Origin of the sequence: Thioalkalivibrio sulfidiphilus (genome assembly GCF_000377945.1) — a bacterium.
Classification (GTDB): Bacteria; Pseudomonadota; Gammaproteobacteria; order Ectothiorhodospirales; family Ectothiorhodospiraceae; genus Thioalkalivibrio_A; species Thioalkalivibrio_A sulfidiphilus_A.
Window position 1 is genome coordinate 1 of the sequence record NZ_KB898938.1, and the last position, 55,803, is coordinate 55,803.

56 protein-coding genes and 2 tRNA genes (1 of these 58 only partly in view) are annotated in these 55,803 nt (G+C 65.6%); 26 read left to right on the top strand and 32 right to left on the bottom strand.

The annotated features are described in order from the left end of the window. The first annotated feature begins 317 nt into the window (after positions 1-317). The 8 genes from D580_RS15360 to D580_RS0108605 all read left to right on the top strand — a co-directional run bounded on the left by D580_RS15360 (position 318) and on the right by D580_RS0108605 (position 7,790). Positions 318-1,232, top strand: a complete 915-nt coding sequence (locus tag D580_RS15360) for a TRAP transporter large permease subunit (protein ID WP_018953997.1) — start codon at positions 318-320, stop codon at positions 1,230-1,232. A 1-nt stretch (position 1,233) separates the two neighbouring features. Then, positions 1,234-1,986 (top strand): sulfite exporter TauE/SafE family protein, encoded by a 753-nt coding sequence (locus D580_RS0108575; RefSeq protein WP_018953998.1) that lies wholly within the window; start codon positions 1,234-1,236, stop codon positions 1,984-1,986. A gap of 195 nt (positions 1,987-2,181) precedes the next feature. Then, positions 2,182-3,096 (top strand): GGDEF domain-containing protein, encoded by a 915-nt coding sequence (locus D580_RS0108580; protein WP_018953999.1) that lies wholly within the window; start codon positions 2,182-2,184, stop codon positions 3,094-3,096. Then, positions 3,050-3,622, top strand: a complete 573-nt coding sequence (locus tag D580_RS0108585; protein ID WP_018954000.1) for a slr1658 superfamily regulator — start codon at positions 3,050-3,052, stop codon at positions 3,620-3,622. The genes D580_RS0108580 and D580_RS0108585 overlap by 47 nt, the downstream gene beginning before the upstream one ends. A gap of 14 nt (positions 3,623-3,636) precedes the next feature. Beyond that, positions 3,637-3,981, top strand: coding sequence for a slr1659 superfamily regulator (locus D580_RS0108590; protein ID WP_012638163.1), 345 nt, complete (start codon positions 3,637-3,639; stop codon positions 3,979-3,981). A 34-nt stretch (positions 3,982-4,015) separates the two neighbouring features. Then, complete coding sequence (locus D580_RS0108595; protein WP_231363526.1) at positions 4,016-5,569, top strand: PP2C family protein-serine/threonine phosphatase; 1,554 nt, start codon at positions 4,016-4,018, stop codon at positions 5,567-5,569. Positions 5,570-5,602: 33 nt separating this feature from the next. Then, entirely contained in the window at positions 5,603-6,391 is a 789-nt protein-coding gene (locus D580_RS0108600; protein ID WP_018954003.1) for a substrate-binding periplasmic protein, read from the top strand. Between the two features lie 37 nt (positions 6,392-6,428). Beyond that, a complete protein-coding gene (locus D580_RS0108605; protein WP_018954004.1) occupies positions 6,429-7,790 on the top strand; it encodes a TrpB-like pyridoxal phosphate-dependent enzyme in 1,362 nt (453 codons plus the stop codon). A gap of 117 nt (positions 7,791-7,907) precedes the next feature. Here D580_RS0108605 and D580_RS0108610 read toward each other — a convergent pair whose 3' ends face one another. From D580_RS0108610 to D580_RS0108620, 3 genes are all read right to left on the bottom strand, one after another. Further along, the gene (locus D580_RS0108610) at positions 7,908-8,801 is read right to left on the bottom strand and encodes a patatin-like phospholipase family protein (protein WP_018954005.1); all 894 of its coding nucleotides are present in this window, start codon (positions 8,799-8,801) and stop codon (positions 7,908-7,910) included. A gap of 106 nt (positions 8,802-8,907) precedes the next feature. After that, positions 8,908-9,162 (bottom strand): DUF504 domain-containing protein, encoded by a 255-nt coding sequence (locus D580_RS0108615; RefSeq protein WP_018954006.1) that lies wholly within the window; start codon positions 9,160-9,162, stop codon positions 8,908-8,910. After that, complete coding sequence (locus tag D580_RS0108620; RefSeq protein ID WP_018954007.1) at positions 9,159-10,010, bottom strand: Gfo/Idh/MocA family oxidoreductase; 852 nt, start codon at positions 10,008-10,010, stop codon at positions 9,159-9,161. The genes D580_RS0108615 and D580_RS0108620 overlap by 4 nt, the downstream gene beginning before the upstream one ends. Before the next feature lie 196 nt (positions 10,011-10,206). Between D580_RS0108620 and zapE the strand changes: the two genes are divergently transcribed. Beyond that, positions 10,207-11,289 (top strand): cell division protein ZapE, encoded by a 1,083-nt coding sequence (gene zapE, locus D580_RS0108625; RefSeq protein ID WP_018954008.1) that lies wholly within the window; start codon positions 10,207-10,209, stop codon positions 11,287-11,289. Between the two features lie 205 nt (positions 11,290-11,494). Further along, complete coding sequence (locus D580_RS0108630; protein WP_018954009.1) at positions 11,495-12,274, top strand: vitamin K epoxide reductase family protein; 780 nt, start codon at positions 11,495-11,497, stop codon at positions 12,272-12,274. A 36-nt stretch (positions 12,275-12,310) separates the two neighbouring features. Here D580_RS0108630 and D580_RS0108635 read toward each other — a convergent pair whose 3' ends face one another. Next, on the bottom strand, positions 12,311-12,946 hold the full coding sequence (locus tag D580_RS0108635) for a hypothetical protein (RefSeq protein ID WP_018954010.1): 636 nt from the start codon (positions 12,944-12,946) through the stop codon (positions 12,311-12,313). A 28-nt stretch (positions 12,947-12,974) separates the two neighbouring features. Further along, positions 12,975-13,568, bottom strand: a complete 594-nt coding sequence (locus D580_RS0108640; RefSeq protein ID WP_018954011.1) for a bactofilin family protein — start codon at positions 13,566-13,568, stop codon at positions 12,975-12,977. Positions 13,569-13,868: 300 nt separating this feature from the next. On the opposite strand from D580_RS0108640, the gene D580_RS16565 reads away from it, so the two are divergent. Continuing rightward, a complete protein-coding gene (locus D580_RS16565) occupies positions 13,869-14,024 on the top strand; it encodes a hypothetical protein (RefSeq protein WP_018954012.1) in 156 nt (51 codons plus the stop codon). 106 nt (positions 14,025-14,130) lie between these two features. Here the strand turns inward: D580_RS16565 and D580_RS0108650 are convergent. The 4 genes from D580_RS0108650 to gltX form a co-directional block, all read right to left on the bottom strand. Beyond that, positions 14,131-14,206: transfer RNA gene (locus D580_RS0108650), tRNA-Glu, on the bottom strand. 17 nt (positions 14,207-14,223) lie between these two features. Further along, complete coding sequence (locus D580_RS0108655; RefSeq protein WP_012638147.1) at positions 14,224-14,415, bottom strand: hypothetical protein; 192 nt, start codon at positions 14,413-14,415, stop codon at positions 14,224-14,226. 38 nt (positions 14,416-14,453) lie between these two features. Continuing rightward, positions 14,454-14,529: transfer RNA gene (locus tag D580_RS0108660), tRNA-Ala, on the bottom strand. Between the two features lie 41 nt (positions 14,530-14,570). Continuing rightward, positions 14,571-15,983 carry a glutamate--tRNA ligase gene (gene gltX, locus D580_RS0108665; RefSeq protein ID WP_018954013.1) on the bottom strand — a complete coding sequence of 471 codons (1,413 nt, stop codon included), beginning with the start codon at positions 15,981-15,983 and terminating at the stop codon, positions 14,571-14,573. A gap of 112 nt (positions 15,984-16,095) precedes the next feature. On the opposite strand from gltX, the gene D580_RS0108670 reads away from it, so the two are divergent. From D580_RS0108670 to D580_RS0108680, 3 genes are read left to right on the top strand one after another with little or no spacing between them, the layout of a single operon-like run. Continuing rightward, complete coding sequence (locus D580_RS0108670; RefSeq protein ID WP_018954014.1) at positions 16,096-17,049, top strand: cobalamin-binding protein; 954 nt, start codon at positions 16,096-16,098, stop codon at positions 17,047-17,049. Between the two features lie 50 nt (positions 17,050-17,099). Then, on the top strand, positions 17,100-18,014 hold the full coding sequence (locus D580_RS0108675; protein ID WP_051081790.1) for a FecCD family ABC transporter permease: 915 nt from the start codon (positions 17,100-17,102) through the stop codon (positions 18,012-18,014). Then, on the top strand, positions 18,014-18,787 hold the full coding sequence (locus D580_RS0108680) for an ABC transporter ATP-binding protein (protein ID WP_026289837.1): 774 nt from the start codon (positions 18,014-18,016) through the stop codon (positions 18,785-18,787). Before D580_RS0108675 ends, D580_RS0108680 begins: the two co-directional genes overlap by 1 nt. A 36-nt stretch (positions 18,788-18,823) precedes the next feature. On the opposite strand, the gene dacB is transcribed toward D580_RS0108680, so the two are convergent. Next, positions 18,824-20,263, bottom strand: coding sequence for a D-alanyl-D-alanine carboxypeptidase/D-alanyl-D-alanine-endopeptidase (gene dacB, locus D580_RS0108685; RefSeq protein ID WP_018954017.1), 1,440 nt, complete (start codon positions 20,261-20,263; stop codon positions 18,824-18,826). A 129-nt stretch (positions 20,264-20,392) separates the two neighbouring features. Beyond that, complete coding sequence (locus D580_RS0108690; protein ID WP_018954018.1) at positions 20,393-20,977, bottom strand: NAD(P)H-dependent oxidoreductase; 585 nt, start codon at positions 20,975-20,977, stop codon at positions 20,393-20,395. Positions 20,978-21,134: 157 nt separating this feature from the next. On the opposite strand from D580_RS0108690, the gene modA reads away from it, so the two are divergent. From modA to D580_RS0108720, 6 genes are all read left to right on the top strand, one after another. Beyond that, entirely contained in the window at positions 21,135-21,902 is a 768-nt protein-coding gene (gene modA, locus D580_RS0108695) for a molybdate ABC transporter substrate-binding protein (RefSeq protein ID WP_038043450.1), read from the top strand. Beyond that, positions 21,902-22,582: a molybdate ABC transporter permease subunit gene (modB, locus tag D580_RS0108700; RefSeq protein WP_018954020.1), complete on the top strand. Its 681-nt coding sequence runs from the start codon at positions 21,902-21,904 to the stop codon at positions 22,580-22,582. The genes modA and modB overlap by 1 nt, the downstream gene beginning before the upstream one ends. A 7-nt stretch (positions 22,583-22,589) precedes the next feature. After that, on the top strand, positions 22,590-23,660 hold the full coding sequence (gene modC / locus D580_RS0108705; RefSeq protein WP_018954021.1) for a molybdenum ABC transporter ATP-binding protein: 1,071 nt from the start codon (positions 22,590-22,592) through the stop codon (positions 23,658-23,660). A gap of 197 nt (positions 23,661-23,857) precedes the next feature. After that, complete coding sequence (locus D580_RS0108710; protein WP_018954022.1) at positions 23,858-25,105, top strand: efflux RND transporter periplasmic adaptor subunit; 1,248 nt, start codon at positions 23,858-23,860, stop codon at positions 25,103-25,105. Positions 25,106-25,240: 135 nt separating this feature from the next. After that, positions 25,241-28,372 (top strand): efflux RND transporter permease subunit, encoded by a 3,132-nt coding sequence (locus D580_RS15365; RefSeq protein WP_018954023.1) that lies wholly within the window; start codon positions 25,241-25,243, stop codon positions 28,370-28,372. Positions 28,373-28,412: 40 nt separating this feature from the next. Next, positions 28,413-29,396: a 2Fe-2S iron-sulfur cluster-binding protein gene (locus D580_RS0108720; protein ID WP_018954024.1), complete on the top strand. Its 984-nt coding sequence runs from the start codon at positions 28,413-28,415 to the stop codon at positions 29,394-29,396. A 152-nt stretch (positions 29,397-29,548) separates the two neighbouring features. Here D580_RS0108720 and D580_RS0108725 read toward each other — a convergent pair whose 3' ends face one another. The 10 genes from D580_RS0108725 to glyA all read right to left on the bottom strand — a co-directional run bounded on the left by D580_RS0108725 (position 29,549) and on the right by glyA (position 38,159). Then, the gene (locus D580_RS0108725) at positions 29,549-30,193 is read right to left on the bottom strand and encodes a retropepsin-like aspartic protease family protein (RefSeq protein WP_018954025.1); all 645 of its coding nucleotides are present in this window, start codon (positions 30,191-30,193) and stop codon (positions 29,549-29,551) included. A gap of 135 nt (positions 30,194-30,328) precedes the next feature. Further along, the gene (locus D580_RS0108730; protein ID WP_018954026.1) at positions 30,329-30,823 is read right to left on the bottom strand and encodes a phosphatidylglycerophosphatase A; all 495 of its coding nucleotides are present in this window, start codon (positions 30,821-30,823) and stop codon (positions 30,329-30,331) included. A 15-nt stretch (positions 30,824-30,838) separates the two neighbouring features. Then, complete coding sequence (gene thiL / locus D580_RS0108735) at positions 30,839-31,786, bottom strand: thiamine-phosphate kinase (protein ID WP_018954027.1); 948 nt, start codon at positions 31,784-31,786, stop codon at positions 30,839-30,841. A 147-nt stretch (positions 31,787-31,933) separates the two neighbouring features. Beyond that, on the bottom strand, positions 31,934-32,383 hold the full coding sequence (gene nusB, locus D580_RS0108740; RefSeq protein ID WP_012638130.1) for a transcription antitermination factor NusB: 450 nt from the start codon (positions 32,381-32,383) through the stop codon (positions 31,934-31,936). A gap of 3 nt (positions 32,384-32,386) precedes the next feature. Beyond that, positions 32,387-32,866: a 6,7-dimethyl-8-ribityllumazine synthase gene (gene ribE, locus D580_RS0108745; protein ID WP_018954028.1), complete on the bottom strand. Its 480-nt coding sequence runs from the start codon at positions 32,864-32,866 to the stop codon at positions 32,387-32,389. A 174-nt stretch (positions 32,867-33,040) separates the two neighbouring features. Continuing rightward, a complete protein-coding gene (gene ribBA / locus D580_RS0108750) occupies positions 33,041-34,150 on the bottom strand; it encodes a bifunctional 3,4-dihydroxy-2-butanone-4-phosphate synthase/GTP cyclohydrolase II (protein WP_026289839.1) in 1,110 nt (369 codons plus the stop codon). 146 nt (positions 34,151-34,296) lie between these two features. Further along, the gene (locus tag D580_RS0108755; RefSeq protein WP_018954030.1) at positions 34,297-34,962 is read right to left on the bottom strand and encodes a riboflavin synthase; all 666 of its coding nucleotides are present in this window, start codon (positions 34,960-34,962) and stop codon (positions 34,297-34,299) included. Between the two features lie 108 nt (positions 34,963-35,070). Continuing rightward, a complete protein-coding gene (gene ribD, locus D580_RS0108760; protein ID WP_038043456.1) occupies positions 35,071-36,195 on the bottom strand; it encodes a bifunctional diaminohydroxyphosphoribosylaminopyrimidine deaminase/5-amino-6-(5-phosphoribosylamino)uracil reductase RibD in 1,125 nt (374 codons plus the stop codon). Between the two features lie 98 nt (positions 36,196-36,293). After that, the gene (gene nrdR / locus D580_RS0108765; RefSeq protein WP_018954032.1) at positions 36,294-36,812 is read right to left on the bottom strand and encodes a transcriptional regulator NrdR; all 519 of its coding nucleotides are present in this window, start codon (positions 36,810-36,812) and stop codon (positions 36,294-36,296) included. A gap of 93 nt (positions 36,813-36,905) precedes the next feature. After that, positions 36,906-38,159, bottom strand: coding sequence for a serine hydroxymethyltransferase (gene glyA / locus D580_RS0108770; protein ID WP_018954033.1), 1,254 nt, complete (start codon positions 38,157-38,159; stop codon positions 36,906-36,908). 356 nt (positions 38,160-38,515) lie between these two features. On the opposite strand from glyA, the gene D580_RS0108775 reads away from it, so the two are divergent. From D580_RS0108775 to D580_RS0108785, 3 genes are all read left to right on the top strand, one after another. Then, entirely contained in the window at positions 38,516-39,502 is a 987-nt protein-coding gene (locus tag D580_RS0108775) for a TAXI family TRAP transporter solute-binding subunit (RefSeq protein ID WP_018954034.1), read from the top strand. A 91-nt stretch (positions 39,503-39,593) separates the two neighbouring features. Continuing rightward, the gene (locus D580_RS0108780; RefSeq protein WP_018954035.1) at positions 39,594-42,308 is read left to right on the top strand and encodes a TRAP transporter permease; all 2,715 of its coding nucleotides are present in this window, start codon (positions 39,594-39,596) and stop codon (positions 42,306-42,308) included. A gap of 70 nt (positions 42,309-42,378) precedes the next feature. Beyond that, on the top strand, positions 42,379-43,044 hold the full coding sequence (locus D580_RS0108785) for an outer membrane beta-barrel protein (protein WP_018954036.1): 666 nt from the start codon (positions 42,379-42,381) through the stop codon (positions 43,042-43,044). Between the two features lie 4 nt (positions 43,045-43,048). Here D580_RS0108785 and D580_RS0108790 read toward each other — a convergent pair whose 3' ends face one another. After that, the gene (locus tag D580_RS0108790) at positions 43,049-43,576 is read right to left on the bottom strand and encodes a hypothetical protein (RefSeq protein WP_231363527.1); all 528 of its coding nucleotides are present in this window, start codon (positions 43,574-43,576) and stop codon (positions 43,049-43,051) included. 109 nt (positions 43,577-43,685) lie between these two features. Here D580_RS0108790 and D580_RS0108795 point away from each other — a divergent pair, with 109 nt between their 5' ends. The 3 genes from D580_RS0108795 to D580_RS0108805 all read left to right on the top strand — a co-directional run bounded on the left by D580_RS0108795 (position 43,686) and on the right by D580_RS0108805 (position 46,977). After that, positions 43,686-44,432 (top strand): metallophosphoesterase, encoded by a 747-nt coding sequence (locus D580_RS0108795; protein WP_018954038.1) that lies wholly within the window; start codon positions 43,686-43,688, stop codon positions 44,430-44,432. Positions 44,433-44,658: 226 nt separating this feature from the next. After that, on the top strand, positions 44,659-45,840 hold the full coding sequence (locus D580_RS0108800) for a pyridoxal-phosphate-dependent aminotransferase family protein (protein WP_018954039.1): 1,182 nt from the start codon (positions 44,659-44,661) through the stop codon (positions 45,838-45,840). Between the two features lie 168 nt (positions 45,841-46,008). After that, positions 46,009-46,977 carry an arsenic resistance protein gene (locus tag D580_RS0108805; protein ID WP_018954040.1) on the top strand — a complete coding sequence of 323 codons (969 nt, stop codon included), beginning with the start codon at positions 46,009-46,011 and terminating at the stop codon, positions 46,975-46,977. 101 nt (positions 46,978-47,078) lie between these two features. Here D580_RS0108805 and galU read toward each other — a convergent pair whose 3' ends face one another. The 10 genes from galU to D580_RS0108855 form a co-directional block, all read right to left on the bottom strand. Next, positions 47,079-47,978: a UTP--glucose-1-phosphate uridylyltransferase GalU gene (gene galU / locus D580_RS0108810; RefSeq protein ID WP_026289842.1), complete on the bottom strand. Its 900-nt coding sequence runs from the start codon at positions 47,976-47,978 to the stop codon at positions 47,079-47,081. A 109-nt stretch (positions 47,979-48,087) separates the two neighbouring features. Next, entirely contained in the window at positions 48,088-48,357 is a 270-nt protein-coding gene (locus tag D580_RS0108815) for a ComEA family DNA-binding protein (RefSeq protein WP_018954042.1), read from the bottom strand. 92 nt (positions 48,358-48,449) lie between these two features. Beyond that, positions 48,450-49,175 (bottom strand): orotidine-5'-phosphate decarboxylase, encoded by a 726-nt coding sequence (gene pyrF, locus D580_RS0108820; protein ID WP_018954043.1) that lies wholly within the window; start codon positions 49,173-49,175, stop codon positions 48,450-48,452. Between the two features lie 17 nt (positions 49,176-49,192). Continuing rightward, complete coding sequence (lapB, locus tag D580_RS0108825) at positions 49,193-50,386, bottom strand: lipopolysaccharide assembly protein LapB (protein ID WP_018954044.1); 1,194 nt, start codon at positions 50,384-50,386, stop codon at positions 49,193-49,195. A gap of 2 nt (positions 50,387-50,388) precedes the next feature. Beyond that, a complete protein-coding gene (locus D580_RS0108830) occupies positions 50,389-50,682 on the bottom strand; it encodes a LapA family protein (protein WP_018954045.1) in 294 nt (97 codons plus the stop codon). Between the two features lie 44 nt (positions 50,683-50,726). Continuing rightward, positions 50,727-51,017, bottom strand: a complete 291-nt coding sequence (locus D580_RS0108835; protein WP_012638111.1) for an integration host factor subunit beta — start codon at positions 51,015-51,017, stop codon at positions 50,727-50,729. Between the two features lie 154 nt (positions 51,018-51,171). Then, positions 51,172-52,848 carry a 30S ribosomal protein S1 gene (gene rpsA, locus D580_RS0108840; protein WP_018954046.1) on the bottom strand — a complete coding sequence of 559 codons (1,677 nt, stop codon included), beginning with the start codon at positions 52,846-52,848 and terminating at the stop codon, positions 51,172-51,174. A gap of 105 nt (positions 52,849-52,953) precedes the next feature. Beyond that, positions 52,954-53,631, bottom strand: coding sequence for a (d)CMP kinase (cmk, locus tag D580_RS0108845; RefSeq protein ID WP_012638109.1), 678 nt, complete (start codon positions 53,629-53,631; stop codon positions 52,954-52,956). Further along, positions 53,628-54,953, bottom strand: a complete 1,326-nt coding sequence (gene aroA, locus D580_RS0108850) for a 3-phosphoshikimate 1-carboxyvinyltransferase (protein ID WP_018954047.1) — start codon at positions 54,951-54,953, stop codon at positions 53,628-53,630. The genes cmk and aroA overlap by 4 nt, the downstream gene beginning before the upstream one ends. A 148-nt stretch (positions 54,954-55,101) precedes the next feature. Continuing rightward, a protein-coding gene (locus D580_RS0108855) for a prephenate dehydrogenase (RefSeq protein WP_018954048.1) crosses the window boundary here: on the bottom strand, positions 55,102-55,803 show its 3' portion. 156 nt of this gene lie beyond the right edge of the window; the window shows 702 of its 858 coding nt (coding positions 157-858); its start codon lies beyond the right edge, outside the window; the stop codon is at positions 55,102-55,104.

A 55,803-nucleotide genomic window follows, 5' to 3' on the forward strand; every position in this document is an offset into this window, starting at 1 on the left:
GAACCGGATATCGGGAATGCGATGGGTCTTGCGATGAACGGCGGCTCTGCTACACTTCATCCAGACGGTCTCCGTTGGTTTTGTTGGACGGTGTGGTGCCACCAATTCTACCAACTTCGAGACCGTTTTTTTATGCGTGCAAGCCATCTTCTCGCACCGATTTAGGCCGTTTTCTGGACTTCACATTTGGTGAGGTCCAGCAACAGCCGTGCAACAGGCAGGTCGTACCGTATATAAGCCGTTTTCTTGTAAAACCGTGCCGGATTTATGCAACTGTCGGGTATTACAAGCGTGCCGTATCGCCCAGGGCCGAGCCCATGAATTTCATGGACTGGGCCAACATCGCCGCCTATTTCATCGCCGTCGCAGGCCTGATCTATTTCATGGGGGTCGAGCGTCGGCCCGCCATGGCCGCGGCCCAGACGGTGTTCAGCTACCTGTTTATTTTCCTGGCGCTCGCGTTTATCGTGCGCAGCATCAAGGGCCGGAAGTATTCCTTCACCTGGTTCACGCGCCCCCTGCTGCGCATGATCGAATCCTATGCCAGCATCACGGCGGAGCTGACCATCCTGCTGGCCACCCTGGGCATCCTCACCGCCACCTTCACCATCACCGGCGTCCCCACCAAGGTGGGCATCCTGCTCATGGAAGGCGCCGGCATCAACCTGGCGCTGATGGTGCTGGTGGGCTTCGGCTTCGGCTACATCATCGGCATGGGCCTGCCCGTGGCGCCCACCTACATCATCATCGCCATCGTGGTCTCGCCGTTCATGATTCGCGCCGGGGTCGACCCCTGGGTGGTGCACTTCTTCGCCTTCATGGTGGCGGTGTTCGGCGAACTCTCACCGCCCACCTCGGTGACCGCAGCCGTCACCTCGCGCATCGCGGAAGCGCCCTTCGTGCGCACCATGATGGTGGCCATGGTGATCTGCATGCCGCTGATGCTCATGATGGGTGCCGTGTTCACCCGGCCGGAACTGGTGGTCACGCCGGGTCTCGCCCAGCTGCCGGCCTTTGTCCTGGTGCTGATCGGAACGCTGGCCATCAGCTTTGCCCTGCAGGGCAGCTTCGGTTATGCGCGCGGCCCGGATATCCTGCTGCGTCTCGTGCTCGCGGGCATCGCCGGCGGCGCCGTGTTCCATCCCGACAACACCACCGCCGCGGCCTTCGCCGCACCCGCCCTGGCCATGACCCTGTTCGGCGTCTGGCGCTACCGCCGGTACGCGGTCTGACATGAGCCTGGAACAGGCATTGCTGCTGCTCGCGGCAGGGGCCCTGTCGGGTTTCCTCAACGTGATGAGCGCAGGCGGCTCCATGCTCACCCTGCCGGTGCTCATGTTCATGGGCCTGGACAGCACCACCGCCAACGGCACCAACCGGGTGGGCATCGTGCTGCAGAATATCACCGCCACCTGGAAGTACCGCAGCGCCGGGCACCGTCACCTGCGCCTGGGTCTGAAGCTCTCGGTGCCGGCCGTGCTGGGGGCCATCGTCGGGGCCTGGGTGGCCACCCTGGTGGGCGAGGACCTGTTCCGCTGGATCCTGATCCTTGTGATGGTGGGCTCCTCGGTGCTCATGCTGCTGCCCATGCCGGTGCACCGGGAGACCCTGTACCTGGACGAGAGCCATCTGCGCTGGCCGGTGATCCTGGCCATGGCGGTGATCGGCTTCTACGGCGGCTTCATCCAGGTGGCCGTGGGCATCCTGTTCATCGTCCTGCTCTACCGCATCCTGCGCATCGACCTGGTGCAGGTGAACATCCTCAAGGTGCTGGTGGTGCTGATCTATATGCTCCCTGCCCTGGGCATCTTCGTCGCCACCGGCAACGTGCACTGGGGCTACGGCCTGGTGCTGGCCGTGGGCAGCATGGCCGGGGCCTGGCTGGCGGCCCACATGACCCTGGGGCCTCGCGGGGCTGTGTGGATCAAGCGCATCACCCTGGCGATCATCGCGGCCATCATCGTCAAGTTGTTGATGGACATGTGAGGCTGGTTTGACCCTGACGATGGTCAATGTATGACCGATTTTTGACGGGCAAGCGTCCCCCGCGGCTTGCGTGCGGGGTGTGGCTCGTGGACAATCCTTTATATGACCCAAGGATCCCGACCTATTCCCCACCGGACCCGCTGGCCTCAGGGAGCTGAGCGCCTGCTGGGTTTCAGTTAGTTCCCCGGCGGTCCCATGTCCGGCAGTACCCCCTACATCCAGGTCCTCGATATCGAGCAGACCCTGACCGAACTCAATGAGATGGTCAGCCGCCTGCGCCAGGAGCGCGACGACCTGGAGATCGCCCTGACCACCGCCGTGGAGCATGGCGACGCCATCGAGGAACAGCTGGAGACGGCCAACCGCCAGTTGCAGAACGAGGTGCGCGAACGCCGGACCATTGAGAAGCAGCTGCGCGACCTGGTGGCGACCATTACCCAGAAGAGCCGGGATCTGGAGGTGGTGCTGCAGACCATCACCGAGCATGCCGATCAGATCGACCTGCACTGGCTGCAGCGCTACATCGAATCCGAGACCTCCGCCCGCCAAGACCCGCTCACCGGTCTGGCCAACCGCCGCATGCTGGACGAGGCCATGGAACGCGAGTGGTCGCGGGCACGACGCCAGGGTCAGCCCCTGGCGATGCTCATGTGTGACGTGGACCACTTCAAACCCTACAACGACCGCTACGGTCACCAAGCAGGGGATGAGTGTCTCTGCCGCCTGGCTGAGCTGTTCCAGGGCATGCTTCACCGGGAAGGCGACCTCGTGGCCCGTTATGGCGGCGAGGAATTCGTGGTTCTGCTCCCCAACACGGACGAAACCGGTGCCTTGAGGGTGGCACAGGGTATTCAGGATGCATTGCGGAATCTTGACCTTGGCCATGAGGACACACCCCTGGGCCGCCTGACCCTCAGCATCGGCCTGGCCGCGCTGGTCCCCGACCACGACGACCGCAGCACCCTGCTGGCGGAAGTAGACCGCCGTCTCTATCTGGCCAAGCAGCAGGGGCGCGACCGGATCGTGCATGCCGCCGACAACAACAAAATACGGGAGGACCTCAATGATTCAGGATCACGGGCAGATCAGGGAAATCCGACACGACCGTAACACGGAATCCCTCGATCTTTCGTTCTGGCCCGGTTCCCTTCCGCTCAAGCAGCGCTGGCGCAACAACGGCCTGTCCGCCGATTTTCTGGGCGATTACGTCACCACCTTCTTTCCCCTGGACGAGACGGACCCGTCTACCCGGGCCCGCCAGAGCGAGATCCGCGGGGCGGTCAGCTTCATCGCCAATGAGCTTCTGGAAAATGCCATGAAGTTCCACGATGAATCGCTCCCGGAACCCATCACCATGCGGTTGTGTCTGTTCCCGGAGGAGATCGTGTTCCAGCAGGGTAATGCCACGGGCAGCGAGGCTGCGGACAGCTTTCGTGCCTTCGTGGAGCGTTTGCGCGACTCGGATCCCAACGAACTCTACATCCAGCAGTTGGAGGAAGGCGCAGTCTCGGAGGGCAGCGCGGGACTCGGCTACCTGACCATGATCAACGACTACGGGGCTGAACTTGCCTGGAGATTCGAGCCCCTGGTATCCCATGGCTTTCGCGTCACCACCCAGGTGACCATAAAAATCTGATGGAGCAAGACCTGATGCATTGTTTTTCCGGTGAGGGTTACAAGATCGAGCTGGACGATACCAGCAACACCGTGCGCATGAGCGGCGCCCTGCGCCTGGGCGGTCTGTCGGAGTACGCCCCCATCTCCGAGTTGCTGGAGAATGCCCTGGATGGCCGCGAGGCACTGATCATCGATCTGAGCGCTCTGGAGTTCCTCAACAGTTCCGGGATTGCCACCCTGTCAAAATTTGTCATCACTGCCCGTAATCGCAACGATTGCCGTCTGGCCATTCAGGGTTCCAATGCCATCGCCTGGCAGGGCAAGTCGCTCAACAACCTGAAGCGACTGATGCCCGCCCTTGAGCTGAATTTCGATTGACGCCGCGCATATCATCGATCCCATGGATACCCGCGTGAGGCAGACGGACGGCGCGAGCACTGATGCCACGCGAGGCATCCCCTTCACAGCCAGTCTGACCTTCCGCCAGGCTGCGGTGACCTTGCTCATCGTGGCGGTGCTGGGCCTGCTGGCCGGCATGGTGGAGCTGGGCGCCGATTGGAAGTCCATGCGCGCCGAGATCCAGGAACACACCCATCGCAGTCTGGAACTGGTCAGCGGCTCCGCCGCCGAGGCCGCTTTCCAGTTCAACGATGAACTGGCGGGTCAGGTGGTGGACGGTCTGTTTGCCCACCGGGAAATGGAACAGGTGGTGTTGCGGGATAATTTCGGAGGCGTCATCGCAGAGCGTCAGCGTCACGACCTGGCTGAACCGGGTGCGCTGGTGCAGCGCCTGTTCGGTGACATCACGCGTTACTCCGTTAATCTGAGTCACAGCGTTGGCGGGGCGTCGGCCTCCAGCGTGGGTGCCCTGGAAGTGACGCTCGCCCCCGGCGAGATCGGCGCCCGCTTCGTGGAGCGGGGTCTGGTGATCTTCGTGGTGGGTCTGGCCAAGGCGGTGATCATCTCCGCCCTGGTGGTACTGATCTTCTTTTTCATGATCACCCGCCCCCTGATCGGTCTGCATACCGCCATCACGCGCATAGATCCTACCCGTCCCGGACATTGGCCCCGGCCGAGCTTCCCGCGCCACGAGAAGGACGAACTGGGCCAGATCGTGACCGGCCTGGACAATCTCATGCAGGCCTTTCAGCAGGGTCTGGAACAGCGTGACCGGGCCCGGGACGAGAACATGCGCCTGGGCGCCGAGTTGGACGTCTCCCGTCGCATCCAGCAGATCCTGCTGCCCTCACGGGCGGAGCTGGATGCCATCGAGGGCCTGGACATCGCCACCCACATGGAGGCGGCTCAGGAGGTGGGCGGCGATTACTACGACATCCTCAGTCACGAGGACGGCGTGCGCATCGGTATCGGTGACGTGACCGGTCACGGACTCGAGAGTGGCGTGGTGATGCTCATGACCCAGAGCGCCGTGCGTACCCTGCTCACCAGCCGTGAGAAGGACATGGTGCGCGTCATGGACGTACTCAACACCACCATCTACAACAACGTGCAGCGCATGGGCTGCGGCAAGAACCTGACCCTTGCCCTGCTGGATTACACCATGGCAACTGCAGCCGAACTACCTGCGGTGGCGGGCCACCTGCGTATCAGCGGCCAGCATGAAACGGTCATTATCGCCCGCCATGACGGACACATGGAGGTGGTGGACACCGACGAACTCGGCTTCCCCATCGGCCTGGTGGAGGAGATGGCCCATTTCGTGGGTGAGATCAGTCTGGATCTGCACCAGGGGGATGTGGTGGTGCTCTACACCGATGGCATCACCGAGGCGGCCGACGAGCAGCATCGCCTCTATGGACAGGATCGACTGATGGAGATGATCGCCAGTCATCGTGCCGAGTCAGCGGAATTCATCAAGGACGCCATCATCAACGACGTGAAACGTCACATCGGAAACCAGACACTCTACGATGACCTCACCCTGGTCATCCTGAAGCAGAAATAATCCTCCACGTCTGAGCACAAGGGGAATCCGTTCATGCCCACCCGCAAGCGAATCGTTACGCGTCTGATCAACACATGGGTCGCTTTCTGTCTGCTGTTCTCCTCGGGCCTCGCCGGGGCCCAGTCCCAGACCCCTCACCGCAGCCTGGACGAGTTGGTATGGATTACCGAGGAGTATGCCCCCTATAACTATGCACAGGATGGCCAGGTCACCGGTGTGGCGGTGGATATCCTGGTCAAGATATGGGAACGCTTGGGCGTCAACAGGACAGTCGCGGACATCCAGCTCCTGCCTTGGGCCCGGGGCTATCGCATGGCCCTGGATCAGCCGGGCACCTGCCTGTTCTCCACCACGGTCACCGATGCACGCCGGGAGCTGTTTACTTTTGTAGAGCCGATCATGGATGCCAGCATCAGCATCATTGCCCCGAGGGATCGCGGGCTGGAGGTCGCTGACGTGGCCGCCCTGGCCCCCTACCGCATCGGCGTGGTGCGAGAGGACATCGGCGATCAGTTGCTCCAGGAGGAAGGCTTCAGCGGCACCTATGTGCGCACCGATTCCGCGCGTATCCTGATTCGCATGTTGCGGGGCGAACGTTTCGATGCCGCCGCCTACAATGAGCGGGTGGCCAACTGGGTGATGGTCCAGGAGGGCATCGACCCCGCACTCTATGAACCGGCGCTGGTGCTGCGTGAGGGGTATATGGGCTATGCGTGCCACAAGGACACCGACCCGGCGCTCATCGCCCAACTCCAGGACGCACTGGATGCCCTGATCGCCGACGGAACAGTGGCGGAGATTACCAACCGATATCTGCAGTGAGGTGTGTGATAAGTCCCAACGAGGAGGAGTGAGCCCCATGAGCGATACCGTCAAATACGTCCTCGACGAGAAGGACATTCCCAGGCACTGGTACAACATCATGGCGGACCTGCCTTCCCCGCCGCCGCCCGTGCTGCATCCCGCCACACACCAGCCCGTGGGTCCCGACGACCTGGCGCCGCTCTTCCCCATGGCCGTGATCCAGCAGGAGGTCAGCCAGGAGCGGGAGATCGAGATCCCGGAGCCGGTGCGCGAAGTCTACCGCCAGTGGCGGCCCTCTCCCCTGTTCCGGGCCCGTCGTCTGGAGAAGATGCTCGATACCCCGGCGCGCATCTATTACAAGTACGAAGGCGTCAGTCCTGCCGGTTCCCACAAGCCCAACACCGCCATCGCCCAGGCCTTCTACAACAAGCAGGAAGGCGTCAAACGCATCACCACCGAGACCGGTGCCGGCCAGTGGGGCTCGTCCCTGGCACTGGCGGGCTCCCTGTTTGGCCTGGAGATCGAGGTCTTCATGGTCAAGGTGAGTTTCCAGCAGAAGCCCTACCGGCGTTCCTTCATGGAGACCTTCGGCGCCAAGTGCATCGCCAGTCCCTCGGACATGACCGAGGCGGGCCGGGCCGTGCTCAGGGAACACCCGGACAGCACCGGCAGCCTGGGCATCGCGATCAGCGAGGCCGTTGAGCGCGCGGTGCAGCGTGACGACACCAAGTACGCCCTGGGCAGCGTGCTCAACCACGTGCTGCTGCACCAGACGGTGATCGGTCTGGAGGCCATGAAGCAGTTCGACCTGGCCGACGATTACCCGGACATCGTCATCGCCCCCACCGGCGGCGGCAGCAACTTCGGTGGCATCACCTTCCCCTTCCTGGGCGAGCAGCTGCGCGGCGGCCGCAAGATCGACCTGGTGGCGGTGGAGCCCTCCGCCTGCCCGACTCTCACCCGGGGCAAGTACGCCTACGACTTCGGCGACACCGCGCATCTCACCCCACTGGTGAAGATGCACACCCTGGGCTCCACCTATGTGCCGCCCGGCTTTCACGCCGGTGGCCTGCGCTATCACGGCATGGCGCCCCTGGTGTCGCACATCACCGATCTGGGCCTGGTACGGCCCCGCGCCTATCAGCAGACCGAGTGCTTCGAGGCGGGCATCCTGTTCGCCAAGGCGGAAGGCATCATCCCGGCGCCCGAGGCCAACCATGGCGTGAAGGCGGCCATCGACGAGGCCCTGCGCTGCAAGGAGGAAGGTGTGAGCCGCGCGATCCTGTTCAACCTGTGCGGCCATGGTCACTTCGACATGCAGGCCTATCGCGATTACCTGGACGGCAAGCTGGTGGATCAGGAATACGACGAGTCCGAGATCGCCATGGCCCTGGCAGGCCTGCCCTCGGTGGCGTGAGGCAGGATTGATGCTCTCGCAAAGGCGCAGGGGCGCTGGGAAAAGCGTTACGAAATTTTCCTCTGCGTCTCCGCGCCTCCGCGAGAGAACAGGTTTTCACTTTCAGCAGTCCATTGATCAGATTTTCCCCAGCACCCGCTCTGCCCGCTCGTAGCCCAGTTCGATCATCTCCTTGGCCCGGTGGAAATCGAACACACCGCAGGCGTTGACCGGGATCTCGATCAGGTACTCGGGGTTGTAGGCGGCCAGGCGGAAACGGGCGATGCTGTTCTCCATGATCTCGATGGAATCGGACAGCACGTCGAACATGCCCACGCTGGGCTCCTTCTCTTTCACCCCAAGTCGTGACTGGATGCCCTCGATGAAGTCTGCGATGGCCTTCTGGACAGCGGTCTTCGGCATGTCCGAGGCCTGGATCTCGGCGCCGTCTCCAAACAGCCCTTCCTCTTCCCGGCCGCTCAGGCTGACGGCGATGTTGATGTCGGTGATCGTGCTCAGGGTGGGTGCCACGGGTACCGGGTTGACCACGCCCCCGTCCACCAGGACCCGTCCGTCACGGTGCACGGGGGTGAAGACAGTGGGGATGGCGATGGAGGCGCGGATCGCATCGTAGAGGGAGCCGGTGTTGAGCCACACCTCGCGGCGGTTGCCCAGGTCCGTGGCCACGGCGGTGAACTCGATAGGCAGGTCCTCGATGTCCACCTCGCCCAGCATTTCGCGCAGCTTGTTCATGATGCGGTCGCCGCTGAACAGCCCTGACCAGCTGTAGGCAAAGTCCAGCAGCATGAACACGTCACGCTTGCTGAGCGCGGTGACCCATTCCTCATAGATGTCCAGCTTGCCGGCGGCGTAGATGCCGCCGATCAGGGCGCCCATGGAGGAGCCTGCAATGGCCTTGATGTTGTAGCCCTCATTCTCCTCCAGCCAGCGGATCACGCCTATGTGGGCCAGGCCGCGGGCACCGCCGCTGCCCAGGGAGAGGGAGATGTCCTTGGTGTGCTTGTCGTTCATGGAGACCAGGATCCCGGTGCCGGAAGTCGTGTGTGGTCGCCCAAGCATACCGCCCGAGTGCCGGTGCGGCACAGTGCCGGGCGTCACAGCGTGTGCATGCAGGGGATCAGTGGCTGCGATGCCAGATCAGTTCGCCGTTGCGGTAGACCTCCTTGACCCTGTGCAGGGGTACGGTGTGCAACCCGCCCTCCGCGTCGATGATGTCCAGCAATGCATGGCTCTCGGGGTCCACCTGCACGTCGCGCAGGTTCACCCGGATGATCCGCTCCTCGACCCGGTCGTAGTAGCCGAGCACAAAGCTGGCATCGCCGAACGCCTTGTCCCAACGGATGCGTGCGAGCAGCTCCTGGATGGGGATCATGGTGTCCAGCGGTGTGCGCCGGGACGCAGGCCGGGAAGCTGGCGGGCGGCATCCAGCATGATGCGCGCCGTGAAGGCGACCGGGTCCAGACGTGCCTCGAACAGCAGGGTGTCGTGAATGGCGCGGGCCGATGTGGCGCGCCGCTCCATGACGAGGCCGTGGGCCTCCTCCTCCAGGGTGGCGATGTCATCCACCTGGAAGACCAGGGTCTCCTCGGCCAGAAACAAGGGGTCGGAGAGGACCGCCTCGCGCACTGCGTCGAAGTCCGCGTGCCTGTCCACCTGCAGGTAGAGATAGCGCTGCGGGCGGCCGGTGTCGTCATGGCGTTCGGTGCACAGGGCCCCGACCACGCCGGGGATGTCCGCGGCCGCCGCCGTATGGTGCAGCTGTATGCCCGGGCGATGGGTGATGCGCGTCTCCCCTTTCGGGATCATGAGCGTGAACAGTCGTTCGATCCAGGGCACGGCCCCGGCGCTCCAGCCGGCCCCGACCACAACCGCCACCCGGTGCTGCTGGGCCTGCCGATCGAGCTCGGTCAGGAACGCATCCCGGGTACTGCCTTCCTGGGTGGCGCATTCCACGAGAGGCATCCGGTGCTGGATCAGCTCCCGGGCCACACCCTCGACCCGGTCATTGGGCACGCAGACCAGGGCTGCGTCCACCCGTGTGAGTCCGCTGACGTGGTCCACGCAAGGGGTCTCGGCGGGCAGACCCTCCAGCGGGAGTCCTGCCCCGACCTCGGGTCGCACCACCCCTGCCAGTTCCAGGTCAGAGGCCTCCTGCACGGCCCGGGCACAGGCCTTGCCCAGGGTGCCGTAACCGACGATGGCAAGGCGCAGGCGCTTCATCGGTTTTCAGGGCCTGACAGAGAGGCGGTCGTTCCGGATGCATTCATGGTGACAATGATCCTTGTGGCTCTATACACACTTGTAGGTGGGGCGGAGAGCATGGTCAATCCGATAGGCTGTCAAACTGCGCTGAATCCCGTCAGCGGGTGAGTGTGATATGCTGCGACGCACCATCATTGCCCTCTAGGTCATCTAGATGCCCTATCAGCGCTACCTGCAGGATGTCGAGCGCAGGATCGTCCAGCCGGATCCCGCCCAGGATCTGGCTATGCAGGGTTTGCAGCGCGTGCGGGACCAGCTCATGGCCCCGGCCCCCCGGCCCGGACTGATGGACCGGCTGCTGGGCCGGCGCAGTCCCAGGGTGCCGGTCCGGGGCTTCTACCTCTGGGGGGGCGTGGGTCGGGGCAAGACCTACCTGGTGGACACCTTCTTCGACGCCCTGCCCTTCGAGAACAAGCTGCGCCTGCATTTCCACCGCTTCATGCAGCGGGTGCACGGTGAACTGAAGACCCTCAAGCAGACCGCCGACCCCATCGACATCGTGGCCAAACGCCTTGCCCAGGCCCGGGTGCTGTGCCTAGACGAGTTCTACGTCTCGGACATCACCGACGCCATGCTGCTGCACCGCCTGCTGGCGGGCATGTTCGCCGAGGGCATGACCCTGGTGACCACCTCCAATACCCCGCCCGACGATCTCTACAAGAACGGTCTGCACCGGCACCTGTTCCTGCCCGCCATCGAGCTGATCAAGCAGCACCTGGAGGTGTTCCACCTGGACAGCCCCGTGGACTACCGTCTGCGCTCCCTGGAGCAGGCGGAGATCTACCACGCGCCCCTGGACGAGGTCGCCGTCACACGCCTCACCGAGGCCTTCCGTGCCCTGGCCCCGGAGCCGGGCAGCATCGGCGGCAGCCTGGAGGTGGCGGGCCGGCAGATCCCGGTGCAGCGCCTGGCCGATGGCGTGGTGTGGTTCCGCTTCCCGGATATCTGCGACGGACCGCGCAGCCAGTTGGACTACGTGGAGATCGCGCGCATGTTCCATACCGTGCTGGTCTCGGACATCCCGGTCATGGACGAGTCCATGGAAAACCAGGCCCGGCGTTTCATGGCCCTGGTGGACGAGTTCTACGACCGTAACGTCAAGCTCATCGTCTCCGCCGAGGCCGCACCGGAGTTTCTGTACCGGGGCAAGTGGCTCGAGTTTGAATTCCAGCGCACCCGCAGCCGGCTGCAGGAGATGCAGTCCCATGACTACCTGGAAAAGCCCCACCTGCCCTGATCTCCTGGCACTAGCCCGGTAAACTGGGACCTAAGTTGAACCAGGCTCCACCGTTGTGCGCGCGTTGTCTGGGACAGACACGGGTGATAGCCTCCGGGCATCACCCCTAGTCAGCGAACACCCGATGGCGAAGCACAAGCGAAAGACAACGCGCAGATCCGCGACAGCCCCCACTCCCGCTGCCGCAAGCCCGTCAGCCGACTGGATGATCGTCGCCCTGTCTGGCGTGGGCATGCTCATCACCGCCTTTCTCACCCTCGTGGCCTGGAGCGGCGCGGGAATCGCCTTGTGCGCCGAAGGCTCAGCTTGCGACCTGGTGCAGCAGAGCCGCTGGTCCAGGGTGCTGGGCCTGCCGGTGTCCTTGTGGGGCTTCGGCGTGTATGCCCTGCTGGCGCTCATCGCATGGCAGTCCCCGCCCCGGCTCAAGCGCTGGCGTCGGCTCTGGTTCCTGAGCTTCGTGGGACTGGCCATCAGCGTCTACCTGACCCTGATCGGACTGCTCAAGCTCGAGGCCGTCTGCCCCTGGTGCCTGGCCTCCCTGGCCACCATGTCCGCCATCTTTCTGTGGCTCAGCGTCAGGCGCCCGGAATCCGCGCCGGGCATGCCCTGGCTTCAGTGGGGCCTGAGCAGCGCGGTGGTGGCCCTGGTGGTGCTCGGCACCCTGCACGCCTATTACAGTGATCTGTTCACGCCACCGGAAGACCCACGTCTTGAGCGCCTGGCGGTGCATCTGAACGAGTCCGGGGCGCGCTACTACGGCGCCTACTGGTGCCCCGCCTGTCAGCAGCAGCACCGGCTGTTCCGCGGCGCCTCGGAGAAGCTGCCGTACGTCGAGTGTTCACCCGACGGACGGCATGGCCGGCCGGCCGCGGAATGTACGCGCGCCGGTGTCAGCAGCTTTCCCACCTGGAACATACGCGGGCGGGTCTATGAAGGCGTGATCGCGCCGGAGGATCTGGCCCGTTATTCGGGCTTTGAATGGTAGGGCGTCCGCTCAGCGTTGCGGCGCGTACAGTCGAGGTCAACGACGGATCAGGAATTCCTGGACGCCGCCCTGAAGCAGCGTGGAGCGAATGACACGAAAGTCCGGCATCATCCGTTGCAGCTGCCCAGTTGCGTAGCCGGGCGATTGACGGGTGGCCATGTTACCCGTGGGAAGCGTCCTTAAGGTCTGCCAGGAGTCTATCACCAGGGCACCGGGTCTTTCCGGCACGTCCCTGACGCCGTAGGCAAGCAGTGCGTGCATGAGCGCGCCCCGCGGCAGGAGCGTGGCGAGGCGCGACATGAGCGCGGTGAGGACGGGTGTCGTCAGGTAGTTGAAGGCATCCCAGGCCAGCACCACCTGTGATCCCTCAGCCAGGGATGCCGGGAGCAGCGTCTCCAGGCATTGCTCCAGGTCGGCATCGTCGAGTTCCTTGTCGAGCCTGACCAGGTCTGGCAGGGCAGAGGCGATGGCCAGCCGCACGGGATGACCGCTGAAAAAATCCACGGTCGCCCCATGCGGTTCGCCAAGATCGAGTACCCGCAATCGCTGCCCCGCCTGCATCGGCCGCAGGATCTGTTCTAGCAGACTGACCTGGAAGGTATGGCCTGCCGACAGGCCGGAGTTCGTCTCGATGCCGGAAGTCGATGCGGACTTGCTGATCACAGCAGACATGACACCCCGGTCAGACTGTCAGCGCTGATCAAGCCGCGCTGCCGCCGGCCTTGCCGGTTGCTGCCTTTTCGGCGGTTTCGGGGGTGTCTGAAGTGGCAGGTGCCGTGGCAGTGCTGCTGCCCTGCGTCATACTCGTGCCTGACTTGCCCTTCTTGGTTCCCATGGCTTCCTCGACCGCCTGCGCGTCCATCTCGATGGCCCCTTTGAAGCGTGCCCCTTCTTCCAGGCTGACCTTGGGCGAGGTGATGTTGCCGCGGATGTTCGCGGACTTCTTGATCACGACTCGTTCCGCACCGAACAGATTGCCTTCCACGCTTCCTTCCACGATGACCGTGTGGGCGTAAATATCGGCGTTGATCTGGCCATGGGGGCCCACCGTCAGGCTGTGGCCCTGGAGCTTCACCGTGCCGTTGACGCGTCCCTGGATGATCAGGTCTTCTTCACCGCGCAAGGTGCCTTCGACGTGTATGGAGGGGCCGATGACCGCTGCATCGCGATTCCTTGCCGTGCCCGTGGCCGCGGCCGCCTTCTCCCAGGGCCTCTCGGATTCACGTAAGGCGATCTCGTCCTTTTGTTCCTGGCTGCTGCTGGAAGCGCGTTTCCCGATATCGAACATGGCCATGGTGACATCCTCCTGAAGAAAGAACGGTCTGACCGGCTGGCTGACCGATGCTTGATCCTAACCCTGCGGGAATCGCGCAGGATACCGTCAGTCGGCGGAGAGATTTCAAATGGGTGACCGAGTCTACAAAATTGCCATTGCTGCCGGGTGGAGCAGGTAAGTCAGACCTCAAGACTAAGGGCTGATCGTGGATCCGCCATCGCCCGAACGAGCGGCGGACAGCTGCCTGCACTGCCTGTATAGGGCTTGCGCAGTGAGAACCATCCGCTCGAAGCACGTCCCCGGGGTGGAGATCCGCTGTTGGCGGAGTTGTTGCACGAAGACGCCTATGATGCGGTCACCGGGGCCGCCAAGCGCCTGGAGAACGTGCTGAGCAATTACTTCGGCAAACTGGATCGAAGACCTTCCGGCAGGATACAGATCCCGGAAGCCGGGAATGAAGAGAGACCGGGTTGATCCTGATCTGTGCACGAACTTTGTCTGCGCTTCCGGCAGGCACAAAAAAACCCACACAAGGCGGGTTTTTTGTTGGCAAGCGCTTTCACCGCTTGCCGGATACAGATGGCGTCCCCACGGGGATTCGAACCCCGGTCGCCGCCGTGAAAGGGCGGTGTCCTAGGCCTCTAGACGATGGGGACGTAAAACACGTCGATCGTCATCTCCTCGGACCCGTCAGCAGGACCGTGACCAGTCCGGTGAAGGTGAGCAGAAATCCGATCGGGATCACCGAGAGGAAGAACTTGGCCCATTCTTCCGCCTCTCTGAACATGGCGCCGAATCCGACTGCCAGGGCGATCACGGTTAAAATAATCCCGACGATGATCGAGTAGCGGCCCAGTTGATACATGCTGTGTCGCTCCTCGGTCAGGCGCCGGGATGTAAATCTGGTGGAGCCAGGCGGGATCGAACCGCCGACCTCTTGCATGCCATGCAAGCGCTCTCCCAGCTGAGCTATGGCCCCGTCAAGGAAGTCGCGCAATTTACGCGACTGTTTCTACCTTGTCAAGCACCCCCGGAACGGGCCTCGATGTAGTCGATGGCGCGCTCGATCCGGCCCAGGGTCCGCTCCCTGCCGAGCAGGGCCAGGGTCTGGTCGATGGGGGGCGAGACGCCGCCACCGGTCACCGCCACCCGCAGGGGCTGGGCCACCTTGCCCAGCTTGAGCTCAAGGCGCTCGGCTACGCCTTCAACGGCTGCATGGATGGCCTCTGGCTGCCAGTCGGCCACGGCGTCCAGGGCAGCACGCAGGGCCTGCAGGACGGGCTTGGCCTCGGCATCCAGGTTCTTTTTCGCGGCCTTCTCGTCGTAGTCCTCGAAGTCGCGGTAGAAGTAGACGCTGTTGGCAGCCATCTCCACCAGGGTCTTGGCCCGCTCGCACTGGGCCACCACCACGTCGCGAAGCGGCGGCGGCAGGGAGGGATCGATGCCGTGGTTGCCCATGTGCCAGGACAGGTGCCGGGCCACGTGGTCCGGGTCGGAGGTCTTGATGTAGTGCTGGTTCAGCCACAGCAATTTGTCCGGGTTGATGGCGGACGCGGAGTGGTTGACGTTGGCAATGTCGAACAGCTCGATGAGTTCCTCCAGGCTGAACACCTCCTGGTCGCCGTGGGACCAGCCCAGGCGTACCAGGTAGTTGAGCAGGGCCTCGGGCAGGAAGCCGTCATCCCGGTACTGCATGACGCTCACCGCACCGTGGCGCTTGGACAGCTTGGCGCCGTCCGGGCCCAGGATCATGGGCAGGTGGGCGTATTTCGGCGGTTCCACGCCTAGGGCCTTGAAGATGTTGATCTGCCGGGGCGTGTTGTTGAGGTGGTCGTCGCCGCGGATCACGTGGGTTATCCGCATGTCCCAGTCATCCACCACCACGGTGAAGTTATAGGTGGGGCTGCCGTCGGAGCGGGCGATGATCAGGTCATCCAGCTCGCTGTTCTGGAACACCACCCGGCCACGCACCATGTCTTCCACCACGGTCGCGCCCTCGGTGGGATTGCGAAAGCGCACCACCGGCTGCACGCCCTCGCGGGGCTCGGTGCGGTGGCGGCAGCGTCCGTCGTAGCGGGGCTTTTCCTTGTTGGCCATCTGCTGCTCGCGCATGGCGTCGAGCTCTTCCTTGGTGCAGTAGCAGTGGTAGGCCTTGTCCGCGTCCAGCAGTTGCTGGATCACTTCCTTGTACCGGTCGAAGCGCTTGGTCTGGTAGAAGGGGCCTTCATCGTATTCGAGACCCAGCCAGTTCATGCCCTCCAGGATCGCATTCACGGACTCGGCGTTGGAACGAGCGAGATCGGTGTCCTCCACGCGCAGGATGAAATCACCGCCGTGCTTGCGGGCGTAGAGCCAGGAGAACAGCGCCGTGCGGGCGCCGCCGATGTGCAGGTAGCCGGTGGGACTGGGCGCGAAGCGGGTACGAACTTTCATGGAGGATGCTCGATTGATGTCTGGATGGGAAAGGCGCATAGGGTACCAAACGGCCCGCCCCCGTTCATCAGCGCGCCGACTTGCGGTGCGCGACTGATATGATGCTTTCCCTGTGAACCCGACCCAACGCGCCAGCCAGAATACCCGTCAACACCCCGCCCCGCCGCTGCGGCGCCTGGCCCGGGTGCTGGTCTGGCTGTGCCTGGCCGCCCTACCCGTGCAGGCCCTTGGGGAGATCCGGGTGAGCGACGATACCGGCCGCGAACTGGTGCTGGCACAGCCGGCGCAGCGGGTGGTGAGCCTCTCCCCGCACCTCACCGAGATCCTGTTCCACATCGGTGCCGGTGACCGGCTGGTGGGCACGGTGAGCTTCAGCGATTACCCCGAGGCGGCAGCGGAACTGCCCGTGGTGGGTAGCGCGGGCCAGCTGGACCTGGAACGCATCCTGTCCTTGCGCCCGGACCTGGTGCTGGCCTGGCAGAGCGGCAACCCGGTCCGCCAGGTGGCGCGCCTGGAGGCGCTGGGCATCCCCGTCTACCGCAATGAACCGCGCCGGCTCGAGGATCTGGCCCGGACCCTGGAGCGCCTGTCCCGGCTCACGGACAGGCAGGAGACGGGCAGCGACCAGGCCATGGCCCTGCGCGCCGGTGTGGAGGCGCTGCAAACCCGCTATGCCGAACGCCCTCCGGTGCGCCTCTTTTACCAGATCTGGGACCGGCCGCTCATGACCATCAACGATGCCCACCTGATCGGCGAGGTGATCGAGCTGTGCGGCGGCGTGAATGTGTTCGGCGGCGAGACGGCACTGGCGCCCCGAGTCAGCCGGGAGGCGGTGCTGGCGACGAACCCGGAGGTGATCGTCGCGGGTGGCTCCGGTGAGGACAACCGCGGCTGGCTGGAGGACTGGCGCCGCTGGCAAGGCCTGACCGCCGTGCAGCGGGACAACCTGTTCTTCATCCCCCCTTCCCTGATCCAGCGTCACACCCCGCGCATCCTGGAAGGGGCTGAGCTGCTGTGCGGACATCTGGACGAGGCGCGCGCCCGTCGACCCGAGACCGTCCCTTGAACCGCCTGCCGATCAGCCTCGCCCTGCTCGCGGCCGCCGGTTTGCTTGCCATGGGCGTGTCCCTTGCCCTGGGCAGTGTGCCCCTGTCCGCGGCTGAACTCTGGGCCGTGTTCACGGGGGACGGCGCGCCATTGCACCGCACCCTGGTGCTGGAGTTGCGCCTGCCACGCACCCTGGCGGCCTTCGCCACAGGCGCCCTGCTGGCGGTGGCCGGCGCCCTGATGCAGGTGCTGCTCCGAAACCCCCTGGCCGATCCCTATGTGCTGGGTATCTCCGGCGGTGCCGCCGTGGGGGCCTTGCTGTCCATGCTGGCCGGGCTCGCCACCGCCCTGGTCTCCGGGGCCGCGTTTGCCGGCGCCCTGCTCTCCACCCTGCTGGTGTTCGGGTTGGCCCATGGCACGGGCAGCTGGTCTCCGGTGCGCCTGCTGCTCACCGGCGTGGTGGTGGCCGCCGGCTGGGGGGCGCTGATCAGCTTCATCCTGGCGGTGAGCCCCGGTGCGGAACTGCCCGGCATGCTCTACTGGCTGATGGGCGATCTGTCCCATGCCCGCAACCCCGTCATGGGCTGGGGGGTCTTGGTTCTGGTGCTGCTCATCGCCTGGCCCCTGGGCAGGCATCTCAACGTGCTGGCCCGAGGCAGCCTGCAGGCGGCCGCTCTGGGCGTCTCGGTGCGCCCCCTGGAATGGACCGTCTACCTGCTGGCCGCCCTGCTCACCGCCACCGCGGTGACCCTGGCCGGCACCGTGGGCTTCGTGGGCCTGATCGTCCCCCACATGCTGCGCCTGGTGCTGGGCAACGACCAGCGCATCATCCTGCCCGCCGCGGCCCTGGCCGGCGGCATCCTGCTGACCCTGGCGGACACCCTGGCGCGCACGGTGATCGCGCCCCAGCAGTTGCCCGTGGGGGTGATCACCGCAATGCTGGGCGTGCCGGTGTTCCTGTACCTGTTGCACAGGAGCCGCTGATGGATAGGTCGCTCATGCAACTGGAACAGCTGGTGATCCACATCCCGGACCGCGCCCCGGGCTCCCCCCTGTCATTCACCGTGGAGCCGGGCCAGTGCTGGGGCATCCTCGGACCCAACGGCGCCGGCAAGACCACCCTGCTGCACACCCTGGCGGGCCTGCACGCGCCACGCTCGGGCAACGTGCATCTGGAGGGCCGCTCCATGGCGGCACTGTCCCGCCGGGAGATCGCCCGCCGGCTCGCGCTGGTGTTCCAGCATCACCACGACGGTTTCCCCGCCACGGTGCTGGAGACCGCCCTGATCGGCCGGCATCCCTTCATGCGTCCCTGGCAACTGGAGACCGCCGAGGACCTGGGCCGTGCCCGCGCCGCCCTCAAGCGAGTGGATCTGGCGGACCTGGAACACCGGGAGGTGTCCACCCTCTCCGGCGGCGAGCGCCAACGCCTGGCCTTCGCCACCGCCCTGGCCCAGGACCCGCGCCTGTACCTGCTGGACGAGCCGGTGAGTCACCTGGACCTGCATCACCAGGTGGCGCTGCTGAACATCGTGGGGGAAAAGGTGGCGGCCGGTCATGCCGCCGTGCTGAGCCTTCACGACGTGAACCTGGCGGCACGCCATTGCGATCACATCCTGCTGCTCTACCCGGACGGCAACGCCTGCTGGGGCCCGACCGCGGACATGCTGCTGCTGCCGGTGCTGGAACGGCTATATGGCCAGAGTTTGGTGCAGGGCGAGGTGGATGGCGTGCCGGTGTTTCTGCCCACGGGATAAAAAAACTGCGGGTCCGCGAATGAACGCCCGCAGCCGCTAGCGCTCAAACACCCAGCGCAGCACCACATCCTGAAGTTCGATGCCCGTGCTCCATTGCACGCCCGGGCCGTTGGCGATCACCACCACCATCACGTCCTCGCCGGCGGCGGTCTTCACGTAGCCCGCGATGCTGGAGACGCCTTCCAGGAAACCGGTCTTGAGGTGCATGCGCCCGGCGGCGGGGGCATCCTCGAGGCGGGTGCGCAGGGTGCCGTCCAGACCGGCCAGGGCCAGGGAGGAGATGAATTCCGGCATGAAGGGGCTCTGCCGCCCGGCACGCAGGATACCCGCCAGTTGCCGGGCGGTGACGCGGTTGTGGCGCGACAGGCCGGCGGCGTTGTCCAGGACCAGGCCCTCGCTGTCGATGCCCCGGGCGGCCAGGTAGTCCAGGATGGCGTTCAGGCCCTTCTCCGGGGTGGCCGGCGGACCGAAGGTCTCAGCTCCCAGGGTCAGCTCGAAGTGCCGGGTCATGACGTTGTTGCTGTGCTTGTTGGCCAGTCGGATGAGTTCGCCCAGGGGGCGGGATTCATGCACCAGGGCGGGTTCGCGTTCCACATCGCTCCAGGTATCCACCCGCCAGGAGCCCTCGAACTCCCCGCCCCACTGGGCCCAGAGGCTCGTGAACAAGCCGTGCACGTAGGCCTCGGGCGTGAGGGCCGTGCGGGCGAAACGATGGGGCCCGCAACTGCCCGGGAAGCGTCCGTCCAGGCCGATGCCGGTCCTCTCCTCCAGCACCCGGTAGCTGATCCCCAGGCGGTAGCCGCCGCAGGGCCCGGCACGCTGGCGCAGGCGGTTGTCGATGTGCAGTCCCGCGATGGGCGGGTCCACCACGGCGCTCACCGCGTCGCTGTCCGGATCCGGCGACACCTCCACGTGCAGGGCGTTGAAGTTCACCAGCAGCGGATGCGGCCCCTGGTTGTAGACCCGGTGGGGCTGTCCGTCGAAGGCGGCCGGTTCCTCATCGGGCAAGCGGAAATAGGACAGGTCGAAGACCAGGTCCCCCTCGATGCGCCGGATGCCCTGGCGGCGCAGCGCCCCCAGCAGCTTCCAGAATTCCTCGGTGACCAGGAAGGGGTCGCCGCCGCCGATGAGCCACAGGTCCCCCTTGAGCACCCCCTGCTCCACCGGTCCGCCCAGGTGCACCCGGGTCTTCCAGGTGTACGCGGGGCCGAGCACCTCCAGGGCCGCCAGGCTGGTGGCCAGCTTGATCACCGAGGCGGGGTTGAGGGCGGTGTCCGGGTTGTGGGCCAGCCAAGGCTTATCGGCATTCACGGGCTGTACCCAGATGGCGACTCTGGCCGGGTCCATGCCATGGGCCTGGATAACGCGCTGCACCGGGGCGGGAAGTCCGGATTGGGCGATCACGGCGACCGGCCAGAAGATCAGGAGCCAGAAGATCAGGAGGTAGAGGAGTAAATGAAGGGTAAGCCGCAACATGATTGTGTAGGAGGCCCGACCCCGGGCCGAACGACGATGCCCGACGGGCAGACAGGCTCACATCTTATCCCATCGCCAGGGCATATGAGTGTCCCCGCATCGCCCCTGTTCGGCCCGGGGTCGGGCCTCCTACGCGGCCATGCGCCCGAGGGTACGCATCTTTTCCAGCCAGTTCTCCCGATGCGCGGCGCTGCCCTCCACCATGCCTATCAGGCTCTCCCGGATGGGCTTGATGCCGCAGAACTTCAGGACGTTGCGCTCCAGGCTCTTCAGGCTGTGGGCGCGGAAGAACCAGCGGTAGATGAAGGCAGGCATGCCCATGGTCACCACGATGCGGGCGCTCTTGCCCTTGAGCAGTTTGGCATAGTGGCCGGGCTTGTCCGGATGGCCCACGGCAAAGCCCGGCCGCAGAGTTTGCTCCAGGAAGCCCTTGACCAGGGCCGGCATGGAACCGAGCCAGAGGGGATAGATGAGCACCAGGTGATCCGCCCGGGCGATGGCCGCCTGGGCCTTCTGGATGTCCGGTGCCGCCTCGCCCCGGGTCCATTCCTGCTGGGTACGCAGAATCCCGAACTCGAGTTTCGCCACGGGCAGGATCTCCACCTCGTGCCCCGCCTCCCTTGCAGCACCGGCATAGGCCTCGGCCAGTGCATGTCCGTAATGAACGCCCTCGGGATCCGGATGGCCCTGGATGATCAGGATGCGTTTGCCCATGGAACACCTCCTCGACAAACAGGCGCAGGCGCACGGTGATGATGAAAGCATAGCGGATGGAGAAACCGGAACACTCGATGGTGTCGTGGGTGGCGCTTCGTTGACACCTGCGTGACAAACTGGGGAAGATGCCGCCTGGTCCGGAGATACCTTGATAGTGAAACGATTTGCCCTGTTCTGGTTGTTCACACTGCTCTGCGCCCAAGCGTCAGCCACGGAGCTGCGCGTCGCAGTGGCGTCCAATTTCACGCCCACCCTGGAACGTCTTGCCCAGGCCTACCAGGCAGAGTACGGCGTCCAGATGGCCATCAGCAGCGGATCTTCCGGAAAACACTTCGCCCAGATCCGTCAGGGTGCGCCCTTCGACCTCTTCTTCTCCGCCGACAATCTGCGCACCGCCGAGCTGGTGGAGAGCGGCCAAGCGCTCCCGGAGAGCCGCTTTGTCTATGCCCAAGGGGTCCTGGTGCTGTGGAGTCCGGATCCCGAACGCATCCCCGCTGATGCCCTGGCCCTGCTCAGACAGGGGGACTATCGCCGCCTGGCCATGGCCAACCCGCGTGTGGCGCCTTACGGCACGGCCGCCGAGGCGGTGATCGAGGCCCATGGCATACAGGTGCCGCGGGGTCGGTTGGTCACCGGACAAAGCATCGGCCATGCCTTCAATTTCATCATCACCGGTAATGCGGAGCTGGGTTTCGTGGCCCTGTCCCAGGCGATCACCTGGGAACGCCAGCACGGCCAGGGTTCCCGCTGGCTGCCCGACACGGCGCACTACCCGCCCATTCTCCAGGAGGCGGTGCAACTCCGGCAGGCGCGTGACCCGGAGGCCGCGCACCGGTTCCTGGATTGGGTGCGGAATAATCCCGAAGCCCGGGCCATCATTGAGGCCGACGGTTACCGACTGCCTCCCATCCCGGAAAACTGATGCTGGATTCGTGGATCAGCCCCCAGGACGCCACCGCCCTGTGGCTGACGCTCAAGCTCGCCGCCATCTCCACCCTGGTGCTGCTGGTGCTGGGTACGCCGCTCGCCTGGTGGCTGGCCCGCACCCGCTGGCGCGGCAAGCTGTTGATCGAGACGGTGGTTGCCCTGCCCCTGGTGCTGCCGCCCACGGTGCTGGGCTTCTACCTGCTCCTGCTCCTGGGTGCCCAGGGCCCCATCCAGGCCATGGGCGGACCCGCCTTCGCCTTCACCTTCACCGGCCTGGTGATCGGCTCGGTGTTCTACTCCCTGCCCTTCGTGGTCCAGCCGCTGCAGAACGCCTTCGTCTCCGTGGGTGACGCGACCCTTGAGGCCGCCGCCGCCCTGCGCGCCGGACCCTGGGACCGTTTCTTCACCGTGGTCATCCCCCTGTCGTTGCGCGGCTTTCTCACCGCCACCACCCTGGGCTTCGCCCACACCGTGGGGGAGTTCGGCGTGGTGCTCATGATCGGCGGCAATATCCCCGGCGAAACCCAGGTGGTCTCCATTGCCATCTACGATCACGTGGAGGCGGTGGACTACGCCTCCGCCCACGTGCTCTCTGCCCTGCTGCTGGGGCTGTCCTTCCTGATGCTGTTCGCGCTCTATGCCATCAACGGGCGCTTCAGGCTGACCAGCGCATGAGGCGTCCATGAGCATCGACCTGCACTTCGACCTCAAGCGACCGGACTTCCATCTGGACGTGGAAAGCCGCATCCCCGTGCGTGGCGTCACCGCACTGTTCGGCCGCTCCGGCTGCGGCAAGACCACCCTGCTGCGCTGTGTCGCCGGACTGGAGCCCTCGGCCCGCGGACGCCTGGTGGTGGATGGCGAGACCTGGCAGGACGCTCGGCATTTCCTGCCTGCCCACAAGCGCCCGGTGGGCTACGTGTTCCAGGAGGGACGCCTGTTCCCGCACCTGTCCGTGCAGGGCAACCTGGAGTACGGCTACCGGCGCATCCCGGCGGAGCAGCGGGTGGTGCAGCCCGATGAGGTGATCGATCTGCTGGGTCTCGACGCACTCCTGGCGCGTCGTCCCGGTGAGCTCTCCGGTGGCCAGCGCCAGCGGGTGGCCATGGGCCGGGCCCTGCTCACCAGCCCCCGGGTGCTGCTCATGGACGAGCCCCTGGCGGCCCTGGACGCCATCAGCAAGACGGAGATCCTGCCCTACCTGGAACGGCTGCATGATGAACTCTCCATCCCCGTGCTCTATGTCAGTCATTCCATCGACGAGGTCATGCGGCTCGCGGACCACATGCTGCTGCTGGAGGATGGGCGCCTGCGCGCCGAGGGTCCCCTGCGGGAGCTGACCACCCGGGGCGACCTGCCGCTCGCACGGGCCGAGGAGGCGGTGGCCCTGCTGGAGGCCGAGGTGCTGAATCACGACGACGAGGATCACGTCTCCATCCTCGGTATCAACGGTGCGCGCCTGACACTGCTCAGGGAGGACCTGCCGGTGGGCAAGCAGGTGCGCCTGAGCATCCATGCCCGGGACGTGAGCATCGCCCTGACGCCACCCCAGGGGATCAGCATGCTCAACTGTCTGCCCGCGACGGTGCGGGAGATCCATGAAGAGACCCGCCCAGGGGAGGTCCTGCTGGGCCTGGATGTCTGCGGCCAGTCCCTGCTGGCGCGCATCTCGAGACGCTCCCTGCGCAGTCTGGGTCTGACGCCGGGGATGCAGGTGCATGCCTTGATCAAGGCCGTGGCGTTGGTTGAATAGGGCGCTAGAGACAAGAGGCAAGATACAAGAGGCAAGATACAAGAGGCAAGAAAGCGCCAAGACGATTTTTCCCTTGTCTCTTGCCTCTTGTATCTTGTCTCTGCACTTCCTCCGTGACACCGTCACTGAAACAAGCGCCGGGGCCTCCTAAGCTGCGATAATCTCTAGGCCTTAACGTCCCAAGGAAGCGCTTTTCCATGACCCTCTCCCCCCTTGTACGCCGCATCCTGCCCCTGCTCATCCTGGCGGCAGGGGTGATCGGCTTTCTGGTCCTGCGGGCCACGGCGCCCGAGAGCCCGCCCATGGCGGTGGGCGAGCGGGTCTGGCGGGTCAATACCGAGACGGTCACGCCCGCCACACTGGCGCCCATCTTAAGCCTCTACGGCCATGTGACCACGCCCCGCACCGCGAACCTGCGTGCCGCGGTGGAGGCGGACGTGCTGGAGACGCCCGGCGAGGAAGGCCGCAGGGTCGAGGCCGGCCAGGTGCTGGTGCGCCTGGACGATCGGGAGATCGGCCTGCTGGTGACGCAGCGGGAGGCGGATGTGGCGGACATCCGCGCCCAGATCAGCGCCGAGCGCCTGCGCAACGCCCGGGACCGGGAGGCGCTCAAGCACGACGAGGCCCTGCTGGAGATCGCCTGGCGCAACGTGGAGCGCGCCCAGGACCTGTTGTCCCGCAACCTGGGCAGCCAGAGCGCCCTGGACGAGGCCCGGCGTGCCCACGAGCAGCAGGCGCTCGCGGTCAACGCCAGGCGCCTGGCGCTGGAGGATTTCCAGGCCCGGCTGGCCCAGCTGGAGGCCCGTGCCCGGCGCGCCGAGGCGCTGCTTGAGGATGCGCGCCTGGACCTGGAGCGCACCCGCGTACGCGCCCCCTTCGCCGGTCGCGTGTCCCGACTGTCCGTCGCCCCCGGTGACCGGGTGCGGATCGGCGATCCGCTGGCGACCCTGTTCGATGCCGATGCCCTGGAGGTGCGCGCCCGCATCCCCGCCCTGTATCTGCCGGTGGTGCGCCGCGACCTGGATGCCGGTGAACCCCTCGTGGCCCGGGGCGAGATCGACGGCGAAAACGTGCTGCTGGAACTGAGCCGCCTGGCCGGCGAGGCGCCCGCCACCGGTGCCGGCGTGGAAGGCCTGTTCCGCATTAGGGAGGGCGGCGAACATGCACCGCTGGGGCGTTTCCTCACCGTGCATCTGCGCCTGCCGGAACAGGATGGCGTGGTCGCCCTGCCCTTCGAGGCCCTGTACGGCACAGACCGGGTCTATCGGGTCGAGGAAGGCCGCATGCGTGCCATCACCGTGCAGCGGCGTGGCGAGTGGCTCGATGACAACGGCCGGGAACGGGTGCTGGTGTACAGCCCAGAGATCCGTGACGGCGACCGGCTGGTGACCACCCGCCTGCCCAATGCATTGGACGGCCTGCGGGTCGAGACGGACGGGGACTGAGGATGCCTGGCACCCCATGCAGGAGGCCCGACCTCGGACCGAAAGCCGGCGTTGATCCTGGCCGCGTGTTCGCGGCGGGGTCGCCGCTCCTACGGTGTGCTCCGAACCCCGTCGACGACCAGAAGGTACTGAGCAATGCGGCCTAGAAATCGCGGCCTGATCCGCCTGTTCCTGTGTCACCGGGTGGCCGCCAACCTGCTGGTGGCCCTGATGGTGCTCTCGGGAAGCTGGGCGCTGATCAAGCTCAACACCCAGTTCTTCCCCAACTTCGCCCTGGATTTCGTCACCGTGCGCGTGGTCTGGACCGGCGCCAGCGCCGAGGACGTGGAGACCGGCATCATCACGCCCCTGGAGCAGGAACTGCGCACCGTGGACGGGCTGCGCAACATGACCTCCACCGCCGCCCTGGGCGTAGGCTCCATCACCCTGGAATTCCAGTCGGGCACGGACATGTCACTGGCCTCGGACCAGGTGAAGGACATCGTCTCACAGCAGCGCAACCTGCCCGAGGCCGCCGAGGAACCGGTGGTCACCCGGGTGATCCGCTACGAGCCCGTGGCCCGTATGCTCATCACCGGACCCGCTGACATGCGCGAGCTGCGCCCCCTGGTGCGGGACTTCGAGCAGCAACTGCTCGACCGAGGCATCGCGCGCATCGACTTCAAGGGCCTGCCCGAGGAGGAAATGGCCATCCAGGTGCCCATGGCCCGCAGCCTGGAGCTGGGCATGAGCCTGGACCAGATCGGCGATCGCGTGGCGGGCATCTCCCGGGACCTGCCCGCCGGCATGGTGGGCCGGGACGACACCGCCCGGCAGATCCGCAGCCTTGAGCAGCGCCGGGACGAGCTGGCCTTCGCCCAGCTCGCGCTGCGCGCCGACGCCGAGGGTGGGCTGATCCGCCTGGGCGACGTGGCGCACATCGAGCGCCGTCCCCGGGACAACCAGGTGTCCGTGCGCTATCGGGGCGAACCGGCGGTGGAGATGCAGCTGCAGCGCACCGAGACCGCCGATGCGCTGAAATCCTCCGCGATCCTGATGGACTGGATCGCAGAGGTCACCCCCACCCTTCCGCCGGGTGTGGAGCTGCATCTCTACGACCAGTTCTGGGAGCTGATCTACGAACGCATCATGCTGCTGCTGAAGAACGGCATCGGCGGCCTGGTGCTGGTGCTCGCCATCCTGTTCCTGTTCCTCAACGGGCGGCTCGCCCTGCGCGTGGCGCTGGGTATCCCGGTGGCCTTCACCACCGCCTTCCTGGTGCTGTGGCTGCTGGGCGGCAGCATCAACATGATCTCCCTGTTCGGTTTCATCATGTCGCTCGGCATCATCGTTGACAACGCCATCGTGGTGAGCGAACACGCCTACACCCAGTACCAGCGGGGCATGACGCCCACCCAGGCGGCGGAACGGGGCGCCAAGCGCATGCTGGCGCCGGTGATCTCCGCCTCGCTCACCACCGTGGCCGCTTTCCTGCCACTCATGCTCATCGGCGGCATCATCGGCAACATCCTGTTCGACATCCCCCTGGTGGTGGTGTGCGTGATCCTGGCAACACTGGCCATCAGCTTCCTGATCCTGCCGGCGCACCTGAAGAACAGCATGGAGAAGATCAGTCCGCCCCGGGAAGGCTCCTTCCGGGCCCGCTTCGACGCGCGCTTCGAACATTTCCGCGAGCACAGCTTCCGGCGCATGGTCCAGTGGGCCACGGCCCACTCGGGCATCACCCTCTCGGGCGCGGTGGCGGTGCTGATCCTGGCCTTCGGCCTGATGGCCGGCGGGCGCATCGGCTTCACCTTCTTCCCCAACCCGGAGGGTACGGTGGTCAACGCCGCGGCGAACTTCGTCGCAGGCACGCCGCCACAGCGGGTGGAGGCCTTCATCGAACACGTGGAGGAGGCGCTGTTCGATGCCGAGGCGGCCCTGGGCGGCGGATTGATCCGCAACGTGGTGGTGCGACTGGGCAGCGGCGTGGAACAGGGCGGCGCCGCTCAGGCCCCCAGCGGCGACCAGTTCGGCTCCATCCTGGTGGAGCTGGTCTCGCCTGACCGGCGGGAGGTACGCAACACGGAACTGATCCGCGCCTGGCAGGAACGGGTTCGGCTGCCCGCCGGCATCGAACTGTTCAGCATCACCGAGCGTCAGGCGGGTCCGCCGGGACGGGACGTGGACGTGCGCCTCACCGGTGCCGATCCGAACCGGCTCAAACAGGCGGCCCTGGAACTCACCGAGGCCATGAACGACTACCCGGGCGTGTTCGCGGTGGAGGACGACATGCCCTTCGGCCGGGAGCAGCTCATCTACCGGCTGCGTCCCGAGGGCCTGGCCCTGGGGCTCACCACGGAATCCCTGGGGCGGCAACTTCGCGCCGCCTTCGACGGGCGCCTGGCCCAGATCTACCAGGAGGGCCTGGAGGAGATCGAGGTGCGCGTGGTGCTGCCTGACACTGAGCGCCATCGCACCGCCATGCTGGAGCGCTTCGCCGTGGTGCTGCCCGGCGGCGGCATCGCGCCGCTCGACACGGTGGCGGAGCTCTTGCCCCGGCAGGGCTTCGAGACCCTGCGCCACGCGGATGGCCGCCTGGCGGTCTCGGTCTCCTCGGAGGTGGATCGCACCCAGAACAACGCGGCGCGCATCCGCGAGCAGCTGGCCGCCGATGTGCTGCCGGATCTCGCCCAGCGCCATGGCGTCACCTATTCCTTCGAGGGCCGCGCCGCCGACCAGGCGGAGACCCTGGGCGACATGCGCATGGGCCTGATCTTCGCGCTCGCCATGATCTACCTGGTGCTGGCCTGGGTGTTCGGCTCCTACGGCTGGCCCCTGGTGGTCATGGCCATCATCCCCTTCGGCCTGCTGGGGGCCCTGGTGGGCCACTGGCTTATGGGCCTGGAGCTGACCATCCTGTCCCTGTTCGGTCTGTTCGGACTCACTGGCATCGTGGTCAACAACTCCATTATCCTGGTGAGCTTCTACCAGTCCCTGCGCGAGGAAGGCATGGATCGGGAGCTGGCCATCGTGGAGGCCTCGTGCCAGCGACTGCGCGCCGTGGTGCTCACCTCCTTCACCACCATTGCCGGTCTCATCCCGCTGCTGTTCGAGCGTTCCGTGCAGGCCCAGTTCCTGATCCCCATGGCGGTGTCCATCGTGTTCGGCCTGGGTGTGGCCACGGTGCTGGTGCTGGTGGTGATCCCCGCCCTGCTGGCGGTCCATGAACGCCTGGCGGATCGGCTCTCGGGCCGTTCCTCGAACGAGGTGGCAACGGCTGGATGATATGCTGTGGTGCTGAATCCACGCCCTTGCACGATCCCAGATGACCGCAGCGACAGTCCGTCTAATCCCCGGTGACCACACGTTCAGCGTCGAGGGCGAGGAGACCATCCTCGAGGCCGCCCTGCGCGCCGGCCTGTCAGTCAATTACGGCTGCAGCAACGGCAACTGCGGGGATTGCCGCGCCCGGGTGCTGGAGGGCGAGGTGCGCAAGGTCCGGCCCCACGACTACGTGTTCAGCGAAGCGGAGAAGCAGCAGGCCTACACCCTGATGTGTTCCGTCACCCCGGTCACCGATCTGTTGCTGGAGGCCGGGCTGGCCGAGGGCCCCGAGCAGATTCCCTTGCAGCGCGTCAGCGCCACGGTGCGCGGCATCGAACGCCCGGACCCCCATGTGCTGATCCTGCGCCTGCAGACACCCCGGACCCAGCGGCTGCGCTTTCTTGCCGGTCAGTCCGTTCGCCTGGATCTCGGCGGGGGTTTATCCGACACCCTGCCCCTGGCCAACTGCCCCTGTGATGATCGCAACCTGGTGTTTCACCTGGACGCCTCGCGGGACGATCCCTTCATCAGGCATTGTCTGGATCAGCTGGGCAAGGGTACGAGCGTGGACATCGAGGGTCCCGAGGGAGATTTCGTGCTCAGCGAGGAGCATCCCGGCCCGCTGATCTTTCTGGCCATGGATACGGGCTTCGGCCCGGTGCACAGCCTGGTGGAGCATGTGCTGGCCCAGGAGACCGGCGAGGCCCTGGACCTGGTGTGGGTGGCCAGCGGGGAACGGACCCATTACGAGGACAACCTGTGCCGGTCCTGGAACGATGCCCTGGACGGGTTTCGTTACCAGGCCTTGCGTGTCGAGACTGACGCTCAGGTGGAAGCTGTCATCCGGGATGCCTTGCAGAAGGTCACGGATGCGCCTCAACGGGATGCGTTCGTGGCGGGTGCCGAGGCTTTCGTCCGGGCGGGGTTGTCGGCCCTGGAACAGATCGGGGTGCAGGCGTCGCGCTGCCGAAGCCTGGTGCTGTGAGGGAGTGCAAAAGCCTAACGACGTTCCGCATGAGCGGCGAGCTCGCCGTGAACCGCCACATCCATCTTGGCATCGGCGTTCGGCCCGTGGTCGGGCCTCCTACAGTGTGAAGGTGCAGGAGCGGCGACCTCGCCGCGAACGGGGTGTCCGGATCAGAACCGCTGTTCCAGGATCAGCGCCTGCCCCTCGTTGCGCATCTCGACGCGGCTCAGGAAGGTCATGCCCAGCAGGGCGATGTGGGGGGAGTTGCCGGGCAGGATCAGGGCCCGGACATTGCGCTGCTCGATCTCGCCAACGCGCACCCGGTCCAGGGTGACTTCGTAGGCGAACGTGGTCCCCGAGGCCGTGTGCGCCTGGGTGAGTTGGCCCCGGGTGTAGTCGATGCCCAGACGCTGCGCCTCGTTGGCACTCATGGCGATGCTGGTGGCGCCGGTGTCCACCAGGAAGGTGATGGTTCGGCCATTGATACTGCCGGTGGTGGTGTAGGCGCCACGGGAGTCGGCATAGATCTGTGCACGGGCCGACTCGCGAGCCTGGAAATTCCCGCCGGCCCGTCCGCCGAGGGCCACCTGACGCCGCTGCCCGTTGATGTCCAGCACCACGTGCCCGGCCCGGCTGTCCGTGGACAGCAGGTGAACGCCCTCCTCGCTGCGTTCACCCACGCGCATCACCTGGCGCTTGCCATCCACTTCGAGCATGGCGCGGTCGGGAAAGATGCCCAGCACCAGCACGTCCCGGGCCTGGACGGGCAGAGAGAGCATCAGCAGGCAGAGCAGGATCCAAGGGGTGCGTGCCACGGGTGATCACAAGGGAAGAGAGACAAGAGACAAGATACAAGATACAAGGGAGAAATAGTAGAAAGTCAGGAAGTAGGAAGCTTCGCACTCCTTGCTCGATTCGTACCTCCAAATTCCAAATTCTCACTTCCCACTTCAATTGCCGCCCCACCACCAGGCGATCAGCTGCAGCACGATCAGGGCGTAGATGCCCGCCACGATGTCGTCCATGACAATACCCGCGCCGGTGTGCATCTGCCGGTCGAACCAGCGGGCGGGCCAGGGCTTGACGATGTCGAACAGGCGAAACAGGGCGAAGCCGATCAGTATCCAGACCCAGCCTGCGGGCGCGGCGATCATGGTCACCAGGAAGCCGGCGAACTCGTCCCAGACGATGCCGGGGTGGTCATGCACACCCAGCTTGCGCGCGCTCTGGCCGCACAGCCAGAAACCCGCCAGGGTCACCAGGAGCGTGGCCAGCAGATAGGCCCACAGGGGCAGCGGCTGCAGCAGCAGGAACAGGGGGATGGCGGCCACCGTGCCGGCGGTTCCCGGTGCCCAGGGTGAGAGCCCGGAGCCGAAACCGAAGGCGAGGAAATGCACCGGGTCGGTGAAGACCGTGCGCGCGGGCGGTGGCGGAATGCGGGGCATGGCTTCGGTCCGTTCTCATGTGAAATGCTGGTAACCCGGTTTCGGGAGGCTGAATGGCCTGCCCTCGGCATCCAGGACACGCAGCCCGGGTTCGGCGTCGATGGTCCCGATGCGTGTGAAGGGTGTGGGCACGCAGGTCCTGAGCAGCCCGGCCACCCCTTCCGGCAGGGTGAACAGCAATTCGTAGTCATCGCCCCCGGCCAGTGCCAGGCCCCAGTCCGGGGCATCACCACAGAGTGCACGAAAGGCCTCGGACAGGGGCATGTGAGACAACTGGAGTGTCGCGCCCACCCCGGAGGACTCAAGCACGTGGCCCAGGTCCGCCAGCAGGCCGTCGGAGAGGTCGATGGCGCAGCGGGCCTGACCGCGCAGGGCGAGTCCCGCCTCGATGCGCGGACTCGGATGGGTGAGTCGTTCCACGAGCCAGTCCGTGTTCACGTCTCCCTGGCCCCGATGCGCCCACTGCCTGAGTCCCAGGGACGCGTCGCCCAGGGTGCCGGTCACATAGATGCCCTCCCCAGCCCGCGCGCCGGCCCGGCGCAGGGCCTGGCCACGGGGCACGAAACCCATCACCTGGACCGTGACGCTCAGGGGGCCCTGGGTGGTGTCCCCGCCCACCAGGTCCATGTCATGGCGCCGGGCCAGTCCTAGGAAGCCTTTGCTGAACGCGGCCACCCAGGCCTCGTCGGCCTCGGGGAGGGTCAGGGCCAGGGTGGCCCAGGCGGGTGTCGCACCCATGGCCGCGATATCACTGAGGTTCACCGCCAGCGCCTTGTGGCCCACCGCTTGGGCCGGGGTATCCTCGGGGAAATGCACCCCGGACACCAGGGTGTCCACGCACACCACCAGTTCCTGGTCCGGCGGAACCCGCAGCAGGGCCGCGTCATCCCCCACGCCCAGGATCACGTCCTGGCGTGTCCCGGGTCGGGTGAAGTACTTGCGGATGAGATCGAATTCGAGCACGAGAGGGTCTGCCTGTCCTGAAAACATGGGAAAGCGAACCGCAAAGGACGCGAAGGTATACGCGAAGGGCGCAAAGGTTTTTTATAAACGAGTTCCTTTGCGTTCTTCGCGCATCCTTCGCGCCCTTTGCGTTCCGGCTTTTGACTTTCAGTTAGCCGAGGCTTCCATGGCCCGCAGCTGCCGCCCGAGCTTGTCCAGCACGCCGTTGACGAACTTGTGTGCGTCGGTGGCGCCGAATTTCTTGGTCAGTTCCACCGCCTCGTTGATGACCACCCGGTAGGGGATGTCGATGCGCTGCTTCAGTTCAAACGTCGCCAGGCGCAGGATGGCCCGCTCCACCGGGTCCAGCTCGGCGACGCTGCGGTCCATCTGGGGTGCGAGCAGTTCGTCCAGTTCGTCTACCTGTTCAGTGACGCCCAGCAGCAGTTCCCGGAAGTAATCCGCATCGGCCTTCTCGAGCTCAGGGTCCTCCCGGTACTGCAACAGGATGTCCTTGGGGTGGTAGCCGGTGAGTTGCCACTGGTAGAGGGCCTGCATGGCCACGCGCCGGGACTGGCGGCGGGCGTGGCTCAGGCGTCGATTGTCGGGTCCGGTCAAGGCTCAGCCCTTCAACTGCTTCATCAGGCTGACCATCTCCAGGGCGCCCATGGCGGCGTCCACGCCCTTGTTGCCCGCCTTGGTGCCGGCGCGCTCCACGGCCTGCTCGATGGTGTCGGTGGTAAGCACGCCGAAGGACACCGGCAGACCGCTGTCCATGGAGACCATGGCCAGGCCCTTGGCGCTCTCGCCGGCCACGTAGTCGAAGTGCGGGGTGGCGCCGCGGATCACACAGCCCAGGGCGATGATGGCGTCATGCTTGCCGGACTTCGCCATGGCCTGGGCGGCCAGGGGCAGTTCATAGGCGCCGGGCACGCGCACGATGGTCATGTCCTTGTCCTTCACCCCGTGGCGGCGCAAGGTGTCCACCGCCCCTTCCAGCAGGCGCTCCACGATGAAGCTGTTGAAGCGGGCCAGCACGATGCCGTAACGGCCGCCGGCGGCCTGGGTGAAGTCGCCTTCAATGGTCTTGATGGAAGTCATTGGGTCATTCCCGTTTGAGTTTTAATTCGATGTCTGTGTTTCAACGCTAAGGCGCAAAGACGTGAGGAACGCAAAGGATACCTGCTGAAACAGAAAATCTCCGCAGTGTTTGCATCAATCGCGGCAACTGGTTTCAACGCAGGTCGGGCTTCAGCCCGACCTGCGAGGGACTGCTCAGTCGCTCACGTACTCCACCACTTCCAGCCCGAAGCCACCCAGGCCGTGGAAGCGCTTGGGCGCCGACAGCAGGCGCATCTTCTGCACACCCAGTTCCGCGAGGATCTGGGCGCCGATGCCGTGGGTGCGCAGTTCCACGGGCTCGGCCTCGCCGTGCTCCACCGGGCGGCGTTCCTTGAGTGCCATCTGGCGGATGCGGCGCACCAGGTCCCGGGGGGATTCGGGCTTGCGGATGATCACCGCCACGCCCTTGCCGGCGGCACTGATGCGCGACAGGACGTCACGCAGGGGCCAGCCGCAGTCGGGGCCGTTGTAGGCGAGCGTGTCGCACAGGGTGTGTTCCACGTGCACCCGCACCAGGGTGGGCTCGTCGCCGCGGATCTCGCCCATCACCAGGGCGAAGTGCAGTTCCTTGCCGATCACGTCCTCGAAGGCGTGCAGGCGGAACTCACCGAACTCCGTGGGGAAGGCGGTTTCGGCTACCTGCTCCACGCTCTTCTCGTTCTCGATGCGGTAGCGAATCAGGTTCTCGATGGTGCCGATCTTGAGATTGTGCTCGGCGGCGAACTTCTCCAGATCCGGGCGCCGCGCCATGGTGCCGTCTTCGTTGAGGATCTCCACGATCACCGCCGCCGGCTCGAAGCCGGCCAGACGGGCGAAGTCGCAGCCCGCCTCGGTGTGGCCGGCGCGCACCAGCACGCCGCCCGGCTGGGCCATCAGCGGGAACACGTGTCCGGGTTGCACCACGTCCTCGGGCGAGGCATTGGGTGCCACGGCGGTGCGGATGGTGTGGGCCCGGTCGTAGGCGGAGATGCCCGTGGTCACCCCTTCCGCCGCCTCAATGGAGACGGTGAAGTTGGTGCCGTGCTGGTCGTTGGTGTCGGTGACCATCAGCGGCAGCTTGAGCTGCCTGCAGCGCTCCCGGGTCAGGGTCAGGCAGATCAGGCCGCGACCGTAGCGGGCCATGAAGTTGATGTCCTCCGGGCGAACCATGGAGGCCACCATGAGCAGGTCGCCCTCGTTCTCCCGGTCCTCGTCGTCCAGGATGACCACCATGCGCCCCTGGCGCAGGTCGTCGATGATCTCTTCTGTGGTGTTGAATGCCATGGTCATCCGAGTGTTGTGCCTAAAAATGGAAATGCCTAAAACAAGGGACAGGATGAACAGGATTTTTCAGGATTAACAGGATATTGGGATTTGTTCTTAAACCAAATAATCCTGTTAATCCTGAAACATCCTGTCAATCCTGTCCATTACGATTTCTTACCCACAAAACCGTGTTCCGCCAGGAAGGCCTCGGTCAGTCCGCTGCCGGATTCGGCGGCCTTCTCGCCCAGCAGCAGGCGTTCCAGGTAGCGGGCGATCAGGTCCACCTCCAGGTTCACCCGGGTGCCGGCCCGGTAGAAGCGGATGGTGGTCTCCTGCTGGGTGTGGGGCACGATGTTCACGGAGAACACCGCACCGTCCACCCGGTTGACGGTAAGGCTCACGCCATCCACGCAGATGGAGCCCTTGGGCGCGATGTAGCGTGCCAGGCCTGCCGGGGCGCGGATCTCGTAGCGTACGGAGCGGCCGTCGTCCTTCAGGGACAGCACCTCGCCCAGTCCGTCCACGTGACCGCTCACCAGGTGCCCGCCCAGGCGCGTGGTGGGCGTCAGGGCCTTCTCCAGGTTCACGGCGCTGCCCTTGCCCAGCGCAGCCAGGCTGGTGAGCGACAGGGTCTCTCCGGAAACATCGGCCACGAATCCATCCCCAGGCAGTTCCACGGCGGTCAGGCACACGCCGTTCACGGCGATACTGTCTCCCAGTTGCACATCGGAGAGGTCCAGCTTGCCGGTACGAATGCGCACCCGGCAGTCGCCACCTCTGGGCTCGATGCCCGCCACTTCGCCGACCGCCTGGATGATGCCTGTGAACATGGATGTGAATCCGCCGTTTTTCTGAAAATCTTCTGGGGGTCCGCAAATGAACGCGAATCAACGCAAATAAAAACTTTTCACTTGTGCTCTATTCGCGTCCATTCGCGTTCATTTGCGGACCCCATATCCGTTGACTCTTGCGGTGATGCGCCAGTCTCCGCCCACGGCGCGGATGTCCTCGATCCTGAGTGGGACCCGCTCGTCCATGTGCTCGAGTCCGAGGTTCAGCAGGCCCCGGGCATCGTTGCCCATCAGGTGCGGGGCCATGTAGATCACCAGTTCGTCCACCAGGCCCGCCTGCATCAGGGAACCGCACAGGATCGGGCCTGCCTCGACGTGAAGCTCGTTGATCTCGCGCCGGGCCAACAGTTCCAGGACCGCGTGCAGATCCAGTCCGCGGGGGGCGGAGGCCACGGCCTCCACCTCGGCACCACGGGCCCTGAGCGCCTCGTGGCGGGCCGGGTCCTGCTCGGCCGTCAGCACCAGCACCGGACCACCTGTGCTGAACAGTTTCGCCTCGGGCGTGCAGACAAGCCGTGTGTCCAGCACCACCCGCAGGGGCTGACGTACAGGCCCCTCGATGCCCAGTTCCTGGGCAGAGAGCCGCACATCCAGACCGGGATTGTCGGCGAGCACGGTGCCCGAACCCGTCAGGATCGCACCGGCGCGGGCCCGCAGGCGCTGCACGTCCCGGCGTGCGGCCTCGCCGGTGATCCAGCGGCTCTCACCGCTCGCCATGGCGGTGCGGCCGTCCAGGCTCATGGCGAGTTTGACCCGGACATAAGGTCGGCCGCGCTCCATGCGGCTGATGAACCCCGGGTTCAACGCCCGGGCCTCGGCCTGCAGCACCCCGCTGGCGATCTCGATGCCGGCATTGGCGAGCCGCGCCAAGCCCTGGCCCGCCACCCGGGGATTGGGGTCCACCATGGCGGCCACTACCCGGGCCACGCCCGCATGGATCAGTGCATCGGCGCAGGGCGGTGTGCGGCCGAAGTGGGCGCAGGGCTCCAGGGTCACATAGACCGTGGCCCCCCGGGCGGCCTCCCCGGCCTGGCGCAGGGCCAGGATCTCCGCATGGGGCTCGCCGGCGCGCACGTGAAAGCCCTCGCCCACCACCTGCCCGTCGCGGACCATGACACAGCCCACCCTCGGATTGGGGTCCGTGGTATAGAGACCCAGCCGCGCCAGCTGCAGCGCCCGGGCCATGTGGCGAGTGTCAGTTTCCGTGGTCATTCAGGCTTGCAACATTTGACAGGATTTACATGATTAACATGATGTTATAAATACTTTTTAATCTTGTTAATCATGTAAATCCTGTCAAATAATGATTTTCAGTCTTTGCCCTCCCCCTCCTCGTCACCGAGCAGCGGGATCTGGTGCTTGCGCATCTCCGGGGTCAGGTCCTTCTCCAGGCGCTCGATCACCTCCCGGAAGGCCTGCACGTCAGCGAAGCTCAGGTACACCGAGGCGAAGCGGATGTAGGCCACCTGGTCCAGGTTGCGCAGTTCTTCCATGACCCACTCGCCGATGCGCCGGGAATCCACCTCCCGCTCGCCCTGGCCCAGCAGCTTGCGCTTGATGCGCGCCACGGCCTCTTCCACCTTGTCCGTGGACACGGCGCGCTTCTCCAGCGCATGGGTCATGCCGGACTTGAGCTTATCCTCGCTGAACGGCTCCCGGGAGCCGTCGCGCTTGACCACCCGGGGCATGTTCAGCTCCGCGTTCTCGTAGGTGGTGAAGCGCTCGGAACAGGAGAGGCACTCGCGCCGGCGGCGCACCTGGTCGCCTTCACCGGCAAGCCGTGAATCGATCACCCGGGTATCGGGGGCTCCGCAGAAGGGGCACCTCATAAGGGCAGTCTCAAGTGGCTAGTGGCTAGTGGCAAGGAACGTCTTTCCTTGCCACTTGAGACTTGAGACTTGCCACTGTTTCCCCGTCACGGGTCAGTTCCCGTAGACGGGGAAACGGGCGCAGACGTCCAGGACCTTCGCCTTGACCTGCTCGATGACCGCGGCGTTCTCGTGATCGTCCAGGACGTCGCAGATCCAGCCGGCCAGGTCCTTGGATTCCTTTTCGCCGAAACCCCGGGTGGTGATGGCGGGGGTGCCGATGCGGATGCCGCTGGTGACGAAGGGGGACTGGGGGTCGTTGGGCACGGCGTTCTTGTTCACCGTGATGTTGGCATTGCCCAGGGCCGCGTCGGCGGCCTTGCCGGTCAGGCCCTTGTCGATCAGGTCCACCAGGAACAGGTGGTTGTCGGTGCCGCCGGAGACGATCTTGTAGCCGCGCTCCATCAGGGTGGCGGCCATGGTGCGGGCGTTGGCCACCACCTGCTTCTGGTAGTCCTTGAAGCCGGGCTCCAGGGCCTCCTTGAAGGCCACGGCCTTGGCGGCGATCACGTGCATCAGGGGGCCGCCCTGGGTGCCGGGGAACACCAGGGAGTTGAGCTTCTTCTCGATGTCGGGATTGCGCTTGGCCAGGATGATGCCGCCGCGGGGGCCGCGCAGGGTCTTGTGGGTGGTCGAGGTGGTCACATCCGCGATCTGCACCGGGCTCGGGTAGATGCCCGCGGCCACCAGGCCCGCCACGTGGGCCATGTCCACCAGCAGGTAGGCGCCCACCTTGTCGGCGATGTCGCGGAACTTCTGCCAGTCGATCTCACGGGAGTAGGCGGAGAAACCGCCCACGATCATCTTGGGTTTGTGCTCCAGGGCCAGGCGCTCGACCTCGTCGAAGTCGATGTAGCCCTGGTCGTCGATGCCGTACTGCACCGCGTGGTAGATCTTGCCGGAGAAGTTGACCTTGGCGCCGTGGGTCAGGTGGCCACCATGGGCCAGGCTCATGCCGAGCACGGTATCGCCGGGCTCAAGCAGGGCCATGTACACGGCGGCATTGGCCTGGGAGCCGGAATGGGGCTGCACGTTGGCGTAGTCGGCACCGAACAACTGCTTCACCCGGTCGATGGCCAACTGCTCGGCGATGTCCACGTACTCGCAGCCGCCGTAGTAGCGCTTGCCGGGGTAGCCCTCGGCGTACTTGTTGGTGAGCACCGAGCCCTGGGCCTCCATGACCCGGGGGCTGGCATAGTTTTCCGAGGCGATCAGCTCGATGTGCTCTTCCTGGCGACGGGCCTCGGATTCGATGGCCTGCCAGAGTTCGTCGTCATAACCTGCGATACCCATCTGGATGGAAAACATGCTTACACTCCCGGGAAAACGTCTGGTATGGTGACCAGCGGTAGAGGCGCCAGAAAAAGAGCCGAATTATACCGTATTTTGAGCCAACACACAGGATAAGACCCCGTATTTTGTGTTGAAGGCGCAGGACCACGACTCCTAGCCCGCAAAGCTCACCACGGTTCGTAGCGAGGGCGTCGAGATGCCGCTGTGACGGGGCGCGCGGAGCGGAAGACGGTGCAGGCGTAGCCGACACTACGTCAAGCCGGCTGGAGTGAGCACGCCCCGTCACAGCGAGCAGATCGACGGCCGCAGTAGGACTGTGGTGAGCTATGCGGGCTAACCCTGCGCCCCGAACCCTCAAGGAGATCATCCCCATGAACCTGTCACGCATGCGTCGTTCCCTACTCACGCTCCTGTCCGCAGGCCTTGCCCTGGGCCTTGCCGGTCCCATGCACGCCCAGGAGCGTTTCGTCACCATCGGCACCGGCGGTGTCACCGGCGTCTACTACCCCACCGGCCAGAACATCTGCCGGCTCATGAACCGTGACCAGGCCAGCCACGGCATCCGCTGCAACGCCGAATCCACCGGCGGCTCGGTGTTCAACCTGAACGCCATCCGGCAGAAGGAAATGAACCTGGGCGTGGCGCAATCCGACTGGCAGTACCACGCCTACCATGGCAGCGACCGCTTCAGTGACGTGGGCCCCCACGAGTCCCTGCGCGCCGTGTTCTCCCTGCATCCGGAGCCCTTCACCGTGCTGGTGCGCCCCGACAGCGGCATCACCCGCTTCGAGGACATCAAGGGCAAGCGCGTCAACGTGGGCAACCCCGGCTCCGGCCAGCGGGGCACCGTGGAGCGCCTGATGGAGGTCTACGGCTGGAGCATGTCCGACTTCGCTCTGGCCTCGGAACTGCCCTCCCGGGAACAGGGCCAGGCCTTGTGCGACAACCGCATCGACGTGGTGCTGTTCACCGTGGGCCATCCCTCCGCGGCCATCCAGGAGCCCATCGCCACCTGCGGCGCGCGCATCGTGCCGGTGGAGGGCGAGATCATCGACAAGCTGGTGAGCGAGACCCCCTACTACTTCCACGCCACCATCCCCGCCGGCATGTACCCGGGACAGGATGCGAACGTGCGCACCTTCGGCGTGGGCGCCACCCTGGTCTCTTCCACGGATACCTCCGAGGAGGCGATCTACCACCTGGTGAAGGCGGTGTTCGAGAACTTCGACACCTTCAAGGGCATGCACCCGGCCTTCGGCGTGCTGGAGAAGGAGACCATGGTGCGCCAGGGCCTCTCCGCGCCCATGCACGAGGGTGCCCGTCGCTACTTCCGTGAAGCGGGTCTGCTGAGCGACTGAACGCGCCCGGGACCAGCCCTGCATGGCGCACGCCCCTGACAAGGCCCCGGTCGTTTCGGCCGGGGCCGTACCCGCCCCCGGAGCGGCGCAGATGGCCGCCACCATGGAGATGGGGGCCCGGGACCCGGGTCGCCTGACCCGTGGCCTGATCTACGCCACCGCGCTGGCCTGGTCCCTGTTCCAGGTCTGGATCGCCTCTCCCTTCGGGTACTGGATCGGCGCCTTCGTCATTCCCGAGACCCAGGCCCGGGCCATTCACCTGGCCTTCGGCGTGTTCCTCGCCTATCTGGCCTTTCCTGCCTTCTCGCCCCTGGCCAGGGGTCACCGCCCCCTGGCCGGGGTCTTCTACATCCTGTTCGGCCTGGGGCTGCTTTCTCTCGCCGCCTACAACCATCTCTCAGAACTGCCCCGGGCGGGGGTGTTCGCCCTGATCGGCGGGGCGGTGCTGGCCATGGCCTGGCCCAGTCTGCGGCCCTGCCCCGTGACCCGGGTACCGGCCCTGGACTGGATCTTCGCGGCCCTGGCGGCGTTCTGCGCGGCCTACCTGTACCTGTTCCACCAGGAACTGGCCCAACGGCCCGGACGCGCCACGCCCACGGACCTGGTGGTGGCCGGTGTGGGCATGGCCCTGCTGCTGGAGGCCACCCGCCGGGTGCTGGGACCGGCCCTGATGATCATCGCCGGGGCGTTCCTGTTCTACACCTTCGCCGGCCCCTGGATGCCGGAGCTGCTGGCCCACCGGGGTGCCTCTTTCGGCCGGGCCATGTCCCAGCAGTGGCTCTCCAACGAGGGGGTGTTCGGCATCGCCCTGGGGGTCTCCACCAGCTTCGTGTTCCTGTTCGTGCTGTTCGGCGCCCTGCTGGAGCGGGCCGGCGCCGGCGGCTATTTCATCCGCGTGGCCTTTGCCCTGCTCGGCCACCTGCGCGGCGGTCCCGCCAAGGCGGCGGTGGTGGCCTCGGGGCTCACCGGCGTGGTGTCCGGTTCGTCGATCGCCAACGTGGTGACCACCGGCACCTTCACCGTGCCGCTCATGAAACGGGTCGGCCTCTCCGGCCAGAAAGCGGGCGCCGTGGAAGTGGCCAGTTCCGTGAACGGTCAGCTCATGCCGCCGGTGATGGGGGCGGCCGCCTTCCTCATGGTCGAATACGTGGGCATCCCCTACGTGGAGGTGATCAAGCATGCCTTCCTGCCGGCGGTGATCGCCTACATCGCCCTGCTCTACATCGTGCACCTGGAGGCGATGAAGCTGGGACTGGAGGGCCTGCCCCGCTCCCGGATCGTCCCGGTCTGGCACCGCTTGCTGGGCTTCGCCCTCACGGTCTCCGGGCTGCTGATCCTGGCGGGCGGGGTCTATCACGGCCTGGGCTGGATCAAGGGGGTCGCCGGGGACGCATCCGTGTGGATCATCGCGGTGCTGGTGCTTTCGGCCTACGGACTGCTGCTCTGGCTTTCCAGCCGGGTGCCCGAATCCCACATGGTGGACGAGGAGCACCTGGTCCTGCCCGAACCCCGGCCCACCATTCAGAGCGGCCTGCACTTCCTGCTGCCGGTGGTGGTGCTGGTCTGGTGCCTGGTGGTGGAACGCCTCTCCCCCGGCCTGTCCGCCTTCTGGGCGGTGATGTTCATGGTCTTCATCCTGCTCACCCAGCGTCCGCTACTGTGCCTGTGCCGCGGACAGACCGGCCACGGTCGGGCCGTACTGCGCGGGGTGAAGGAACTGGGCGACGGCATGGTGCAGGGGGCGCGCAACATGGTGGGCATCGCCGTGGCCACCGCCGCCGCCGGCATCATCGTGGGCACCGTGGGCATGACCGGCATCGGCCTGGTGATGACCGACCTGGTGGAACTGCTCTCCGGCGGCAACCTGCTGCTCATGCTGCTGCTCACCGCGCTGATCTGCCTGGTCCTGGGCCTGGGCCTGCCCACCACGGCCAACTACATCATCGTCGCCACCTTGATGGCGCCGGTGATCGTGGATCTCGCCGCCCAGAACAACCTGCTGATCCCGCTCATCGCCGCGCACCTGTTCGTGTTCTATTTCGGCATCATGGCGGACGTCACCCCGCCGGTGGGCCTGGCCTCCTTCGCCGCCGCCGCCGTGGCAAGGGCCGACCCCATCCGCACCGGGGTGCAGGCCTTCTGGTACAGCCTGCGCACCGTGGCCCTGCCATTCTTCTTCGTGTTCAACACCCAGCTGCTGCTGATCGGCATCAGCAGCGCCTGGCAGCTGTTGCTGACCTTCTTCGGGGCGCTGACCGGCATGCTGATGTTCGCCGCCGCCACCCAGGGCTGGTTGCTGACCCGCAGCCGCTGGCACGAGTCCGCCCTGCTGCTGGGCGTCGCCTTCACCCTGTTCGTGCCCGGTTTCTGGATGGATCGCATCCACCCGCCCCTTCAGACCGTGGAGCCCGCCCGCCTGCAGCAGGTGGCCGAGGCCACGCCCGCCGGGGGCCACCTGCGCTTCACCCTAGAGGGCATGGACCTGGAGGGTCGGGAGATCGCCAGGGCCGTGATGCTACCGCTCGGGGATGCCGGCCCCGGTGCGGAGCGCCTGACCCGCGCGGGTCTCGGCACCCTGGCCTTGGGCGACCAGGTGAGCGTGAGCTTCGTGAGTTTCGGCAGCCCCGCCGAGCGCCTCGGCATCGAGAGCGGCTGGCACATCACCGGGGTGCTGGTGCCGGCGGATCGGCCGGCGCCGGAGTGGTTCTATCTGCCGGCGCTGGGCGTGCTGGGTGTGATATGGCTGTTGCAGCGGCGGCGCCTGGGGCTGGCGCGTGAGGGGAAAGGCGTGAGGCGTCAGGCGTGAAAATTCCTCAGTCACAGGATGCAGTACAATCCCCAGACACCTTACCTCTCACTCCTTACCCCTCACGACAATGCCGCCACGCATCCTGCTGCTTCTCCTCCTGCTGATCCTTCCCCTGGCTGCACAGGCCCAGACTCGGACCTCCGGCCCGGAACTGGAGGTCTATCTCAGCCGCGAGGTGAGCGACTGGCGCCTGGAGGGAGGCAGCACCGTGGAGAGCCGCATGAACCGCCTGGGCCTGAGCATCCACGACCGGGTGGGCGAAAGCCTCTGGGTCGGGGTTCACGGTGGTTACCTGGAACTGACCCAGAGCGGCAACCCCGTCACCCAGGGCATGGACCTGAGCGGCTGGTACCTGGGCGCCTCGGGACGCTGGCGGTTCCTGGAACTGGGCCCCCTGGGGCTGAGCCTGCTGGGGCAGTACACCTACAACGAGGCGGACGACACCCTGGGGGACCAGAACACCCAGTACAGCTGGCATGCCTACGGGGCGGGCCTGGAATCGGCCCTTCGTTTCGATGCCATCCAGCTGCGTCTGGGGGCGGACTACACCCGGGTGGACGGCGACGAGAAATCCAGCGGCCCGGTGCAGCGCACCCTGAGCCTGTCGGAGGATGAGACGATCACTGCCCGGGCCGCGCTGGACCTGCTGGTGGATGCCACGGGCCACATCAGTTTCCAGGTGGAGTCCGGTGGGCGGCGCAGTGCCGGGATCTGGTTCGCCCGCCAGTTCTGATGCTTCAGCCTTCCCCGGAAAGCCGCCACAACTCCATCAGGTAGGCCACGTCGTGGTCGGCCCGATGGGCATGCCCGGGCACGTTGCGCCAGGCTCGGGATTGCAGCGCCTGGATGCGCGCCTGGACATCCTTGCCCTCCAGGGACAGGCGCTGCTGCAGCAGGGGCGTGATGTCGGCGAGGCGGAAACTGGGCATGCGGTTGCCCGCCTCGAACAGGCGCAGCAGCCAGAAGCGGTCCATGCTGAGTGCATCGGTCAGCACCGTCTGCCCGCCCAGGGCCGTGTTCATGCGCCGGCAGATCTCCGACGCCTCTACCCCCTCGCTGACCACCCGTTCGCGCTCCAGGCCGTGGGCCTCTTCCGAATGCTCGTCCCAGTCGGTCCAGTCCGCTTCGGGGCGGATCAGGTGGCATTCGATGTGGCCGCGGGTATCGGACCAGGCCACCTGGATGGGATAACTTTCCCCGGACAGGCTGGAGGCCTCGAAGTCCAGGAAACAGGGCATTCCCAGCTGGCAGGCAGGTTGGCTCATGAAGGCATCGGGTCCGGTGGTGCGGCCAGGTCGACCGCTCGTCAGGTTGAAAACCACAGTCTAACCGGGATGCTCCCCGCTTTGGTGCACCTCATCGTATGATGGCCCCATGAGTGAGCAGATCCTGCGCCGGCTTGAACGCAACCCCTACGGGCGGGATTTCGCCGTCGGGGATATCCACGGCATGTTCAGCCAGCTTGAAAAGGCCCTGGATACCCTCTGCTTCGATCCGGACCACGACCGCCTCATCTCGGTGGGCGACCTCATCGACCGGGGTCCGGAGTCGCACCGGGTCCTGGAGTTCCTGAACAAGCCCTGGTTTCACGCGGTGCAGGGCAATCACGAGCGCCTGCTGCTGGATTCCGAATCGGACGCGGACATGGCCTGCACCTGGATCGCCCTCAACGGCGGTGAATGGTGGCGCGACATCCCCAGGTCCGAACAGCCCGAGTATCGCAAGCGCATCCGCGCCCTGCCCTACACACTGGAAGTGGATACCGACCGGGGGCTGGTCGGCATCGTCCATGCGGATGTTCCCCTGGAGCTGAGCTGGCAGGATTTCACTGCCCGGCTCGGGACCGACCAGCGTCTGCGGGACTACGCGGTTTGGTCCCGCAAGCGCATCACCCAGTCCGAGTCCGGAGGTGAAATCCCGTCCATCGCGGGTATCGACCTGGTGGTGATGGGACATACCCCCCTGCAGCAGGCCGTGCATGCCGGCAATATCTACTATCTGGACACCGGGGCCGCCTACGCCGAGGTGCTCAACGATGCCAAGCTGAGCATCCTGCAGATCCATCCCGAACGCATGCTCATCGAGTTCCCCACCGCGGATCACGCACAGCCGCCAGCCTGAGCCGTCCATGCCCCGACGGCAACGAGGGGCATGCGCCTCCGGATCACCTGATATTCAGAAATGCACGTTCGCGGCCTTGCCGCTGAGCAGGCCTGTTCCCATCTGCACCGCAAGGGGGATGCCATGCCGGTCCCTATAGACTTGTGACTCACACGGCCCACTCTCTATACTTGCTGGCCCTACGAATTTGATCAGGTATTTTTCCAATCCAAATCCAGGTGAAATCATGACCTTCAAGTCCTTCCATCCCCCCGTGCGCACCCTCATGGGCCCCGGCCCCTCCGATGTGAATCCCCGGGTGCTGGCCGCCATGAGCCGCCCCACCATCGGTCACCTGGACCCGGTGTTCGTGGACATGATGGACGAGATGAAGGCCCTGCTGCAGTACGCCTTCCAGACCCGCAACGCCCTCACCCTGCCCGTCTCCGCCCCCGGCTCCGCCGGCATGGAGACCTGCTTCGTGAACCTGGTGCAGCCCGGTGATACGGTGGTGGTGTGCGCCAATGGCGTGTTCGGCGGGCGCATGAAGGAGAACGTGGAACGCTGCGGCGCCACCCCGGTGTTGGTGGAGGACGAGTGGGGCAAACCCGTGGACCCCCAGAAGCTCGAAGACGCCCTGAAGGCCCATCCCGAGGCCAGCACCGTGGCCTTCGTGCATGCGGAGACCTCCACCGGCGCATGCTCCGACGTGAAGACCCTCACCGACATCGCCCACCGCCACGACTGCCTGGTGATCGTGGACAGCGTCACGGGTCTCGGAGGCGTGGAACTGCGCGTAGACGACTGGGGCGTGGATGCCATCTACTCCGGCAGCCAGAAGTGCCTCTCCTGCACCCCCGGCCTTTCCCCGGTGAGCTTCAACGAGGCGGCGGTGGAACGCATCAAGGCCCGCAAGGGCAAGGTGCAGAGCTGGTTCCTGGACATGAGCCTGGTGATGGGCTACTGGGGCGGCGGCACCAAGCGCGCCTACCACCACACCGCACCCATCAACGCACTCTACGCCCTGCATGAGGCCCTGGTGGTTCTGCACGAGGAAGGCCTGGAGAACGCCTGGGCACGCCACCGCGCCCAGCACGAGGCCCTGAAGGCCGGCCTGGATACCATGGGCCTGAGCATGATCGTGGCTCCCGAACATCGCCTGCCCCAGCTCAACGCGGTCAAGGTGCCTGCAGGCGTGGACGAGGCCGCCGTGCGCAAGCTGCTGCTGGATGAATTCAACCTGGAGATCGGCGCGGGCCTCGGCCCCCTGGCGGGCAAGGTCTGGCGCATCGGCCTGATGGGCTACGGCGCCAACCGCAAGAACGTGCTGTTCTGCCTGGGCGCCCTGGAGACCGCCCTGGTGGCCCAGGGCGCGGACATCGTCCCCGGGCGTGCCGTCGCCGCCGCACGGGCGGTCTACGGGGCCTGAATCATTGCCTGACGCCCCGGGTCTCCCGGGATCACGGGTGACCCATCCCTCGTCATAGGGCGGGCCGTGCCCGCCGTTGACCATCAAGGCTGACTCAGCCGGTCAACGTGATGGGACGAATGGCGGCCATGGGCCGCCCTATGGGAGACACGGGGTGGCAGAGACACCATGATGAGCCGCGAGTCACTGGAACGGCATCAGGTCTGGATCTACCTCGCCGTCATCGGCCTGGGACTCGCTCTGGGCCTGCTGTTCCCCGCCCTCGCGGGTCTGCCGGACTGGGTGCTCTGGCCGGTGCTGGGTCTCCTGCTGTTTGCCACATTCACCCAGGTACCCATGGAACACTTGGGACGGGCCTTCGTGGATGCGCGCTTCACCAGCACACTCCTGATCGGCAACTTTCTGCTGGTGCCGGCCCTGGTCTGGTTGCTGGTGCAGTTCCTGCCCGATGATCCGGTGATCCGCCTCGGGGTGGCCGCGGTACTGCTGGTGCCCTGTACCGACTGGTTCATCAGCTTCACCCACCTGGGCCGCGGTGACACCGCCCGGGCCATCGCGGTCTCGCCCCTGCTGCTGTTCGCACAGATCCTGCTCCTGCCTCTCTACCTGGTGGTGCTGTTCGACGGGACGATCTTTGCCAGCGGACTGGATGCGGGGCGTCTGGTGGGGGTGTTCGTGGGGCTGATCCTCGTGCCCCTGGGCCTGGCCGCCTTGCTGGAGCACTGGGTCGAGGCGCGTCCGAAGCGCCGATCGGTCATCGCGCGCCTGGGCTGGCTGCCCGTGCCGCTGCTGGCGCTGGTGGTATTCCTGATCGCGGCGAGCCAGGTGCAGGTGGTAGTGCAATGGTTCCCCGCCATGGGGACCGTCACCGCCGTGTTCGTCGCCTACCTGGTGATCACGGCCCTGGCGGGAAGGTGGCTGGCAACGCGGGCCGGTCTGGGGATTCCCGCCTCGCGAACGCTGGTGTTCAGCCTGGGGACACGCAACTCCTTCGTGGTCCTGCCTCTGGCCCTTGCCTTGCCGGCGGGCTGGGAGGCTGCCGTGGTGGTGATCGTGCTGCAGAGCCTGGTGGAGCTGCTGGGCATGGCCCTCTACCTGCGATGGGTGCCCGCCCGCCTGCTGCCCGATAAACCGTAGGTCGGCCTTTAGGCCGACAGCGTTGTCGATCTGACATCGCCAGTCGGCCTGAAGGCCGACCTGCGGCAGAGGTGGTCTGCGAGGGCCGCTGGTTCTTCCGGTCAGGCCTTGCGGCCGGCACACAGTCCGTCGATGTAGGCGCTGAATTCCTCCTGCAACTCCGGGTGCTTCAGGGCATATTCCACGGTCGCCTGCAGATAGCCCAGCTTGCTGCCACAGTCGTAGCGCTTGCCCTTGAAGCGATGGGCGAGCACCTGTTCCTCCTTGAGCAGGCTGGCGATGGCGTCGGTGAGCTGGATCTCGCCGCCGGCGCCACGACCGGTGTTTTCCAGCAACTCGAAGATGCGTGGCGTGAGGATGTAACGACCTACGACCGCCATGTTGGAAGGCGCATCCTTGGGAGCCGGCTTCTCGACGATGCCCTTCACCCGCCACAGGTCATCTTCCAGGGGTTCCGGCGTGACCACGCCGTACTTGTTAGTGTCCTCGTGGGGCACTTCCTCCACGCCCAGGACGCTGCAGCCGTGGCGATTGTAGATCTCCACCATCTGGGTCAGGGCACTGCCGTGTCCCTGGCCATCCACCAGGTCGTCGGCCAGGATCACCGCGAAGGGTTCGTCACCCACCACCGGCTGGGCACACCCGACCGCATGACCCAAGCCCAGGGCCTCGGCCTGGCGGATGTACACACAGGACACGTGGGGCGGCAGGATGTCGCGCACGATGGCCAGCATCTTCTCCTTGCCGCGCTCCTCCAGCTCAGTCTCCAGCTCGTAGGCCTTGTCGAAGTGATCGGGGATGGAGCGCTTGTTGCGTCCGGTCACGAACACCAGCACATCGATGCCCGCAGCCACCGCCTCCTCCGCCGCGTACTGGATCAGCGGCTTGTCGACGATGGGCAGCATTTCCTTGGGATTGGCCTTGGTCGCGGGCAGGAATCGGGTGCCCATGCCGGCGACGGGGAACACGGCCTTACGAATCTTCTTGTGCATAGAGTCCATGAATAGGCGAGCTGTGGATGAGGATGCAAACCATAACACAACGGCCCCGCCGGCTGGAGGGCCGACGGGGCCGTTGAGGTGGATCCTGACCGGCAGGGCCGGTACCGGATCATTCGAACGCGATGCGCTCCCGGTTCTCCTGTACCGTCCGTTCGCCGATACCGCTGACCCGGGTCAGCTCATGCAGGGAGCGGAACGGGCCATGCTGCTCCCGATGGGCAATGATCGCCTCCGCACGGGACGGACCGATGCCGGTGAGCTGAGTGAGTGCCTGCACATCGGCGGTATTCACGTTGATGCGCGCATCGGGGGAGCCGGCGAATGCCGGCAGGGAGAAGAACAGCAGGATTGCGAGCGCAATGACAGACAGATGTTTCATGACCTATGCCTCCTTTCGGTTTCCATGGCGTTCCTTGGTCATCCCGAACCTTTCAGGTTGCCTGGCCGGGACGAAACTGAGTCTATCAGGCATTACACGGAATGCAAATGCGCCCCTCGGATCTCCGCGTTCATGGCCTCCAGCACCTCCATGGGCGCCTCGGCGCGGGTAATGGGACGGCCCACCACCAGGTAGCTCGATCCGGCACGGATCGCCTCGGCGGGTGTCATCACGCGGCGCTGGTCATCCTGTTCCGCACTGCGCGGACGGATGCCCGGGGTCACCAGCAGGAAATCCTCGCCGTGGCGCTGGCGCAGCATCGGTGCCTCGCTGGCGGAGCAGACCACACCGTCCAGGCCACTGGCGGCGGTCAGTCCGGCCAGGGCCTCGGCAAGCCGGCCCACGTCCTTACCCAGGCCCAGTTCATCCAGGTCCCGCTCGTCCATGGAGGTCAGCACGGTCACGGCGATGAGCCTGGGTCGGTGGGACTGGCCTTCCAGGGCCTCCCGGGCTGCCTGAAGCATACGGCCGCCACCCGAGGCGTGCACGTTCATCATCCACACACCCAGTTGGGATGCGGCCCGGCAGGCGGAGGCGACGGTGTTGGGGATGTCGTGAAATTTCAGGTCCAGGAATACATCGAAGCCCGCCGCCACCAGCTTCTCCACCAGGGCCGGACCGGCACTGACGAACAGCTCGAAGCCCACCTTGAGGCGGCAGGCATCAGGGTCCAGCCTGGCAGTGAATTCCAGGGCCTGGCCGGCATCCGGAAAATCCAGGGCGACGATGATACGGGGGTCTTTGTCTGTGACAGGCATGAATGATCGGCTCTTGTTCAGGGGCTCAGGACCGTCTGGGGTCGCTCGGCGTGCAGTTCCCAGGGCTTGATGGTGCTCCACTGGTGGCAGCCGGGGCAGCACCAGAAATGGCTGCGCGAGCTGAACCCGCAATGGGTGCAGCGATACAGCGGGCGCAGGTGCAGGTAATGTTCCAGGGCATGCGCGGCGCGGTTGAGTACCTCGCCTGCAGCCGCATCCTCCACCCTGCCGGACTGGATCTTGAGATAGGCCTGAAGGGCCGGCAGGGTCAGTTTGCCCCGGGATAACTCGTGGTCGATCAGCTGATCCACCTCTGTTTCCCGGCCCTCGGCATGAAGCGCATCGATGTGCGCCAGCAGCGTGGTCTGGCAGGCATCCTGTGCACGCAGGCGCGCCAGGAAACGTTCGTAGCCCGAGTTGTCGTTGAGCCTGGTATAGGCGGTGCGCACGCGATCCAGCACCAGGATGGCGAAGTCCGGATGCTGTTCCAGCACGCGGCTGAAATGCTTCAGCGCCTGGCGGTCATCCTGTTCGGCCACGGCCAGATCACCGAGCAGGATACTGGCACGGGCAGAGTTGCGATCGCTGGCCAGAGCCTTGCGGGCATGGCTTGCCGCCTTTGCGGGATCGCCGTTGCGGAACGCCTGCTCGCCCAGCTCGCAGTGATAGTGGGCGATGTGTTGATTCTGGGGCTCGGCACTGAAGCGTCGCAGGTGCTCGGCGGCCCAGATGGCACGATCCCACTCCTTTTCCTGCTCGTAGAGTGCCCTGAGCCGCCCGTAGGCCTCGGCCTCCAGGTAGCCGGTGCTGATCAGTTCCCGGAACAGGCCCTCGGCCCGGTCCAGCACGCCCGCCTTCATGTAGTCCCGGCCCAGTTCCAGCAAAGCGTTGGCACGCTGGCGGGGTTCCAGGTTGGGGCGTGCAATCAGGTTCTGGTGAATGCGGATGGCGCGATCCACTTCACCCCGGCGCCTGAACAGGCTGCCCAGGATGAGATGGGTCTCCACCGTGTCGGAGTCCACGTCCACCATGTCGATGAACACCGCCAGGGCGCGGTCGGACTGCTCGTTGAGCAGGTAGTTGAGGCCCTTGATGTAGTCCTCGGACAGGGCGCCACTGAAGGTCCGTTTGGATTTGCGCCCGGTGCGGCGCGCGGCCAGCCAGCCCGAGGCGGCTGCGACAGGAAGTAGCAGCCAGAGCAACTCGGTCATGATCAGTAGGAGTCCTTGATGGGGATCTTGCGCAACTGGTTGAGCTCCTCCTCGGCCAGCCGGATGCGCTTGCGCAGTTTCCGGTTGTCATTGAGGTGGCGCAGGATGAAACCGGTACAGGCGAATGCGCCCAACACCGAACCGATGAGGATGCTCAGGAAGATCAGGATGGACAGAGGCAGTTGCACCTCGCCCACGTAGAGATTCACCGCCACGGAGCCTGCGTTCAGCAGGGAGAATGTCGCGCCGATCAGGACGGCCAGAGCCAGGGCCAGCAGCAGGATCAGCTTGCGCACTCTGGATACTCCATGGGTTGGTGTTTCAGGAAAACGGTACGGACCTACTGTTCGTGGACGGCATTGACCCGTTCACGCAACTCCTTACCCGGTTTGAAATGGGGTACGTATTTGCCCGGCAGGGAAACGGTCTCGCCGGTCTTGGGATTGCGGCCCACACGCGGCGGGCGGAAATGCAGGGAAAAGCTGCCGAAGCCGCGAATCTCGATGCGGTCACCGGTTGCCAGGGCCTGACTGAGATGCTCCAGCATGGTCTTCACCGAGAGTTCCACGTCCTTGTAGGCCAGGTGGCTCTGCTTGCGAGCAAGGATCTCGATGAGTTCGGACTTGGTCATCACAGGGTCTCCGCCACTGGGTTACGTGATAGAACACGTTCGGGACTGTGGAGCATGGACGCCGGCGTGAGATCTCCGGCCTGCCCATCGCACAAAAATCCGGCACAAAAGGCCGGCCGGGCAGATGCCCGACCGGCTTTGTTACCGACTTGCCTTACTTGTCCTTGGAACCCATCTGCTCCTTGAGGAGATCCCCAAGGGAGGTGGTGGCGGAGCCGGAGCTGCTGCTGTAGTCCTGCAGCGCCTCGGCTTCCTCGGCATAATCCTTCGCCTTGATGGACAGGGTCACGGTGCGGTTCTTGCGATCCACGCCCATGAACTTGGCTTCCACCGTATCGCCCACGTTGAGCACGGAACGCACGTCTTCCACGCGGTCGCGGGACAGTTCGGAGGCGCGCAGCACGCCATCCACGCTGTCGGCCAGCTCCACGATGGCAGCCTTGGCGTCCACTTCCTTGACCACGCCCTTGACGATGCTGCCCTTGGCGTGTTCGGCCACGAAGTTGGAGAAGGGATCCTTGTCCAGCTGCTTCACGCCCAGGGAGATGCGCTCGCGCTCCGGATCCACGGCCAGTACCACGGCCTCGATCTCGTCGCCCTTCTTGTAGTTGCGCACGGCCTCTTCGCCTTCCATGTTCCAGGACAGGTCGGAGAGATGCACCAGGCCGTCGATGCCACCGTCCAGGCCCACGAAGATGCCGAAGTCGGTGATGGACTTGATGACACCGGAGACCTTCTCACCCTTGTTGTGGGTGGCGGCGAACTCTTCCCAGGGATTGGGCTTGCACTGCTTGATGCCCAGGGAGATGCGGCGACGCTCCTCGTCGATGTCGAGGATCATCACTTCAACCTCGTCACCCACGGCGACCATCTTGTTGGGGGCGATGTTCTTGTTGGTCCAGTCCATCTCGGACACGTGCACCAGGCCTTCCACGCCGTCTTCGATTTCCACGAAGCAGCCATAGTCGGTGATGTTGGTGACCTTGCCGAACAGGCGGGAGCCAATGGGGTAACGACGGGTGATGTTCTCCCAGGGGTCATCGCCCAGCTGCTTCAGACCGAGGGATACCCGGTTACGCTCGCGGTCGAACTTGAGCACCTTGACCTCGATCTCCTGACCGATCTCCACCACCTCGGAGGGATGCTTGACGCGCTTCCAGGCCATGTCGGTGATGTGCAGCAGGCCGTCGATGCCGCCCAGGTCCAGGAACGCACCGTAGTCGGTGAGGTTCTTGACGATGCCCTTGAGCACCATGCCTTCCTGCAGGTTCTTGAGCAGTTCGTCGCGCTCGGCGCTGTATTCCTTCTCCACCACGGCGCGGCGGGAGACAACGACGTTGTTACGGCGCTGGTCGAGCTTGATGAGCTTGAACTCCAACTCCTTGCCTTCCAGGTAGGCGGTGTCGCGCACCGGGCGCACATCGACGAGGGAACCGGGAAGGAAGGCGCGGATGTCGCCGAGTTCCACGGTGAAGCCGCCCTTGACCTTGCCGGAGATCATGCCGGTGATGGTCTGGTCGCTTTCCATGGCGGTTTCCAGGCGTTCCCAGGCCTTCGCGCGCTTGGCCTTCTCGCGGGACAGACGGGTTTCACCGAAGCCGTCTTCGGGGCTCTCGAGAGCCACCTCGACCACGTCGCCCACCTTGACTTCCATTTCCCCTCTTTCGTTGAGGAACTGGTCGGCGGGGACCACGCCTTCAGACTTCAGACCTGCGTTGATCACCACCACGTCGGGCGTCACGTGAATGACGGTGCCGTTGATGATGCTGCCTGGCTTCATCTGCGTGAAGGCCATGCTCTCTTCGAACAGTTGCGCGAAACTTTCACTCATGAGTTGATTGAACCTGCAATGCGGATCCTGTGCATTCCCTGCCCGGACCGGTTGATGGTGTTGTGACCGAGGGACGATCCTGTCCTGGTCGTTGAACATTAATGTTTAGGTCAAATTTCTCTCTTCGGCCAGTCGCAGCACCTGTTCGAGCACGGATTCGATGTCGAGATGGGTGGAATCCAGGACCACCGCGTCATCGGCCGGCTTCAATGGCGCCACGCTCCGCTCGGCATCCCGGCGGTCGCGTTCGGCCAGCTCTTCCGAAAGGGCGTGAAGGTTAGCACTAAGTCCTTGTTCTTTCAACTGCTTATAACGGCGTCTGGCGCGCTCCTCGCAGCTGGCGGTGAGAAACACCTTCAGGGGGGCATCGCTGAACACCACGGTGCCCATGTCCCGGCCGTCGGCCACCAGCCCCGGGGCCTGCCGGAAGGCCCGCTGGCGGTCCAGCAGGGCGTCGCGCACCGGCTGCAGGGCGGCCACCCGGGAGGCGGCGTTGCCGGCCTGCTCGGTGCGTAGTTCCCCGCCCACCGGGGCGCCATCCAGGACGATCACCGGGGCCCCCTGCCCGTCCACCTCGAAGCGCACATCCAGGTTCCGTGCCAGTTCCGCCACGGCCGCCACGTCGTCCAGGGCCATGCCCCGGCGCAGGGCGGCCAGGGCCACCAGGCGGTACAGGGCGCCGCTGTCCAGCCAGTGCCAGCCCAGGCGTTCCGCCACCAGGCGGCTCAGGGTGCCCTTGCCGGAACCGCTGGGTCCGTCGATGGTGATGACCGGCGCCGTCACGACTGGGGCCCCTGGGTGATCGCGAGCCCTGCCCCTGCGGCGAGTTCCACGAAGCCCGGGAAGGAGGTGTTCACGTTGGCGCAGTTGCGGATGTGCATGGCCCCCTCGGCGCGCAGGGCCCCCATGGCGAAGCTCATGGCGATGCGGTGATCCCCGTGGCTGTCCACGGTGGCGCCGCGCAGATGGCCGCCGCGGATGCGGATGCCGTCCGGGGTGGGCTCGGCCTCGATGCCGCAGGCCAGCAGGCCGTCGGCCATCACCTGGATGCGATCGCTCTCCTTGACCCGCAGTTCCTCGGCCCCGGTGAGCAGGGTCTCCCCCTCGGCACAGGCGGCGGCAATGAACAGGGCCGGGAATTCGTCGATGGCCAGGGGCACCAGTTCCTCGGGAATGCGCACGCCCCGAAGCGGCGCGCTCACCACCCGCAGGTCGGCCACCGGCTCACCGCCCGCCTCCCGGGGGTTCTCCACGTGGATCTCGGCACCCATGAGCCGCAGGATATCGATCACGCCCACCCGGGTGGGGTTCATGCCCACGTGTTCCAGGGTGATCTCGGAGCCCTTGGCGATGCTGGCGCCCACCAGGAAAAAGGCCGCCGAGGAGATGTCCGCGGGCACGTCGATGCGGGTGGCCTTGAGCCGCCCGCCGCCCTGGACGCAGGCCCGGTTGCCCTCGCGGCTCACCGGATAACCGAAGCCGGTGAGCATGCGCTCGGTGTGGTCCCGGGTGGGGGCCGGCTCGGTGACGCAGGTGCTGCCCTCGGCGTAGAGGCCGGCCAGCAGCAGGCAGGACTTCACCTGGGCGCTGGCCATGGGCATTTGATAGTCGATGCCCCTGAGTGTCTGGCCGCCGTGCACATGCAGGGGCGGCGTGCCGGTCGCGCTGGTGTCGATCCGGGCGCCCATGGCAGCCAGGGGCTCGGTGACCCGCTTCATGGGCCGCTTGGTCAGGGAAGCATCGCCCACCAGGATGGTATCGAAGGCCTGCCCCGCCAGCAGGCCGGACATGAGGCGCATGGAGGTGCCGGAATTGCCGAGATCCAAGGGGCCGGCAGGTGCCTTGAGGCCGTGCAGGCCGACACCCTGGATGGTCACCCTGCCCTCCCTGGGTCCGTCGATCTCCACGCCCATGGCCCGGAAGGCGGCGAGGGTGGCCATGCAGTCCTCACCATTGAGGAAGCCGGTGACCTCCGTGGTGCCCTCGGCCAGGGAGCCCAGCATGATGGAACGATGGGAAATGGACTTGTCCCCGGGCACCCGGATGCGCCCGGCCAGCCTGCCGCCGGATTGGACCTCGAATGCGATTTCATGCGCTTGTGACATGGTGAATTAAGTTCCTTAAACCCTTCAACGCTAAGACGCGAAGACGCAAAGCTCGCAAAAGGGCTCATTACAAAGATTTATTGATACTTCTTGCCTTTTTGCGTCTTTGCGTCTTTGCGTCTTTGCGTTGAAGCTGTTGAAAAAAATCTCAATGACAAAACCGGTCCCGGGCCGCCTTGGCCCGCTGGAAGATCTCCAGTAGCCGGTCGCCGTCGCCCTGCTGGACGGCCTCGGTGATGCCGTCCAGGTCCTCCCGGTAGTGGGCCATCACCTTGAGGATGGCCTGGCTGTTGGCGAGGCAGATGTCCCGCCACATGACCGGGTCGCTGGAGGCGATGCGGGTGAAATCCCGGAAACCGCCCGCAGCGTAACGGAAGATCTCGTCCCGCTCGCCCATGCGCGCCAGGCTGTCCACCAGGCCAAAGGCCAGCAGGTGGGGCAAATGACTGGTGGCGGCCAGGACCTCGTCGTGGTGTTCCACACTCATCTCCTCGACCACGGCGCCGGCCACCTCCCACATGGCGCGCACCTTCTGCACGGCTTCGGGACGGGTGTGCGCCAGCGGCGTGAGGATCACCCGGCGCCCCTGATACAGCTCCGGGAAGGCGGCCTCCACGCCGCTCTTCTCCGTGCCGGCGATGGGATGACCGGGCACGAAGCTGGCCGGCGGCTCGCCGAAGGCGGCGCTGACCGCGGCCACCACGCTCGCCTTGGCACTGCCCACGTCGGTGAGCACCGCATCCGGGGCTAGGGCATCGCCGATGGCGCGGCACACCGGTTCCATGGCGCCCAGGGGCACGGCCAGCAGCACCATGTCCGCGTCTCGTACCGCCTCGGCCGGTTCCAGGCT

Coding starts and splice junctions, on each gene's coding strand:
- D580_RS15360 (WP_018953997.1), top strand. CDS start 318: ATGAATTTCATGGACTGGGCCAACATCGCCGCCTATTTCATCGCCGTC.
- D580_RS0108575 (WP_018953998.1), top strand. CDS start 1,234: ATGAGCCTGGAACAGGCATTGCTGCTGCTCGCGGCAGGGGCCCTGTCG.
- D580_RS0108580 (WP_018953999.1), top strand. CDS start 2,182: ATGTCCGGCAGTACCCCCTACATCCAGGTCCTCGATATCGAGCAGACC.
- D580_RS0108585 (WP_018954000.1), top strand. CDS start 3,050: ATGATTCAGGATCACGGGCAGATCAGGGAAATCCGACACGACCGTAAC.
- D580_RS0108590 (WP_012638163.1), top strand. CDS start 3,637: ATGCATTGTTTTTCCGGTGAGGGTTACAAGATCGAGCTGGACGATACC.
- D580_RS0108600 (WP_018954003.1), top strand. CDS start 5,603: ATGCCCACCCGCAAGCGAATCGTTACGCGTCTGATCAACACATGGGTC.
- D580_RS0108605 (WP_018954004.1), top strand. CDS start 6,429: ATGAGCGATACCGTCAAATACGTCCTCGACGAGAAGGACATTCCCAGG.
- D580_RS0108610 (WP_018954005.1), bottom strand. CDS start 8,801: ATGAACGACAAGCACACCAAGGACATCTCCCTCTCCCTGGGCAGCGGC.
- D580_RS0108615 (WP_018954006.1), bottom strand. CDS start 9,162: ATGATCCCCATCCAGGAGCTGCTCGCACGCATCCGTTGGGACAAGGCG.
- D580_RS0108620 (WP_018954007.1), bottom strand. CDS start 10,010: ATGAAGCGCCTGCGCCTTGCCATCGTCGGTTACGGCACCCTGGGCAAG.
- zapE (WP_018954008.1), top strand. CDS start 10,207: ATGCCCTATCAGCGCTACCTGCAGGATGTCGAGCGCAGGATCGTCCAG.
- D580_RS0108630 (WP_018954009.1), top strand. CDS start 11,495: ATGATCGTCGCCCTGTCTGGCGTGGGCATGCTCATCACCGCCTTTCTC.
- D580_RS0108635 (WP_018954010.1), bottom strand. CDS start 12,946: ATGTCTGCTGTGATCAGCAAGTCCGCATCGACTTCCGGCATCGAGACG.
- D580_RS0108640 (WP_018954011.1), bottom strand. CDS start 13,568: ATGGCCATGTTCGATATCGGGAAACGCGCTTCCAGCAGCAGCCAGGAA.
- D580_RS0108655 (WP_012638147.1), bottom strand. CDS start 14,415: ATGTATCAACTGGGCCGCTACTCGATCATCGTCGGGATTATTTTAACC.
- gltX (WP_018954013.1), bottom strand. CDS start 15,983: ATGAAAGTTCGTACCCGCTTCGCGCCCAGTCCCACCGGCTACCTGCAC.
- D580_RS0108675 (WP_051081790.1), top strand. CDS start 17,100: ATGGGCGTGTCCCTTGCCCTGGGCAGTGTGCCCCTGTCCGCGGCTGAA.
- D580_RS0108680 (WP_026289837.1), top strand. CDS start 18,014: ATGGATAGGTCGCTCATGCAACTGGAACAGCTGGTGATCCACATCCCG.
- dacB (WP_018954017.1), bottom strand. CDS start 20,263: ATGTTGCGGCTTACCCTTCATTTACTCCTCTACCTCCTGATCTTCTGG.
- D580_RS0108690 (WP_018954018.1), bottom strand. CDS start 20,977: ATGGGCAAACGCATCCTGATCATCCAGGGCCATCCGGATCCCGAGGGC.
- modB (WP_018954020.1), top strand. CDS start 21,902: ATGCTGGATTCGTGGATCAGCCCCCAGGACGCCACCGCCCTGTGGCTG.
- modC (WP_018954021.1), top strand. CDS start 22,590: ATGAGCATCGACCTGCACTTCGACCTCAAGCGACCGGACTTCCATCTG.
- D580_RS0108710 (WP_018954022.1), top strand. CDS start 23,858: ATGACCCTCTCCCCCCTTGTACGCCGCATCCTGCCCCTGCTCATCCTG.
- D580_RS15365 (WP_018954023.1), top strand. CDS start 25,241: ATGCGGCCTAGAAATCGCGGCCTGATCCGCCTGTTCCTGTGTCACCGG.
- D580_RS0108720 (WP_018954024.1), top strand. CDS start 28,413: ATGACCGCAGCGACAGTCCGTCTAATCCCCGGTGACCACACGTTCAGC.
- D580_RS0108730 (WP_018954026.1), bottom strand. CDS start 30,823: ATGCCCCGCATTCCGCCACCGCCCGCGCGCACGGTCTTCACCGACCCG.
- ribE (WP_018954028.1), bottom strand. CDS start 32,866: ATGACTTCCATCAAGACCATTGAAGGCGACTTCACCCAGGCCGCCGGC.
- ribBA (WP_026289839.1), bottom strand. CDS start 34,150: ATGGCATTCAACACCACAGAAGAGATCATCGACGACCTGCGCCAGGGG.
- D580_RS0108755 (WP_018954030.1), bottom strand. CDS start 34,962: ATGTTCACAGGCATCATCCAGGCGGTCGGCGAAGTGGCGGGCATCGAG.
- ribD (WP_038043456.1), bottom strand. CDS start 36,195: ATGACCACGGAAACTGACACTCGCCACATGGCCCGGGCGCTGCAGCTG.
- nrdR (WP_018954032.1), bottom strand. CDS start 36,812: ATGAGGTGCCCCTTCTGCGGAGCCCCCGATACCCGGGTGATCGATTCA.
- glyA (WP_018954033.1), bottom strand. CDS start 38,159: ATGTTTTCCATCCAGATGGGTATCGCAGGTTATGACGACGAACTCTGG.
- D580_RS0108775 (WP_018954034.1), top strand. CDS start 38,516: ATGAACCTGTCACGCATGCGTCGTTCCCTACTCACGCTCCTGTCCGCA.
- D580_RS0108780 (WP_018954035.1), top strand. CDS start 39,594: ATGGCCGCCACCATGGAGATGGGGGCCCGGGACCCGGGTCGCCTGACC.
- D580_RS0108785 (WP_018954036.1), top strand. CDS start 42,379: ATGCCGCCACGCATCCTGCTGCTTCTCCTCCTGCTGATCCTTCCCCTG.
- D580_RS0108790 (WP_231363527.1), bottom strand. CDS start 43,576: ATGAGCCAACCTGCCTGCCAGCTGGGAATGCCCTGTTTCCTGGACTTC.
- D580_RS0108795 (WP_018954038.1), top strand. CDS start 43,686: ATGAGTGAGCAGATCCTGCGCCGGCTTGAACGCAACCCCTACGGGCGG.
- D580_RS0108800 (WP_018954039.1), top strand. CDS start 44,659: ATGACCTTCAAGTCCTTCCATCCCCCCGTGCGCACCCTCATGGGCCCC.
- D580_RS0108805 (WP_018954040.1), top strand. CDS start 46,009: ATGATGAGCCGCGAGTCACTGGAACGGCATCAGGTCTGGATCTACCTC.
- galU (WP_026289842.1), bottom strand. CDS start 47,978: ATGGACTCTATGCACAAGAAGATTCGTAAGGCCGTGTTCCCCGTCGCC.
- D580_RS0108815 (WP_018954042.1), bottom strand. CDS start 48,357: ATGAAACATCTGTCTGTCATTGCGCTCGCAATCCTGCTGTTCTTCTCC.
- pyrF (WP_018954043.1), bottom strand. CDS start 49,175: ATGCCTGTCACAGACAAAGACCCCCGTATCATCGTCGCCCTGGATTTT.
- lapB (WP_018954044.1), bottom strand. CDS start 50,386: ATGACCGAGTTGCTCTGGCTGCTACTTCCTGTCGCAGCCGCCTCGGGC.
- D580_RS0108835 (WP_012638111.1), bottom strand. CDS start 51,017: ATGACCAAGTCCGAACTCATCGAGATCCTTGCTCGCAAGCAGAGCCAC.
- rpsA (WP_018954046.1), bottom strand. CDS start 52,848: ATGAGTGAAAGTTTCGCGCAACTGTTCGAAGAGAGCATGGCCTTCACG.
- aroA (WP_018954047.1), bottom strand. CDS start 54,953: ATGTCACAAGCGCATGAAATCGCATTCGAGGTCCAATCCGGCGGCAGG.